The 57,671-nt window shown below is 60.0% G+C and carries 43 protein-coding genes and 10 pseudogenes (1 of these 53 running past the window's edge); 27 read left to right on the forward strand and 26 right to left on the reverse strand.

What is annotated here, in order from left to right; translation table 11 throughout:
- Positions 1-247: 247 nt before the first annotated feature.
- Positions 248-766 (forward strand): hypothetical protein, encoded by a 519-nt coding sequence (locus ACVIGA_RS42585; RefSeq protein WP_456671023.1) that lies wholly within the window; start codon positions 248-250, stop codon positions 764-766.
- A 161-nt stretch (positions 767-927) separates the two neighbouring features.
- Here the strand turns inward: ACVIGA_RS42585 and ACVIGA_RS42590 are convergent, their stop codons facing one another.
- Together ACVIGA_RS42590 and ACVIGA_RS42595 are read right to left on the reverse strand one after the other, a co-directional pair.
- Positions 928-1,443 (reverse strand): hypothetical protein, encoded by a 516-nt coding sequence (locus ACVIGA_RS42590; protein WP_456671024.1) that lies wholly within the window; start codon positions 1,441-1,443, stop codon positions 928-930.
- Between the two features lie 368 nt (positions 1,444-1,811).
- Positions 1,812-2,210 (reverse strand): annotated as a pseudogene (locus ACVIGA_RS42595) (transposase); the annotation flags it as partial.
- Between ACVIGA_RS42595 and ACVIGA_RS42600 the strand changes: the two are divergent.
- Positions 2,167-2,361: pseudogene (locus tag ACVIGA_RS42600) on the forward strand (transposase); the annotation flags it as partial. The pseudogenes ACVIGA_RS42595 and ACVIGA_RS42600 sit on opposite strands and share 44 nt — an antisense overlap.
- 52 nt (positions 2,362-2,413) lie before the next feature.
- Here ACVIGA_RS42600 and ACVIGA_RS42605 read toward each other — a convergent pair.
- A pseudogene (locus ACVIGA_RS42605) lies at positions 2,414-3,085 on the reverse strand (transposase); the annotation flags it as partial.
- A 128-nt stretch (positions 3,086-3,213) separates the two neighbouring features.
- On the opposite strand from ACVIGA_RS42605, the pseudogene ACVIGA_RS42610 reads away from it, so the two are divergent.
- Positions 3,214-3,527, forward strand: a pseudogene (locus ACVIGA_RS42610) (integrase core domain-containing protein); the annotation flags it as partial.
- Between the two features lie 43 nt (positions 3,528-3,570).
- Here the strand turns inward: ACVIGA_RS42610 and ACVIGA_RS42615 are convergent.
- Positions 3,571-4,287, reverse strand: a complete 717-nt coding sequence (locus ACVIGA_RS42615; RefSeq protein ID WP_166217339.1) for a sulfite exporter TauE/SafE family protein — start codon at positions 4,285-4,287, stop codon at positions 3,571-3,573.
- Between the two features lie 1,225 nt (positions 4,288-5,512).
- Positions 5,513-6,886 (reverse strand): annotated as a pseudogene (locus ACVIGA_RS42620) (alpha,alpha-trehalose-phosphate synthase (UDP-forming)); the annotation flags it as partial.
- A gap of 522 nt (positions 6,887-7,408) precedes the next feature.
- Here ACVIGA_RS42620 and ACVIGA_RS42625 point away from each other — a divergent pair.
- Genes ACVIGA_RS42625 through ACVIGA_RS42650 form a run of 6 tightly spaced genes read left to right on the forward strand, consistent with a single transcriptional unit; the run spans position 7,409 to position 15,462 of the window.
- Complete coding sequence (locus ACVIGA_RS42625; RefSeq protein ID WP_456671025.1) at positions 7,409-10,558, forward strand: DUF2169 family type VI secretion system accessory protein; 3,150 nt, start codon at positions 7,409-7,411, stop codon at positions 10,556-10,558.
- Positions 10,548-11,624, forward strand: a complete 1,077-nt coding sequence (locus ACVIGA_RS42630; RefSeq protein WP_456671026.1) for a pentapeptide repeat-containing protein — start codon at positions 10,548-10,550, stop codon at positions 11,622-11,624. The genes ACVIGA_RS42625 and ACVIGA_RS42630 overlap by 11 nt, the downstream gene beginning before the upstream one ends.
- A 31-nt stretch (positions 11,625-11,655) precedes the next feature.
- The gene (locus ACVIGA_RS42635; RefSeq protein WP_224497216.1) at positions 11,656-12,036 is read left to right on the forward strand and encodes a DUF4150 domain-containing protein; all 381 of its coding nucleotides are present in this window, start codon (positions 11,656-11,658) and stop codon (positions 12,034-12,036) included.
- Between the two features lie 34 nt (positions 12,037-12,070).
- Positions 12,071-13,012, forward strand: coding sequence for a hypothetical protein (locus tag ACVIGA_RS42640; protein WP_456671027.1), 942 nt, complete (start codon positions 12,071-12,073; stop codon positions 13,010-13,012).
- A 17-nt stretch (positions 13,013-13,029) separates the two neighbouring features.
- On the forward strand, positions 13,030-13,686 hold the full coding sequence (locus ACVIGA_RS42645) for a DUF3540 domain-containing protein (RefSeq protein ID WP_456671028.1): 657 nt from the start codon (positions 13,030-13,032) through the stop codon (positions 13,684-13,686).
- Between the two features lie 3 nt (positions 13,687-13,689).
- Positions 13,690-15,462 (forward strand): tetratricopeptide repeat protein, encoded by a 1,773-nt coding sequence (locus tag ACVIGA_RS42650; RefSeq protein ID WP_166217360.1) that lies wholly within the window; start codon positions 13,690-13,692, stop codon positions 15,460-15,462.
- 507 nt (positions 15,463-15,969) lie between these two features.
- Here the strand turns inward: ACVIGA_RS42650 and ACVIGA_RS42655 are convergent.
- The 3 genes and pseudogenes from ACVIGA_RS42655 to ACVIGA_RS42665 form a co-directional block, all read right to left on the reverse strand.
- Positions 15,970-16,302, reverse strand: a complete 333-nt coding sequence (locus tag ACVIGA_RS42655; RefSeq protein ID WP_456671029.1) for a hypothetical protein — start codon at positions 16,300-16,302, stop codon at positions 15,970-15,972.
- Positions 16,299-16,925, reverse strand: a pseudogene (locus tag ACVIGA_RS42660) (IS3 family transposase); the annotation flags it as partial. The pseudogene ACVIGA_RS42660 and the gene ACVIGA_RS42655, both read right to left, overlap by 4 nt.
- Positions 16,901-17,320, reverse strand: a complete 420-nt coding sequence (locus tag ACVIGA_RS42665) for a helix-turn-helix domain-containing protein (RefSeq protein ID WP_456671030.1) — start codon at positions 17,318-17,320, stop codon at positions 16,901-16,903. The gene ACVIGA_RS42665 and the pseudogene ACVIGA_RS42660, both read right to left, overlap by 25 nt.
- A gap of 347 nt (positions 17,321-17,667) precedes the next feature.
- Between ACVIGA_RS42665 and ACVIGA_RS42670 the strand changes: the two genes are divergently transcribed.
- The 5 genes from ACVIGA_RS42670 (at position 17,668) to ACVIGA_RS42690 (ending at position 25,283) form a co-directional block, all read left to right on the forward strand.
- Positions 17,668-18,504, forward strand: a complete 837-nt coding sequence (locus ACVIGA_RS42670; RefSeq protein WP_456671031.1) for an ImmA/IrrE family metallo-endopeptidase — start codon at positions 17,668-17,670, stop codon at positions 18,502-18,504.
- A 68-nt stretch (positions 18,505-18,572) separates the two neighbouring features.
- A complete protein-coding gene (locus tag ACVIGA_RS42675) occupies positions 18,573-18,857 on the forward strand; it encodes a hypothetical protein (RefSeq protein ID WP_456671032.1) in 285 nt (94 codons plus the stop codon).
- Positions 18,858-19,599: 742 nt separating this feature from the next.
- Entirely contained in the window at positions 19,600-23,343 is a 3,744-nt protein-coding gene (locus ACVIGA_RS42680) for a CHAT domain-containing protein (RefSeq protein WP_456671033.1), read from the forward strand.
- 75 nt (positions 23,344-23,418) lie between these two features.
- Positions 23,419-24,165 carry a hypothetical protein gene (locus ACVIGA_RS42685; RefSeq protein WP_456671034.1) on the forward strand — a complete coding sequence of 249 codons (747 nt, stop codon included), beginning with the start codon at positions 23,419-23,421 and terminating at the stop codon, positions 24,163-24,165.
- A complete protein-coding gene (locus tag ACVIGA_RS42690) occupies positions 24,162-25,283 on the forward strand; it encodes a hypothetical protein (protein WP_456671035.1) in 1,122 nt (373 codons plus the stop codon). Before ACVIGA_RS42685 ends, ACVIGA_RS42690 begins: the two co-directional genes overlap by 4 nt.
- A 310-nt stretch (positions 25,284-25,593) precedes the next feature.
- Here ACVIGA_RS42690 and ACVIGA_RS42695 read toward each other — a convergent pair whose 3' ends face one another.
- Positions 25,594-26,205, reverse strand: coding sequence for a C39 family peptidase (locus ACVIGA_RS42695; RefSeq protein WP_456671036.1), 612 nt, complete (start codon positions 26,203-26,205; stop codon positions 25,594-25,596).
- A 360-nt stretch (positions 26,206-26,565) separates the two neighbouring features.
- Positions 26,566-28,731, reverse strand: a complete 2,166-nt coding sequence (locus ACVIGA_RS42700; protein ID WP_456671037.1) for a hypothetical protein — start codon at positions 28,729-28,731, stop codon at positions 26,566-26,568.
- Positions 28,732-29,117: 386 nt separating this feature from the next.
- Between ACVIGA_RS42700 and ACVIGA_RS42705 the strand changes: the two genes are divergently transcribed.
- Complete coding sequence (locus ACVIGA_RS42705) at positions 29,118-31,337, forward strand: DUF2235 domain-containing protein (protein WP_456671038.1); 2,220 nt, start codon at positions 29,118-29,120, stop codon at positions 31,335-31,337.
- 123 nt (positions 31,338-31,460) lie between these two features.
- Here ACVIGA_RS42705 and ACVIGA_RS42710 read toward each other — a convergent pair whose 3' ends face one another.
- Positions 31,461-31,955: a hypothetical protein gene (locus tag ACVIGA_RS42710; protein WP_456671039.1), complete on the reverse strand. Its 495-nt coding sequence runs from the start codon at positions 31,953-31,955 to the stop codon at positions 31,461-31,463.
- Positions 31,956-32,135: 180 nt separating this feature from the next.
- Between ACVIGA_RS42710 and istA (ACVIGA_RS42715) the strand changes: the two genes are divergently transcribed.
- The 4 genes from istA (ACVIGA_RS42715) to ACVIGA_RS42730 all read left to right on the forward strand — a co-directional run bounded on the left by istA (ACVIGA_RS42715) (position 32,136) and on the right by ACVIGA_RS42730 (position 35,440).
- Positions 32,136-33,635 (forward strand): IS21 family transposase, encoded by a 1,500-nt coding sequence (istA, locus tag ACVIGA_RS42715; protein ID WP_166309211.1) that lies wholly within the window; start codon positions 32,136-32,138, stop codon positions 33,633-33,635.
- On the forward strand, positions 33,635-34,498 hold the full coding sequence (gene istB, locus ACVIGA_RS42720) for an IS21-like element helper ATPase IstB (RefSeq protein WP_166107168.1): 864 nt from the start codon (positions 33,635-33,637) through the stop codon (positions 34,496-34,498). The genes istA (ACVIGA_RS42715) and istB (ACVIGA_RS42720) overlap by 1 nt, the downstream gene beginning before the upstream one ends.
- A 270-nt stretch (positions 34,499-34,768) precedes the next feature.
- A complete protein-coding gene (locus ACVIGA_RS42725) occupies positions 34,769-35,029 on the forward strand; it encodes a WGR domain-containing protein (protein WP_456671040.1) in 261 nt (86 codons plus the stop codon).
- A 105-nt stretch (positions 35,030-35,134) separates the two neighbouring features.
- The gene (locus tag ACVIGA_RS42730; protein ID WP_456671041.1) at positions 35,135-35,440 is read left to right on the forward strand and encodes an HU family DNA-binding protein; all 306 of its coding nucleotides are present in this window, start codon (positions 35,135-35,137) and stop codon (positions 35,438-35,440) included.
- A gap of 18 nt (positions 35,441-35,458) precedes the next feature.
- Here the strand turns inward: ACVIGA_RS42730 and ACVIGA_RS42735 are convergent, their stop codons facing one another.
- The 3 genes from ACVIGA_RS42735 to ACVIGA_RS42745 all read right to left on the reverse strand — a co-directional run bounded on the left by ACVIGA_RS42735 (position 35,459) and on the right by ACVIGA_RS42745 (position 36,879).
- Positions 35,459-35,602: a hypothetical protein gene (locus tag ACVIGA_RS42735; protein ID WP_456671042.1), complete on the reverse strand. Its 144-nt coding sequence runs from the start codon at positions 35,600-35,602 to the stop codon at positions 35,459-35,461.
- A 62-nt stretch (positions 35,603-35,664) separates the two neighbouring features.
- Entirely contained in the window at positions 35,665-35,976 is a 312-nt protein-coding gene (locus ACVIGA_RS42740; protein WP_456671043.1) for a DUF736 domain-containing protein, read from the reverse strand.
- Positions 35,977-36,696: 720 nt separating this feature from the next.
- The gene (locus tag ACVIGA_RS42745; protein ID WP_148777359.1) at positions 36,697-36,879 is read right to left on the reverse strand and encodes a hypothetical protein; all 183 of its coding nucleotides are present in this window, start codon (positions 36,877-36,879) and stop codon (positions 36,697-36,699) included.
- Positions 36,880-37,025: 146 nt separating this feature from the next.
- On the opposite strand from ACVIGA_RS42745, the gene ACVIGA_RS42750 reads away from it, so the two are divergent.
- Positions 37,026-37,226 carry a hypothetical protein gene (locus ACVIGA_RS42750; protein WP_456671044.1) on the forward strand — a complete coding sequence of 67 codons (201 nt, stop codon included), beginning with the start codon at positions 37,026-37,028 and terminating at the stop codon, positions 37,224-37,226.
- A gap of 172 nt (positions 37,227-37,398) precedes the next feature.
- Here ACVIGA_RS42750 and ACVIGA_RS42755 read toward each other — a convergent pair whose 3' ends face one another.
- From ACVIGA_RS42755 to ACVIGA_RS42795, 9 genes and pseudogenes are all read right to left on the reverse strand, one after another.
- Positions 37,399-37,557, reverse strand: coding sequence for a hypothetical protein (locus tag ACVIGA_RS42755; RefSeq protein ID WP_456671045.1), 159 nt, complete (start codon positions 37,555-37,557; stop codon positions 37,399-37,401).
- 199 nt (positions 37,558-37,756) lie between these two features.
- Positions 37,757-38,599: an IS21-like element helper ATPase IstB gene (istB, locus tag ACVIGA_RS42760; RefSeq protein WP_456671046.1), complete on the reverse strand. Its 843-nt coding sequence runs from the start codon at positions 38,597-38,599 to the stop codon at positions 37,757-37,759.
- The gene (istA, locus tag ACVIGA_RS42765) at positions 38,596-40,128 is read right to left on the reverse strand and encodes an IS21 family transposase (RefSeq protein WP_456671047.1); all 1,533 of its coding nucleotides are present in this window, start codon (positions 40,126-40,128) and stop codon (positions 38,596-38,598) included. The genes istB (ACVIGA_RS42760) and istA (ACVIGA_RS42765) overlap by 4 nt, the downstream gene beginning before the upstream one ends.
- 171 nt (positions 40,129-40,299) lie before the next feature.
- Positions 40,300-40,509 carry a hypothetical protein gene (locus ACVIGA_RS42770; RefSeq protein WP_456671048.1) on the reverse strand — a complete coding sequence of 70 codons (210 nt, stop codon included), beginning with the start codon at positions 40,507-40,509 and terminating at the stop codon, positions 40,300-40,302.
- A gap of 105 nt (positions 40,510-40,614) precedes the next feature.
- A complete protein-coding gene (gene repC / locus ACVIGA_RS42775) occupies positions 40,615-41,847 on the reverse strand; it encodes a plasmid replication protein RepC (RefSeq protein WP_456671049.1) in 1,233 nt (410 codons plus the stop codon).
- Between the two features lie 197 nt (positions 41,848-42,044).
- Positions 42,045-43,064 (reverse strand): plasmid partitioning protein RepB, encoded by a 1,020-nt coding sequence (gene repB, locus ACVIGA_RS42780; RefSeq protein WP_456671050.1) that lies wholly within the window; start codon positions 43,062-43,064, stop codon positions 42,045-42,047.
- A complete protein-coding gene (gene repA, locus ACVIGA_RS42785; protein ID WP_456671051.1) occupies positions 43,061-44,275 on the reverse strand; it encodes a plasmid partitioning protein RepA in 1,215 nt (404 codons plus the stop codon). The genes repB and repA overlap by 4 nt, the downstream gene beginning before the upstream one ends.
- Before the next feature lie 1,418 nt (positions 44,276-45,693).
- Positions 45,694-45,912 (reverse strand): annotated as a pseudogene (locus ACVIGA_RS42790) (integrase); the annotation flags it as partial.
- A 23-nt stretch (positions 45,913-45,935) separates the two neighbouring features.
- Positions 45,936-47,034: pseudogene (locus tag ACVIGA_RS42795) on the reverse strand (hypothetical protein).
- A gap of 233 nt (positions 47,035-47,267) precedes the next feature.
- Between ACVIGA_RS42795 and ACVIGA_RS42800 the strand changes: the two are divergent.
- From ACVIGA_RS42800 to ACVIGA_RS42820, 5 genes are all read left to right on the forward strand, one after another.
- Positions 47,268-47,513: a type II toxin-antitoxin system VapB family antitoxin gene (locus ACVIGA_RS42800; RefSeq protein WP_011931108.1), complete on the forward strand. Its 246-nt coding sequence runs from the start codon at positions 47,268-47,270 to the stop codon at positions 47,511-47,513.
- Positions 47,513-47,908 (forward strand): type II toxin-antitoxin system VapC family toxin, encoded by a 396-nt coding sequence (locus ACVIGA_RS42805; protein ID WP_456671052.1) that lies wholly within the window; start codon positions 47,513-47,515, stop codon positions 47,906-47,908. The genes ACVIGA_RS42800 and ACVIGA_RS42805 overlap by 1 nt, the downstream gene beginning before the upstream one ends.
- Positions 47,909-48,148: 240 nt before the next feature.
- Positions 48,149-49,330 (forward strand): RHE_PE00001 family protein, encoded by a 1,182-nt coding sequence (locus ACVIGA_RS42810; protein WP_456671053.1) that lies wholly within the window; start codon positions 48,149-48,151, stop codon positions 49,328-49,330.
- A 198-nt stretch (positions 49,331-49,528) separates the two neighbouring features.
- Positions 49,529-50,500 (forward strand): AAA family ATPase, encoded by a 972-nt coding sequence (locus ACVIGA_RS42815; RefSeq protein WP_224497188.1) that lies wholly within the window; start codon positions 49,529-49,531, stop codon positions 50,498-50,500.
- A 7-nt stretch (positions 50,501-50,507) separates the two neighbouring features.
- Positions 50,508-52,847 carry a S8 family peptidase gene (locus tag ACVIGA_RS42820; protein WP_338825468.1) on the forward strand — a complete coding sequence of 780 codons (2,340 nt, stop codon included), beginning with the start codon at positions 50,508-50,510 and terminating at the stop codon, positions 52,845-52,847.
- A gap of 266 nt (positions 52,848-53,113) precedes the next feature.
- Here ACVIGA_RS42820 and ACVIGA_RS42825 read toward each other — a convergent pair whose 3' ends face one another.
- Entirely contained in the window at positions 53,114-53,392 is a 279-nt protein-coding gene (locus tag ACVIGA_RS42825) for a DNA -binding domain-containing protein (RefSeq protein ID WP_166107013.1), read from the reverse strand.
- 205 nt (positions 53,393-53,597) lie between these two features.
- Between ACVIGA_RS42825 and ACVIGA_RS42830 the strand changes: the two genes are divergently transcribed.
- Together ACVIGA_RS42830 and ACVIGA_RS42835 are read left to right on the forward strand one after the other, a co-directional pair.
- Complete coding sequence (locus tag ACVIGA_RS42830; RefSeq protein WP_338832692.1) at positions 53,598-53,939, forward strand: type II toxin-antitoxin system PrlF family antitoxin; 342 nt, start codon at positions 53,598-53,600, stop codon at positions 53,937-53,939.
- Positions 53,936-54,439, forward strand: a complete 504-nt coding sequence (locus ACVIGA_RS42835) for a type II toxin-antitoxin system YhaV family toxin (RefSeq protein ID WP_176396346.1) — start codon at positions 53,936-53,938, stop codon at positions 54,437-54,439. The genes ACVIGA_RS42830 and ACVIGA_RS42835 overlap by 4 nt, the downstream gene beginning before the upstream one ends.
- Before the next feature lie 355 nt (positions 54,440-54,794).
- Here ACVIGA_RS42835 and ACVIGA_RS42840 read toward each other — a convergent pair.
- Positions 54,795-55,010, reverse strand: a pseudogene (locus ACVIGA_RS42840) (DUF736 domain-containing protein); the annotation flags it as partial.
- Positions 55,011-57,671: pseudogene (locus ACVIGA_RS42845) on the reverse strand (DEAD/DEAH box helicase family protein); its annotated part runs 1,299 nt beyond the window's last position; the annotation flags it as partial. It abuts the pseudogene before it with no gap.

Here is a 57,671-nt window from a genome sequence, read left to right on the forward strand (position 1 = left end):
GCGCGCAATCAATCTGCAACGAGCAGGCCTACGTGCGAGTGACTTTGCGTGATGCGAAGCACTGAAGCTTCCTGCCTGTGCGCTTGCGACGCGAGACGCGACGTCGACCCTCGAGGCAACGCCTGCAAGGATACGCCAGCCCGGAGGCGGCGCGTTGCGCAGCCGCGCTGGTAGTGCGCCGAGGCGACGCGCGCCGTTGCGCAGCGCCAACAATTAACGGTTGTGAGGCTCGTTTAACCAAGGCCGATTGGCACGCCAATTGCTGGAAAATATGCTGAGGAAGAACACCACGATCGCCGAGAGGATATCAATGTCAAACCCTAATTGGTTCTCTTGGTTGAGTTTTCCGTTTTTCGCGCCACTCAGCGGGTCGGTGGTGCAGGACATCGCACCGAATTTTCACCGGCAAGTCGATAATGACGTAAGCGCTGAGATTGGCTTAGCTGAACAGCTGGTCATTCTTTCCAATGCCGTTAAAGAGCTTAGGGCGATGCTCGTAGGCATTGAGGAAACACGACCAGGCGCGAAGCTCAAGATCGCATCCGAGAATGTAACAACAGCAATGGGGCAGCTCGCAGGGATGGAAGCAAAAGTAAACGAGATCAAACAGCGTCATAGCCAGGCCGCCGATCTGGAAGCTGAGCGCGCGCTAGATCGCCTGAAGGAGGTTAATCCCGAGGGATATGAGACGTTCATTCGTAAGCGCGAGAACCGCGCGAGCACCGGCGGAGATGCCGGAAAGTCGAACGGCGGATCAGCCCAATAGGGCAAACGATAAGCCCATGCTCAGCTCAAACTCAACTGTGCCTGGATCGTAACGGCAGCTGGTCGGGATTTGTGGTCGAGGCGAGGCGCTTTAGGGGCTTCAGCTGTGCCCGGTTCAAGACTCGGATGTCCGAACTTTTGCACGAAGATCGACGTCGCGGGTCAGCTCAGCCTATTCATCGCGGTCATGTGGGTCGCGCGCATTCGGTCCTGACGTCGCTCACCAGATGCCGGCAGCAGATCGCGGCACTCCTTCAGGACGACGATGAAGTCTTCCCAATCCGATAGGGTCTCTCCGCCGGTAAACGTCAGCGCGCGGGTCGACGGATCGATGAGCGGCAGGCTTTCTTTGATTTCGCCGAGGATCCACCGGTTATCAACATCGTTCGGCGATTGCGAACACATCAGGCAATAATTGTTGCACCGTTCCGTGACCAGAAACGAGTTGTGCGCCGAATTCCGGCGATACAGCGTGCGGAATTTCCTGGACGCGTGATCGAAGCCGATCACATCGCCGTCCGCAAGATAGTTATATTTCGGGGGGACGGCGACGAGCTGTCCTGTGAACGTGCCGCGCAGATCGATTGAGCCGTCGGATACGACAAGGATGGACGGCCAATTGACTTCCATCGCGCGCCGGATGTCGTCTGGCGTTCTGGCGATCGCGAAATCAGCCACGTGACGTCCAGCGGCACTGTCGACCGACCGGAGCCTGAGGACCGATCGGGCCTTGTCCGGGGAAAATCCAGCGCTCTGCAAGGCTGTGCCATAGAGAGGAAGAGTCATACGGCGGCCCATCGTCGCAGGATGGCAGCATCTTCCGGAGAGTTCTCCAGAATGTCCAGCAGCAGGCCCATGATGCCTTTTTGCCGAACGCAAAATGCCGACAAAGGCTTGATTCCCAAGGCGTCACCTGCGTTGCGTGATGATAGACGGGGTCCGCGCCGCAGTGGCGCTCATACACACAGGTCGAGCATTCAGGCGCGCACTGCGTCAGCGACGACGAAATCGGAGCTATCGCCAAATTTTGGTGACGGCGCGGCCGGTCAGGCGGCGGCGGTTATGGGCTGACGGTCAGTCGGTTTGGCGATGACCTCGATCCCGTCGTTGAATGTCACACCGAGAACGAGTTTTGGCAACTGGTTGTGGCCATCGAGACGACGCCGGCTTTTCTGCGCGGCCTCAAGCAGTTTGAAGACCATCGCGAGCGCCGTTCTGTTGGACAGGCAGCCCTTTGATCGGATCGTGCGGTGGCGCACGGTAGCGAAGGTGCTTTCAATGGGATTGGTGGTCCGCAGGTATTTCCAGTGTTCGGCCGGGAAGTCGTAGAACGCCAGTAGCGTGTCCCGATCCTTGCTCAGGCAGTCGGCCGCCTTCTCGTATTTGGGCGTATAGCTCTCGATGAAGGCGTCGAACGCCAGCTCGGCGGCGGCCTTGGTTTCGCGCGATCTGCTGCTCGACCTGAAGCGGCGCGGACTCGGCGTGCCGCCGCGGCTCACCATCGCCGACGGCGCGCTCGGGTTCTGGAAGGCCGCCGGCGAGGTCTGGCCGAAAACGCGCGAGCAGCGCTGCTGGGTACACAAGACCGCCAACGTGATCGCCAAGTTGCCGAAGAGCCAGCAGCCTAAAGCCAAACGCGCGTTGCAGGAGAGCTGGACCAGTCCTGCGCGCTCTCGCGGGCGCCATCGGTGAAGCCGACCAGTTCCTTGCGGCCCTCCGGCGTCGCGCCGATCAGCACCAGGATGCGCTGCTTTTCGTCTTCGAGGCGTGCTTGGAGATGGATGCCATCGGCCCAGATGTAGACGTAGCGCTTCGCCGACAGATCGCGCCTCTGCCACGCGGTGTGTTCGTCAAGCCAACCGTCCTTTCAGACGGCCGATGCCGACAACCCGGCAGCATCCTTGCCGAGCAGCGCCGCCAGAGCCTCGGAGAAGTCGCCGGTGGAGATACCCTTCAGGTAAAGGATCGGTAGCAGCGTCTCAGATCGATTTCGAGCGGCGCATGTAGGGCGGCAGGATCGACGGAGAGAACCGGATGCGGTCGGGATCGGTAGCCTCCGCCTCGCGATCGCGTACACGCGGCTGGCGGACGCCGACCGGACCGATACCGGTCATCACCTCGCGTTCCGGCAGGTGACCGTGGCGCACGAGCGCTGGTGGCCGTCCGCAGTCTTCAAATCGGCATGCTTGCCGAGAAAGTCCGCGACCTCGGCCTCGACCGCCTGGGCCAACAGAGCACGCGCCCCATTGCGCAAGATTTCGGTGAGTTGATCGTCGACGTTTCCTGGCTGAATCAACTTGATGATGTTATCTTTGGACACGGCATATCGCTCCTTCGGTGGAGAAGTGGAGGCGTCAAGCACCCCCACGATATGCCGCCTTCCCGATTCCCGCCGTCACCAACTTTCAGCGATAGCTCCTACGCGGCCCGACGGCAAGATACGTGACACATATGTTCGATATGCGCTGCCAAGAGAATGGCATCGAACATCGGCTGACCAAGATCAAGCATCCCTGGACTAATGGGCAGGTCGAGCGCATGAACCGCACGATCAAGGAAGCGACCGTCCAACGCTATCATTACGACCGACACAATCAGCTCGAAGCACACCTTGCCGACTTCATTAACGCTTACAACTACGCTCGGCGGCTGAGACCCTGAAGGGCCTCACGCCCTACGAATACATCTGCAAAGCCCGGACAAAAGAGCCCGAACGATTCACCCTCAATCCGCTCCAGCAAATGCCGGGACTAAACACCTAGGGCACGTCGGCAAGCTTCATGTCCCCACCAGCGGCATGAGACCTCAAACGAAAGTCAACTGGATGCCGGCAGCGAGCAGAAGCGCCGCGAGAATGAACCTGATGGCTGTCTGACCTAACCACTTTAGGCCGATTGCCGTTCCAGCGATGGCGCCCGCCAGGGCGGCGATTGCATAAAGATCCAAATGCAAGGACGGAGATTGACCAACGAAGAGAACTCCGGCCAACCCCACGGTGGAGTTCGCCAGGATAAAGGGAGCCGACAACCCGGCAGTCTGCTTGGGTGACGCCCAATTCAGTGCGATGAGTGTCGGGGCCAGGAACGCTCCGCCGCCCACGCCGGTCAGACCAGAAACCAGGCCGATGACCGCTCCAATGCTCACGGCTCCACAGAGCGGAGTTTTGCGAACCCGATCGGCGGCGCGTCCGCGTCGCACGATCGTCACGGCACCTGCCAGAAGAAGAACGACCCCGGTCAGCGGCTGGTAAATGTGCTCCCCGAGCGCGATGAGGCCACCGGCGAGCGCCGTCGGCATCGATGAAAGCAGAAGCGGACCCAGCATTGTCCAGTCAATGACTTTGTTGCGGTTGAAGACCCATGTCGAATAAGTTGCGACCACAATATTGAGCGCTAGCGACGTCGGGCGCATTTCTGCCGGCGGCAGACCGGCTAAAGCCATCAGCGCGAGAAACGCAGTACCGCCCGCCTGTCCAACGGTCGAATAAAGCAGTGAGATGACGGCGAAAAGCAGAGAAAGCATGCTACATCGATCCTGACGAAATTCGTCGCCTTGCTTGCATTCACCACGCAGCGATGTCCTCGCGAGCCATGGCGCATTGTCTTTCCGTTCCGATATGATTGCTGCGCGCGTCCGAGCGCTTCAATCGGGGTACGCTCGTCTCGGAGGTGGATCGTCACTGCCGTCGTCATTCTGACGGAAGGGGCAGCGACGACAGTGAGCTGCGGCGGCGCAGGAGAGCGCGAAGCGCGTGTATGCATTCCATGTAAGAGATCACGTGCAGCCGACAGTTTAGCACATCATCAAGTCCGCTGGCATCTTCATCAATTGCCAAGGTTGGTAGTTGACCTAGATGCGCAAAACGTCGGCTAACAGGGCACTCAATGACAGCGCGTATCGGGCGGCGCGATGTCCGCCGACTGATTGATCAAGCAGACTGCCTGCGCATCGTCGGGTAACCGCGCGACGGGAACTGGTCTGTGACGCTTTCCACCAGAATGCGCGTGTGCCTGACGCGAAGGGGGAGAATGGAACTCCAAGGTCCGAACCCAGGTCGCACAGAAACAGGGATCGCTGGGCTTCTGTCGTTGTGACCTGCCTCGGGCGGACTGCACCGTGCACACGCGGCGCGCGGCAAAGCCTTTGGGCGCGCAAAGAACAATCCGGCTGCCGCGGGTTCGCTTGTACTCCCCTACTAAAGGCCCGCGACAGCTATTTCGTCACCGCGATGGAATAGGCGACCCTCGCACGAAAATTATGCACGCGAAAAGGCATACGTGATTCCTTTCGGCCGAAGATATGGTCGATCAGCGGACCGCAAGAGTATTCAAAGCTATGGCTGTTCAAAACTTTAGGGGCGGTTTGCAGTCCAGCGCGCTGTTCAGCCACCCTTAAGTCGAGGTATGAGAATAACGTTGACGCCCAACGGATTGTTAGGGGTCACCTCCCGTATCCCTGCAGCAAACTGCGCCAAGTAGGGATGACCGTGGATGTAGAAATTTCTCATCGGCCGGGACGGCCTCGGTAAGGCGTCCACTCTATTCAGCTCGCCGAGCAGGACGTCCGGAGCCGGTTGGGGACCGTGATTCCAGCCCGACCCTACGATGTGCGTGAAGTCATGATCTATTCTCCTAGCCCGCACATCGAACGCTGGACGTGACAAATGTCGCGGCAGGTCCAAATGGCTCGCACCGGCGACCAATTTCCCCTCGACCTTTCCTTTCGAGCCGCGAGGCTCCCCCACATCCCTCGGGCTCTGTCCCGCGAGTTTTTCGGTCCGAACTTTCTCCAACTCGTCAATAAAGTGCGCGGACCATTTCTGGATGGGATACGCTCGAAGCTTCGCCATCATCCGTTTCCATCGAGAGCTGCGCTCTTCGGGCATCATCGAAAGTGCGGCCGAAATCTTGTCTGCTATGTCATTGATGTCGTTGGGATCGACGAGCAGCGCCGCGTCGAGTTCCTTGGCCGCGCCGGCAAATTTCGACAAAACCAGCACGCCGGGATCGCTGCAGTCTTGCGCGGCGACATATTCTTTCGCCACGAGATTCATCCCGTCACGCAACGATGTAACCACGCCGACACGTGCTGCACGGTAGAGACCCGCGAGCACGGCCTGGCTCTGAGGCTTCGTTTCGTGACGGATCGGCTTCCAGCCGGCCGCACCATGACGAGCGTTGACATCGTCGACAAGAGCCTCCACCTCGCTCTGATAATCTCTGTAGCTCTTGATGCTGGATCGTGAGGAGGTAGCGATCTGCAAAAGCGAGACGCTGCGCGGCTCCTTTTTCAAAAGGCGATCGAAAGCCCGAACGCGATTGTCAAGCCCCTTGGTGTAGTCGAGCCGGTCGACGCCGACGGCAAGCTTCTCACGATCGAGACCTTCCAATAGTGACGAAACATCGGCATTCGAAACCGCGTCTGCAGCGGATTGTGCAAATTTGTCCGTATCTATGCCGATCGGAAACACTTGGCACCGGGTTGCACCGCCATTGCGCGAGATCACAAGTCCGTCTGCGTTCGATGCGAGCCCGAGATCGGTACGGACACAGGCAAGGAAATTCTGCCTGTCCTCGTTGGTCTGAAAGCCTACCAAATCATACGCAAGCATCAATTCGGTCAATTCGCGATGATGCGGGACCAACTGCACGTTGGGTGCCGGCCATGGCGTGTGCAGGAAGAAGCCGATCGGACGGTCTATACCACGATCACGCAGCTCAGCGCCGAGCGTGAGGAAATGATAATCATGCACCCAGAACGCGTCCCGGTCCCTATAGTCGAGCAGCGCGTCCGCCATAAGGGCGTTGATTTTACGGTAGCTTCTATAATCGCCTTCCGAGGACGAGATCCGGTCTGTTAGCGAATGTAGTGCCGGCCATAGTTCCGAATTGGCAAAACCCTCATAATGGCGGCGATACTGCTCGGCAGGCAGAGGCACCCTCACGAGCTTGCCTTCGCCGAACGCCATCACAGACGGATCAGCCTCCAGCGGGCGCGAGGGCCCTACCCAAACTGCGCCTGATTGTTTCACCACGGGGACCAGCGCCGCCTCAAGCCCGCCTGTCTTGGGTTCATCGACGTCGCTGCCGGCAACACGGTTCGACACGACGACGAGATTCACAAGTCATCCTTTCCCGTCCGATGTGCCATTTAGCCGGACGTTCGATCAGTTTGCCACGCTTGATCGCCGAAGAGTTGCGGCCTGAAACCCGACCGGACTGGGACGATTTCACGCGCGCTTCGTCGGCTGTTACTAAACACAGCGACCCGCCTCGAATAACCGGCGAGCCACGCAGGCCCTCGCTGACCTACAAGACAAGTGTGGTCATTCCGGCGCCCAGTGCACCAACAGCTTCGTCTCGCGAGGCCAGCTTTCCCAAGGCCAACGAAGCACCGGTATTTCTGCAGACGGAGCCGCTTGTACTCTTCGGCGAGCCGCACCCCCTCCGTGGTCTTCTATCAGGCCGCTCGAGCGGCCTGCGAGTTGGAGCGACCATTTACGTAACGCCGAGCCGAATTGCTGCCTACCTAACTTGGTATGTGACACAGAGACGCGCTCGCATGGTGGGATCAAAGGTCCGTCACGCTCGAGCGATATAGGTAAAAGCGAATTCGTCTCGGCAGGTTTGTCTCGGCAGGTTTCATGCCCATTTTGGTAAAGCCACGCACATTGAGTCTGTTGACCAAATGCGAGCGTCGCCCTCCCGGGGCCAGCCTCATCATTTCGGTGTTCGCGATGTTCGACCTCGCCGACCCGGGCGCCCACCGTCTCCAAGGCGAGCAGGAGCTTTGGATTATGGCCGCGAAGGAGCTTTCGCCCGATACCACTCTCGACATCGGCATGCCCAAACCGCAAGCCGAGATACTCATCGGCGGACATGCGGCGGCGCCTGAGGGACGGCCAACCGAACGCATGATGTTGGGCTGGGCGCTCGGACCAATCCAGAAACACCTTCTGGTGACTGGTGACCGTAATTGGCAGATGACCGGCTCCGGCTGGCGACCGACAACCGCGCAATCGTTCCAGCAAATGCCGCTAACGCGGCAACGCGCCTTTGGGGGGCCCAGCTATGCGGCGAACCGGGTGGGTGCCGGCAATGAGGCGCTACGCCGCAGCATGGCCGGCGAACTGGTCGCCCTGCCCAACGTCGAACGCCCCGAGCATGCGATTCAGTTCATCGACACGATCGCACCGCCGGCAATCTTCGGGCCCATGGCGCTTGATGATAAGGAACGTCTACAATACGCTGGAACCTACGACAGCGCCTGGCTGAAATCAGTTGCCCCCGCTCTGGCAGGCGATGCTGATCCCCGGCTTTTTCTGTTCGCTCCGCCAGACCAGCGCCTGAGCGGCTTCATCAGCGGCGGAGAACCTTACGCGCTGCAGAACTTCTGCGCCGCGCATCCATTGATCGAAGGCCACCTGCCGACCTTTCGGGTGCGCTGCTTCATCGGCTGGAGCGATGCGACACGTGGCGTCACGGAACTGCAGACACGCATCGATACCCTGTGGCTGTTCGCGGGAGCCCGCCGCGGCGTCATGATCTACCGCACCGCGATTGCCGTCCGGGAATTGGACGGCAGCGACGTTGGCGACATTATGGTCGCTTACGAGCAACAACGCGAGCGTCCGCGGCCGTTCGACCATTATCTGAATGTCCGGCAGCTGCGGCTCGACCCGGCGAGCGCCGCACGCTATGCCTTTTCGGAACACCAACTTGCTCCCGAAACGTCGGCTGCCGAACGCGCACGCCGCGCAGCGCGGCGTCGCCATTTGGCCGAACAGCGCGCAGCACGGCAGCAGGCATCGATGCGCTGGGCGCTCGATCAGGAGTTCACGCGCATTGAGCTTCCGCCTTCGCTGCGCCCGACGATCACGATACCGCCGATCGAACCATCAGTCATTCCGGAATTGTTGCCGGAGGAACTCGAGAGCGGCGAGATCGACTTGGCCGAGATCCTCGACGCGTTGGAGACAGTCCAGGCCAAGGCAGAATCCGATATCGACAAGCTTGACGCCCAATATCAACCCATACGTGCCGCCTATGAAAGGATTGCCGGTGGAAATGCCGCATCGAGCGATATCGACGCCTTGCTTGCCGCGATCTCTTCCACGGACGCTGTGCAGTCGATGGACGCAAGCTTTGAGCAAGCTCCGCCACTCCACGAGCTGCCCGACACTGATCCGGGCCTCATCGGCGATATCGAAGACAAGCTCGCGCGTGCGAAAAATTGGCGTAGCGAAATCGGCGCGGCACCGCAACCGCTCGATGAGCAAAAACAATTTGCACTTGCACATGCTCGTTTCTTTAACCTGGCAGCTGGACGACCGCTCGAATCGATACGCAACGCGATATCGGATAACGCCTTTTCCCTTCCCGATATTTCCGCGCTGGTTCTGCCGGAAGAAGGGCGGAGCGTCACACCCGAGACGCCGCCGCGCCTGACCATTGGCGAGATACTGGCGCAGATCGAAGCTTCCGATCCACCGCCTAACGCTGCCCAACAAGCGCGTACGGCGCTCACCGATGCTCAAGCGGCATTCAAAAGGGCCATTCCTGCGTTACCGTCCGACGAATGCGCGCTGTTCGAGGCCTTGAGTGCGCCACATCCAACGGCAAGTGCTGATGAGCCCGAAGCAGGGATCGCCGCGGCGAAGACCGAATCTGCGAAAGCATTGACTGTCCTGCGGACCGCGATCGACAAAGCGGAAGGACAGTTGGCAGCCGGCATGGCCGCGGCAAGGCTCGCGTCACCCAAGCCGCTCAGGCCTGAAACGACGCTGGCACCAGCCGTCGCACGCGCGCTGGGCGACATAGTGGAAGCGGAGTTCCAGCGCGGTGGCACGGTTGCCGGTCGGGATCTCGGCGGCGCCGACCTCTCCTGGCGGAGATTCGCGAATGCGGACTTCTCCGGCGCCTTCCTTGAACGTGCGAAGCTGAACGGGACCAACCTGGCCGGCGCAAACCTGATGAAGGCCGCACTGACCGGCGCGACGCTCATCAATGCTGATTTAAGCGCGACCGATCTTACCGAAGCCAATCTCGGTGAAGCCGACTGCCGCGGAACGCGTTTCGCTGGCAGCCAACTTGTGCGCACCAATCTTCTCGGTGCGCGCATGGTGGGCGCATGCTTCGACCAAGCGCGCCTTGGCGAGCTCCAGGTTTTGCGGGTACCAATGATCGGGGCAACCTTCCGCCGTGCGCAAATACAACAATGCACCTTCATCAAAGTCGCCCTCGATAACAGCGTTTGGGGGAACGCCATCCTTGAGCGCGGACAATTCATGGATTTATCGTTATCTGGTGCGAGCTTCGTTGGCGCGCGACTTGAGCAAACCTGCTTTCTCAAGGTGGCGGCGCGCCAACTCGATCTCTCGAGCGCGCAATTTGACGAAGTCAGTTTCATCGGCGACATCGACCTGCGTGACGCACGTTTCGTCCGCAGCAGTGCCGAGGCGCTCTCCTTTCAGGCGGCCAACCTCAGCGGCGCCGACTTCACCCTGGCCCGACTAAACGGGGTTTACTTCGGCAAGTCCACGCTGGCGCGCGCTACCTTCCGAATGACATCGCTGAAACGCGCGGTCTTCACCGGCAACGATCTGCGGGGCGCCGACTTCTATGCCGCCAACCTTCTCGAGGCACATCTCAATCAGACCGCCCTCACCGGCGCCAGCCTACGCCATGCAAATCTCTACGGCGCCGACCTGATGGATGCGTCCTTGGTCGCGACCGATTTGAGCAACGCAAATATTGACCGCACCGTCCTGATGGTCACGCGCAATGTCAATTGATCTCTTATTGCAGTCGATCGCCCATAAGGTCCCCGTACGCGAAGCCAGTCTAGATGGCCAGACGCTATCCGGGCTGAGCCTGACGGATGGCGTTGTGCTGAGCTCGTCCTTTCGCAACAGCCACTTCACGCGTGCCCACCTTACTGGCATGACGTTTCAGGCTTGCGACTTCAGCGGCGCTTCCTTCGCCGACGCTTGCTTTGAAAGATGCATATTCGCGGGTTGCCGCACTGGCGGCTCCGACTGGCGGCGGACGCGCTTCACCCAATCGACGTTGATGTCGTCGGATATCAGGCATAGCGACTTCACCGAGACGCGGTTCAGCCAGACGACAGCGATGCGCTGTACGTTAGCCTATACCCTGTTGTGCGGGGCCACCCTATCTCAAAGCGCACTCATGGATTGCGAGCTCGCCGGCCTCGTGCTCGACAATGCCAGGCTCACGAACGTCGCCATAACGCAGGCCGATTTGCGTAGCGCGCAGCTCACGGGACTGCGTTGCGACACGATTCTTTTCTCCGAATGTGACCTGTCGGAGCGGGATCTCTCCGGGCTGACGCTTGCGCGAGCGAACCTGAGCGGTGCTAATCTGAACGGCACAAACCTGTCCGGAGCCGACCTCTCCGGTTCGGTATTGGCGGGTGCGAGCCTCGCGGGTGCTGATCTCTCCCGTGCCACCGCTCCGAACACAGTGTTTGTGCGGGCTAACCTCCGAGCAGCAAGGCTGCGCAACGCCGATTTGACGCAATGCATCTTCGAAGAGGCGCGCCTCGACGGCTGCGATCTTTCGGGCGCACAATTGGGGACGTCCGTTTTCACACGTGCATCGGCCAAGTCTGCCGTGTTTGCCCGCGCCGACATGTCCTACGCGCTGATGCACCACGCCAAGGTTGATGGCGGCGACTTTTCCGGCTCGCGATTTCTGCGCACTGACTTTCACTGCGCGTCGACCAAAGGCAGTCTGTTCGCGACCGGGCGCGCGGGTACCCTGCAAACCGTTCCGGAACGTGCCGTCGCCGAACTCTACGATGCAAGCCGGGTCATCCCTCTCAACGGAGCAAGTTAGACATATGACTTTTGTCAATTCAAGTGGCCCGATGTCGGCGGCGGATCACGCGTTTCCTGACGTCTGCAACACGCCATCTGGTCCCGCCGTCGTGCCTACCCCCTACCCAAACCTCACTCTGAACACAACGGCTATTCCGACGCAGTCCCGGTGCCTGATCATGTGTATGCCTGCACACAACATGACGACCGAGCGCGCGACATCAATGGGTGACAACGCAGGTGTGGCCCTCGGCGTCATCTCTGGCCTTGTCATGGGTCCGGGCCGCGCAAAGGCCGGATCGGACAATTTGTCAATCGGCGGGTCACCGGCAACCAAAATGGGGATGCCGACCAAGCAGAATGGTTCCAACCCGAACGCCTTCGGACTTTCGATATCGCCGTCTCAAACCCGCTTGACGGCGCAGCGCTAAGGTGCCGACAGCCATACGATTGGGAAAGCCCGCTATGCCAAATGCCTATACGCGACTAGTCGTTCCAGACTCCCTGACATCTCCCCTGACCGAGTCAACTTATCTGCGCCTCGGCTCTTACTCAGACGAAGAAGCAAAGCTCGTCACCGGTCTCACGACGACCATTAGCGAAAGTCCACACGAAAGCGACAACGCCGGCTTGCTTGCCTTCACCAATCATGACTGTCAGGCAAATGTCGAAGGCGCTGCGTTGCTGAAAATCGGTCGCGGGCAGACCACGGAGGTCGCGAACGGCAACTCCCTACATAGGGTCGCGAACGGTACCTATGAAATTGCCGCCGAGAATGGCGTGTCAATCAGTGCTGGCGCTAATGGTGCTCATGCGGACGTCATTCTGACGGCCTCCAACAGCGTCAAGCTAATCAACCACGGCGACAAAATCGACAGGACAGGTGGCAACTCGGAAAGGCGGGTGATGGGCAACACCAACGAATACTACCAGGGGAAGAGATACACCTGCATGAACGGCGTAGCTACCACGGTGACGATGGGACTGAACGTAAGCGTCTTCTTAGGAGCAGTGACGACCATCAAGGCCGGCGGGGATTGTTCAATCAGTCTGGGCGGCCAGGTCTCTCTCACGACCGGCGCCAAAGCCGAGTTTGTCTACGGAAGCGACACTAAGCTTGTGAGCGGCCATACGCGCGAGTTAATTCTCGGATTTGACTTCAAGTCGGCAGTTAGCGACACCAAAATTCTCAGCAGCAGTGACTTCAAGCTCGCGCCCGTTGAGGACTTGAAGGTAGTCGGCCGCGACGTCAAGACCTGCGAGACCAGCGTGTCCGTAACGAATGAGGACGTTTGCCAGGGAACGATAAGCACGGAACAGTACGAGCTTGTGAACCGAGCAGCAGAGATCAGTTCGAGCACCGGCGATAAGGAAGTCATACAAAAGAATTCGGTAGTGATCTTGTAGCCGGCTGGAGAGCAGGAATGACGATGACGATCCGCGCCACAAACACCGACATCTTGGCGATGGCCGCGCGCGTGCTTGAATCCGGACATCACACAGCTCGTATCGTGTCTGTCAGCGACGATGGCGCTGCGGCGGAGGTTGAAATCGCCGGCGATCATCACACGGCGACAGTGGCTGTTGGCTGCCTAGTGCGGCCTATTCCACAGGATATGGTGCTGCTCTTCACCGACGGGGAGCAAGCCTTCGTCGTGACCGTACTCGAGCGGACGGCTTCCAATGGTGGCGTGGTCGGTCTACCCGGAGGGCGCAACATATCGATAGAGGGCGAAACCATCACTCTCGCCACACGCCAGCGCCTGTCCTTGCGCGCCGACAGTATCGATCTGCAGACCAAGCTGTTTGCCGTGCTTGCGGACAAGGGCACCTGGATCGGCAAGCTCTACACGTTGATCGCGGACCACGTCAGATGCTCGGCGCGTATCCAGGAAGCAAGCGCCGAGTCGCTTACGATAAAAGCGGTCGCGCGCGTCGCGGTGATCGAGCGGATCGACTCATTGCAAACCGAGACCCAGGCCATTAGGGTCACCGGCATTGCTTCCGAGATGGCCCACAGCAAAGTCATCGCGGTGAGCGAGGATCTCCGCCTCGACGGCAAACGCGTCACGGTTGCATAGCGCATGCTGTCCACTGGCATGCCGGCTCCGACCCGGCAAGACCGGGTTAGAACGGCCCAAGAGTTCATTGCGGCCGGCCGCCTCGAGGAAGCGGAGGCACTGCTGGAGGGGGTCGTCGCCACGGGCGATCCCGATACACTCAATGCAAGGGCGGCTTTGGCGCTTGCGCGGCGACGGACCGAGTTCGCATTCGAGATGCTAGCGGAAGCGGCGACCATCTACCCCGAACACGCGGGCCTCACCACCAATCTCGGCATCGCCCACGAATTGCTCGGACGCACTGAGGAGGCGATGGTCTGCCTCGAACGCGCAGCCGCTCTCGCCCCGCACAACGATGAGATCAAGCTCGCGCTCGCTCATGCCCTGCTGAGCTGCGGCAAGGTTACGGAAGCCCGCGCGATGACGGAGATCGTTGTCATACACGAGCCTGGGAATGCGCGGGCCCTCCTCCAACTCGGCGCCATCGAGTTCGCCCTGGGCAACAGTTCGTCGGCTGAGGCCGTCCTGCTTCGTGCGCTTGAGATTGTTCCGGACGACCCCGATGCGCTCGGCAACTTGTCGGTGCTCATGCTTGAACGCGGTCGCTTCGACGAGGCGCTCAGCCTTGCCGAACGCGCGCATTTGCGTGCCCCTCTCGATACAGCCAGGCTCCTGCATCTGGCTTATTGCCGCGCCGCAACTGGGCTGTGGCCGCAAGCAGAGGCCACTTGCAAGAAGTTGCTCGCCTATGCGCCGGCTCATGTTGGCGCCCGCGAAATCTTGGCCCGCGTTACGATTGCCATGGGTGAGGTGGACCGAGGCATTGCGCAACTGACGCAATTCGTTCGCGCTCGCAAATCTGATCCTTCCGCCGCGCTTGCCCTAGCACGTGTCCTGCAGTTCGTTGGCCGCTTTGATGAATCTCTCAACCTTGTTAGCCACGTCGTGCACACGCGCCCTGAGAATGAAGCAGCGAAGGCTCTACTGACGACGCTTGAACTGACGATCGGTCGCTACCCAACGCCCGAGCCGATCGCCTCGGCGCCTGTAACGCGGATAGCCGTACCGCCGACGACGAGCGCCCTCGAATTCGTGGCGCTCGTTCGTCTCTTGCGTCGGCTGGCGAGCCAGCAGGACGTGCATGTGGTCGCGGAGCCACGTTACCAAGCTCTTCTTACCAGTCTCGCTGAGCAGGTCATTTCCGACGAGCTGACGCTCGAGCGCTCAGCTATGCCGCTGCAATCATTATTGCGCGTTCTGCCGATCGATGCCAGCAACATTGCCGATGGGATTCCCTACCTACGCCCTGAAGCCGACCTATCTGCCAAATGGCGTGATGCCTTGGCTGTGTTCGCAAGGCCTTTGGTAGGCATCGTGTGGGAGAGTGGGGCTCTCGGCCTATCGATGGAACAGGTCGCCGCCGTGATCCCTCACGGCGTCACGCTGGTCAGTTTGGTGACCGAGGCGCAACGGCACGACATGAAGCGATGGAGTCTTCCGATCGATGCTGGTGTGCATATCGAGTGTCCCGCCGAATTGATCGCAGCGATCGTCAATCTCGACGCCGTGGTCGGGCCCGACAGCTTCGCCGTCCATATCGCCGGAGCGCTCGGCGTTCCCGGCGTGGTCTTCGTGCCGCGCGGCTATCCCTGGTATTGGGCTCAGGCAGACGGTAAGCCACTGTGGTACCCATCGTTCGAAGTCGTCGTGCAGGAGCGACTAGGTGACTGGGCTGGGGCAATCAATGAAGGCCGGCGTCGGCTTGAGGCACTGCTGCGCGCGTCAACGAGTGATTGAGTAGCGTGCTCTCACGACCACATCTGGAAGGCTGCGGTATCTTCGAGGCTGGGGATCGTGAAGTCCGCTCAAAAGTGCTAGAGCGACCGGATTGGCGATTGGACTTTCCGGTCGAGGTCGACCTCACCGATCTGCCTGATCCGCGCCACCGGACCGGTCACTTGACTCGCACCTAACACGCGCGTCGCGGACGCATCCTTCCGTCAGGTTGCCGACGGCGACTACAAAACGACACATTTGCTAATGTAGCGATCACTTGATCGCGCTCGACAGTATCTCAAACATGATCTGCCGGTCGACGCATTGCCATTGCGGAAGGGCGGATACGCCCGCTCTTATTGAACGTTCCGTCTCTGGCGCGGGCAGACTTGCCGCCCATGAGAACGTCTCTATCTAGAAATCCCCGGTCCGGCTTGATCTGGCCAGACTCGGAGGAGAATCTGATGACCCCCTTTACAATATCAACCGGGTCGACGGGCCGCAGATGTCGCGCAGACGTTCGACATCTTACTGCAGCTGCTCGGCCGGGTTCTTGATCGCCTGCTTCATCCATCGTCGCTGATCAACACACGCGGTGACGGCTATCGGCTTGGAGAAGAGCCGCGCCGGCCCATTTGCTCGGCGGAGAAGAAGACGGTACTGATGAACCCCAGAACGAGACCATCGAGGCTCGGGAATGACTTGTGAACAGAGCTGGTCCCGGTTGTTTGGACAGCGCCCCGCGAAAATTAAGTGGATTCCTGCCGGGTTATGCTGAACGCGGGGCTTTACGATTTTGCTGTGGCGTCGGGAGGGCGCAAGCCCGACCAGAGCCGCAGCAAAATCGTTGGCGACGATCATGCGGCCGTCACCATCGTTTGCGCGCCGAAGTAAGCCTCGTCGGGCGTGCGTTCGTCAAGGCTCGAGTGAGGACGTCCTCGATTGTAGAACGCCAGATATTTGGAAATCGATGCTCGCGCCTCGAGCACGCTGTCGTAAGCACGCAGATAGACTTCCTCGTATTTGACAGTGCGCCACAGCCGCTCGACGAACACGTCGTCGCGCCAGGCACCCTTGCCGTCCATGCTGATGGCGATGTTCGCGTCCAGCAGCACGCCGGTGAAGTCGAGGCTGGTGAACTGGCTACCCTGATCCGTGTTGAAGAAGATCTCGGGCCTGCCGTGCTTCGCCAACGCCTCCTGGAGCGCTTCGACGCAGAATATCGTCTCCATCGTGATCGATACGCGATGGACCAATACCCTTCGGCTGAACACATCGACGACCGCCGCGAGGTAAACGAATCCACGTCGCATCGGAATGTAGCTGATGTCCATTGCCCAGACCTGGTTCGGCCGCTCGATCTTCAATCCGCGCAATAGGTACGGGTAGATCTTGTGGCCCGGTGCGGGCTTGCTCGTGTTCGGACGGCGATAGATCGCCTCGATCCCCATGCGCTTCATCAGCGTCGCGACGTGGCGGCGGCCAGGCCCCCATCGATGTCGAACGACATCGCGTTGACGGCGTCGGCAAACCGCAACGCCTCGGTTCCCGAGGCTAGCGACTGGGCCTCGACCCGCACGCGGTCAGGACGCTGGTCGTCGAGACTCTTCTGCTGAATGGCCTTCAGTCCATCGAAGAACTTCAGGACCTCCTCAGCGAACTTGGGATCGTCGAACACATCGGGATTGTCGTAGCCCAGCGCCTTGGCCAGGGCGCGCCGCGAGGTGATGTTGACGGTCTTGCCTGCTTCGAAGCGCTGCACCGTCCTGATGTCGACGGAGGCGCTGGCGGCCAGGGCTTCCTGGGACAGGTGCTGGGCGTCCCGGATGCAGCGGACCCAGAAGCCAAGCATTTTCGGGTCAATGAGGGGGGTGTTCATGTCGGTCTCCTTTGACCCGAACGATAAGCCGACGATCTCTGGGCGAACACGGCAGAATGCCGACAGTTGCCCGCCACTCCAGCTAAGAAGCTGATAATACTTGCAGTTTTCTATCGAACAACGGAATCCGCCATTGACCTCCCAGCTTGACGGCTTATCTTGAGGTTGGGATCGGGAATGCTCGATCGGCACAGGGCTCCGGTGAACATCGGGGCCCTTTGCATTCTACGGACGGCAAACTGCGGCAGCATGCACACAGCCTGAACGTTTTTTTAGGCGCATGCTGCTGAAAGTTGTGCCTGCCGCTTGACGGTCAGGTTAGAATCTTCCTCGGGGAAGCAAAGACGATGGCGAAGAGTGTAAAGGCCCTGATCAACCCGGCCATGCTTGCGTGGGCCCGGGCGCAGGCCGGGTTTAGCCCGGACGAGGCTGCACGCCGTTTGCACATCGACGAGGAGCGACTGAATGCGTTTGAGCAGGGCGGCGAGGCGCCGACCTTCGCCAAACTCCTGGACATTGCGGACCTCTACAAGCGCCCGGTAAGCCTGTTCTATCTCAAGACGCCGCCCAAGGGCTGGCAGCCCATTCAGGACTTCCGCCGCCTGCCTGGCGTTGACGAGGGATTCTCTCCGCAGCTCAACTACGTGATCCGCTTGGCGCGAGAGCGCCGCGAAATTGCGATGACCGTGCGAGACGAGTTGAGCCTGCCGGTGCAACCGTTCGAGCTGAAGGCAACGCTGAAGACAGATGTCGAACAGCTCGGTGGGCAAATCCGCGAATACCTGGGCGTTACCGAAGCCAAGCAACAGCGATTTGGTCGCAAGGCCTTCGATAACTGGCGCATAGCTGTGGAGGCCAAAGACATCCTTGTCTTCGTCGTGCCGCGGCTGAAGATCAAGGAAATGCGCGGCACGGCCCTCGCCGAGCAGACCATGCCGGTGATCCTGATCAACGGCAAAGATCGCGGCAACGGCCGCGTGTTCACACTGCTACACGAATTCTGCCACCTGGCGTTAAGGCAAAGCGGCGTCAGCAACATGGGTGGCGATCGCAATGACGCCCCTCACCCCGATGTCGAGAAGTTCTGTAATGCAGTCGCAGCCGCGACGCTGATGCCGCGCGACTGGTTGCTGCGCGAAACGTTGGTTAGTCACCACAAGATTCAACATATACGCGCGCGCTAAAGAGAGTCGTCCCTCATGGGGTGACCTAGTGGTGCCGTGGAGACACACCCACACTAAGGAAAATAGCAGTGCGAGAGTTTGCGATTGATCAACTCGGCCTTGCGACGACGCTGCGCCAGATCAGCTTTGCCCGTAGAATGAATGCGAAGCAATGGATCTTGCTAGACGCTTTGGCCAACTTTCGATTTCCGCTCAGCGTCGGCGAATGGAGCGATCCGGACGTGATCGCTCTCTTTGAAAATGGCCTAGTTTCGTCCGGTATGATCGAAGACGGTGCCGTAACGACCTGGGCCGCAACCGATGCGGGAACAAATTTGGTGCGACTTCGTGCCGAGAACTCCCTAATTTGGTAGCGGCGCCCGCCGATGCTTAGCGCGGAAGCCAAAGGTGCACGCGCCTTGTATATCGGGGCTATGGTAACGCTTTGTGCTGTTGCGATGCCAACGCAGTTCTGGCATCGCCGGCCATCGGGGTTTGGTATCGGGCGTGGGTCCTTCCCGGCCCCCTCCCCCCTACGGTACAAGCGCGCCCCGAAGTATCACTAGCCGCAGATCTCAGATTCTGGGTTGACACGGTTGACAGGTTGACACGCGGCTCTCTTGGGTTCGGTCGGTCGGAAGACTCGGTGCTCTTGCCGATCTAGGGCTTTCCCCAAGCACTTCTCGGTGGAGGGAGAGAATCTAGAAAAAAATTTGCTCCTCTGCTGCGGCTGAGGTGCTCTCGCTAGGGGAGAGGGTTGCTCCGCGGGGGTTCGCCGAGGCCTTCTCCGTCGGCGATATCTATGCTCGAATCCTCTTGGGCCCACTTTTAGGCGCCAGCGGCCATTTCGCATCGCTGATTCCTACCTTCCAACTAGCCTCGGGCCAGAAAAAGCCAACCGACTTCCGAATGCACTCCACGTGAGGTTCGTCAAGTCGTGCAAAAGGCGCTTTGCAGAGCATGGTGCCGAGGCAGGCTGTTGAAGAAGGGCAGGCCTTAGGATCAAACGCCCAAATTCTTAGTGGCGCCTTCGCACCCGCAGTAAGACTTAGAATGACAGCTGGTTAAAGAATAGATATATCTAATCACAACCAAAGGTTCAGCGGAGCGGCAGCGATGCTGAGGCAACTCATTAATTCGTTCGTTTTGCTAATAATCTTAATTGCGGCGGCATCTAGCTCGCCCCACGCACAAACGTTAGGCTCGCCATTCGACTTTGGCGCCGACGACAGTTCCCTCGCCGGAATTGGATACTCACTAAGCGCCCAAGGCCGCTACTCTGAAGCCGAACCATATTTGCGGGGATCCCTCGCAATTCGTGAGAGAAAATCAGGTCCCGAACATCCCGCCGTCGCCGAAAGCCTGGCATACCTTGGGGGCGCCCTCATTATGCAAGGCCGCTTCTCCGATGCCGAGCCGTTCTTCCGCCGAGCTCTCGCTATCCGGGAAAAGGCGTTCGGCCCGGACAGCCCTCTAGCCGCCGAAAGTCTCGCGGGGCTTGGTGTGGCGATCAATAGGCAGAACCGCTCAGTAGAGGCGGAACCATATTTGCGGCGGGCGATCGCGATCCAGGAAAAGGCGGTGGGTCTCGAAAGTCCCCCTGTTGCTGAGAGCCTTGTATACCTCGGGAGCGCCCTCATTATGCAAGGCCGCTTCTCCGACGCCGAGCCGCTTTTCCGCCGGTCTCTCGCCATCCGGGAAAAGGCATTCGGCCCGGACAGCCCCGCAGCCGCCGAAAGCCTCACCGGGCTTGGTGTGGCGATCAATAGGCAGAACCGCTCACCAGAGGCAGAATCATATTTGCGGCGGGCAATCGGGATCCAGGAAAAGGCGTTGGGCCTCGAAAGTCCCCCTGTTGCTGAGAGCCTTGTATACCTCGGGGGCGGTCTCATTATGCAGGGCCGCTTCTCCGATGCCGAGCCGCTCTTCCGGCGATCTCTCGCTATCCGGGAAAAGGCATTCGGCCCAGATAGCCCCGCAGCCGCCGAAAGTCTCGCCGTGCTTGGTGCGGCGATCAGCAAGCAGAGCCGCTCCGTAGAGGCAGAATCATATTTGCGGCGAGCGGTTTCGATTCAAGAGAAAGCGTTCGGCAATGATAGCCCGCAGGTTGCCGAGAGCCTTGTATATCTCGGGACCGCCGTTATGGGTCAAGGACGCTTCTCCAATGCCGAGCCGTTCTTCCGTCGATCTCTCGTCATACGCGAAAGAGTATTCGGGTCCGACAGTCCGGCGGTTGCCGAAAGTCTCGTTGGCCTCGGTCTGGCACTCAACGGACAGAATCGCACCAACGAATCCGAACCATACCTGCGGCGGTCGATCGAGATCGTGACTAAGGCGCTCGGTCCAGATAACCCTATGGTTGCCGAGTCTGACTTGTATCTTGGGTCTGCCCTCGACGCCCAGGGAAAGTTTGCAGAAGCTGAACCGCTTTTCCAAGAATCAATTGCTATCCGCGAAAAAACATTCGGCGCCGACAGCTTCCTGACAGCTCAAAGCCTCTTGGCTTTCGGACAATTCCTTCTTGGCCAAAACCGCTTCGCTGACGCCGAACAATACCTAAGGCGATCGATTGAAATCAACGAGAAAGCGTATGGGCTGGAAAGTCCAATAGTCGCCGACAGTGTCGAATGGTTTGCGAGGTCGATATATAGCGAGGGACGCTTCGATGAAGCCCAATCGCTTTATAGAAGGGCCTTAGCGCTTCGAGAGAAGGGGCTTGCAAACGACAGCCCCGCAGTTGGCGAGAGTTTAAGAGACCTTGGTACACTCTTGTCTGGCCAACACCAATATTCGGAAGCGGAGTCTCTTCTAAGAAGAGCAGCTCAGATATATGAGAACGCTTTTGGAGCCAACTCTTTGCAGCTCGGACAGGTTCTAAGTCTGTTAGGAACGACGCTAGCCGAAGAACAAAAATACAGCGAAGCGGAGACCTCTCTTAAGCGCGCGACCGAGATAGATGAAAGTGTACTAGCGACTAATGATCGACGAAGATCACGAACCCTCGGTTACCTCGCGAAGCTTTACTACCGACAACATCAATATGATAAATCTGGACCACTATATGAACAAGCACTCCGAATCCTGCTAGAAGCACATGGGATTCAAAACGTAGACTTACAGAGCGATCTTGCTCCGAGTTTGACGAACATTGATGATGTTGAAGTAATCACAGCTGTCACAGATTTAGCTGGAAACCGCTATCGATCTGACCGGGCTCTTGCAGCACTCACTCTCATCCGATGCGCATCGGAACTCGAGATATCTCGTCTTCGTAAAGCCGATAGGCTGCTTGCTCTATCAAACAGCGACGAACGACGAAATTATACCGAAATTTTTCGCTTACATTTGTCGATCCTTGCTGCAGCGCAAGCAGCTCAAAGCGATCAATCATCGGAATCAATATCCAAGGAGGCTTTTTATATCGCTCAATTTGTGAACTCGAATAGTCCCGCAAGCTCTGTTTCCAGCTTCACTGCGCGACTGGCTGCGGGTTCTGATGAACTGAGCAAGATCGCACGAAGGCGCGAAGATTTACTTGCGCGGTGGCGCTCACAGGACGCGGCAAGATTAAAAGCAGCGGTGCAGCCCGGCCAGTCCAGCATTAGTTTCGAACAATTTCAGCGCGAGATTGATAACCTTGATAGTCAGCTAGACCAACTCGACTCTCGCTTACGAAAGGAATTTCCGCGCTTCGCAGAGCTCGTGATACCGGAGGCAGTCTCGGTATCCACGGTCCAAAGCTGGCTCGGGGCCGATGAGGCGCTCGTACTCTGGGTATTGGGATCAGATGAAAGTTTTGTTCTTGTGGTTCGGAAAGACCGTTCGGCCTTTCGCGTTGCGAGCATCACGCGCGATCAGGTAAGCCAATCGGTCAGAACTTTGCGTGAGTCACTTGATCCACCGAACGGCCACCTGTTTGTAGAGCTACCGCCTCTCGATCTCGAATTAGCCTATCGGCTCTACAGCCAACTGCTCGGCCCAGCCGATAGCTTGATAAGCGATGCCAGGAGCCTGATATTAATAGCGGATGGGGCGCTGCAAAGCTTGCCACCGGCTGTACTAGTCAGTTCACCGCCGAAAGGCCCAGTCACATCTCTCGCCGACTATAAGTCCGCAGATTGGCTTGTGCGGCGCCATGCACTGACTACGTCACTGGCCGCTTCCTCATTTGTTGCTCTTCGGCAATTTTACAATGCGCAGCGTGCTGCAAAACCATTCGTGGGCTTTGGCGATCCCGATTTCCGTACCCACGCTGGCACGGAGAGTTTCTCTCAACTACCCGAGACCGCGGACGAGTTGCGGGCCGAAGCCTTGGAAGTCCAGGCGGATGTCGGCTCAAGTGTCCACCTTGGCTCGGCAGCCACGGTCTCAAAAGTGACGGGGACGGATCTCTCGGACGTCAAGATTGTGAGCTTTGCCACGCACGGCATTCTGGGCAACGGCGGTCTTTCGGAGCCAGCATTGGCACTGTCTCCGGAAAATGATGATGGGCTGCTCCGAGCATCCGACATATCCCGACTAAGGTTGAACGCCGATTTCGTTGTACTTAGCGCTTGCAACACCGCGGTCCCGGATGAGGCACACGTTTCCTTAGGCGTCTCTTCGCTCGCTACATCGTTCATCTATGCTGGAGCGCGGTCTATTCTGGTTTCGCAATGGGAAGTAAATTCACGCGCGGCCGCTCAGATAACAACGGTCACCTTTCGCTTCCTTTCCTCCAATCCGGGAATCGGTCGAGCGACAGCGCTTCAACAAGCGATGCTTTCTATGATCGATAGCGCAAGCGCCACATCTGCAGACATGCACCCGTACTTTTGGGCGCCGTTCGTACTTATGGGCGAAGGCGGAGCTGGCCGCTAACGCTTTCAAAATTAGTTTGACGGAACTCTCCAAGTTGGAAAGACAACATCCGCGAGAGCCGAAGGAGCAGGAGACATGAGAGCTGTGTTGATCCTAGCAATCTTATTAGGGTTTAGCGAAAGGGTCGCAGGCCAATCTCTTTCCCTTTCGGGGCCGACGAATTTTTACGAGGCTTACCTCGATGAACCTCAGACTAGGACACGCGCCGGCCTGGTTGGGCATGTAATTGTTGGCATTCGACTTGGCGACATACCTCAGCCGTTTCTTGCGCGAGACATCGCAGTACACACTGGGCAACACCAGGACGGGTTGGAAAACGTTTGTCTCAGATTTCTTTCAAGGGACGGGCGCTATTTTGCCCGCGGCGTGTACGGACTTGCTCCAAATAGCGGCCCTTCATCTTTGGTGAAGTTTCATACACAGTACGCTAACAGACTGGATGCGTATGCCACCAACGACATCGCCATTTCTGCCTTTTACAGCAACGACTGCAACGAATCGACGGCGGGCTATCGGTTTGCGACTTCTCAGGACGCGTCGGCAAATGCAGAAAGCGTAGTCGTCCAACTCCGCGCCGGAGACGCAAGATTGACAGCCCAGTTGGGCCGCAACAATGCGCCGAGCGGGATAGCTGTCTTATGTCACCCCACAACCACCACTGGCCCAACCATTGGGTTCACGCATGAATGCGTGCTGCCATTCCCGGCCAGTACCACTAGCGGAGTTTACGAGTTAAGAATTGGTGAAACCGGCTCGGATGGAGGTATTAAAGTGAAAACCTATTCGATGGTTCTGCAGTCACGCACTGAGGGACCTCAATGAGCCCAAAGTGGCTTCGCTCGAAATTGCATGCTGATCGAATCGTAAGCATCCTTCGAATTGCAACCACCGCCATCGTTGTTGCAATTTGCTTCTATTTGTTGATCTTTCATCCCTCGGCTCCCACCATTGCGGTAATAAATGCGACAACCGAGGCTGTTTCCTTCGATGTTGCAGTGCCTGAAATCGTACAGGTTCGCCTGGACGGCTTCGCGCTCTACTATCAAGACCCTGACTCAGAAATTAACCTCTTCAATGATCGTACGCCCGTCAAACGAGATGGATTATGCCTCACCGGAATTCTCGAACCGCAACCGAACACGCGTGTTACTTATAAGCGGTTTGGAAAAGGCCCCCTCAACATTCTATTTGAACGAAGCGATGGAAAGCCGGCGGCTTCCTTCGAGCTGAACGACGCAAAAATAGCGAGTGTAGCAGCTAGCTCCTCCTGGATTCGCCTTGAGGGGCAAAGCAGTCAAGAAGAAGGTAGCAAGGTTAGCAAGCAATGCGAGGGTAAGTCACTGACCCGTCTTCCTATATACGGTATCGCTTCTCTTGGCACTGAAATGCGACCTGTGGGGCGCGGCAATGAACCGAGCGCTGGACTACTTGTCGAGGGCACAATAAACGTGTTCGCAGAGACTCTGGATTTCGGCCTGATCACACAGGGGGCCACGCGAATCTATCCAGCGAGCGATTCCAACATTACCTTGCCGCCTGGCTCTAGAGTTTCTGAGTATAGTAGCGAGGGGAAGCCTCGTCATCCTTGGTATGGCTTCATAGAAGCCGATGTTGATCGAATGCTGCATGTGGCGCTAACAACGCCATCTATCAATCTTTCGATACAACGACCCGGAATTGGCACGCGTCCGGAAGTAATTTCTGTCAGCTTATTTACTCAACTATGGCACGACCCGGCCCTAGTCTCTCTACAAATAATCGCCGCTTTTATGTTCTCGGCTCTCCATCTCATAGGTACTACGCTGTCATCCTTTGCCGGGGGGCAGCGACGTGAGGCTTCCAAGATTCAGCGAGGAGCAAACGCCGCGATCGGACGTTTGTCGAAGCGAATAAGGATCCAGCGGAATCGTCTGTCGAGACACGCAGATGGCGCTGAGTAGACTCAAAAGAAATGCAGAGACAACTAGATCAAAGTTGCTTGTTGCTCTTTGCGTTAATAAGCTTCAACCAATCTAGACTCGGCAAGACGCAAACGGCTCGTTCTTATCCGTTCCAGGACTTGGCAGCAGCCCTCGGAAGCGGACCGATTACGCGGCAGGGCGCTGCGGTCTGCCTTAGTTTCGGTCCTCAATTGTACAACGCGCGTATCCTAGTCCTCTCACATCAAGAGGATTGCAGTGTCGGCTCCGCCTCTCCCCTTTTCTTTGCGCTTCGTGAGAGTAGCACACATTGCCGCGCGCGGATGGCGTCCTAGTCGATCGCAACTTTCGCCAGAAATGTTGTATTCATCGCTTCTGTTGGGGTCAGAGCACGAAGATTCGGATTGCCAGGCCAGGGATCTTGAATGATAAGCTCATTCAGTTCGCCGAAAATCCCATTGCTTGAATATGTCATGCCGATCAGTAAAGTTGCGTGTCCCATTGCCCCCAATATCAGCGGATTACCCGCTTCCAGTTCTTGCGCAGCTTGGGCCACGGCATCGGGGCGACCAAACTGAAATTGCGAGTCCCATAAAACATCGCAATCAGCGTCAAAATCCCTTTGCCGATCATCTGTCCAAGTGCCGTCGATTGCTTGGGCTATTTGCGGCCCGATTGCAGCGCGACAAATGTCGCCACTGAAAATCTTCTCAACGATGCGGTGTTGGGCCACGGAATATCCGTGGAATGCGAAAACGGCCTCAATGCAAGCGGCCCAGCACCATTCCTCGCACTCTTGCCGCGCGCTCCCCACTTTGACGGTCACCCCAACTGAGCACCGACGGAAATTGGGGAAGTCCGTGCAAACCAAACCTGCTCTCGCAGGCCTAGAAAGTCCCAACACTCCACTCGCAACTGCGATAAAATGCCTCCGAGAAATCATTTGCTCCTCCTCCGCCTGCGGCTGAGCAATTCACGAACTGTAAATAATGAACAATCTCGGGTAGCATCATGCCACCCCATCTGCAACTAGGTAGAGTGGGCTTGCCATCACATATGCCGGGTCAACATACAGTCCGGTGGCAGTGCGGGAAGCCGGTGGTAGTGTCTTGCAGATCTAATAGGGCTAAGGCCCAACCAATTCGTCGACGACCCCCCACTGCGGAGATCGACATCTCCATGCCGATCGACGGTACTACGTCAGCAACTAGGCGTGTTCGCGTATTGAACATTATGGCACTGCTGGAAAGGTGGTCCGTACTCTTCGAGAGCGGTCGACGAAGCACTCCAGCTACGAAAATGTTCAGGTCGCCTCTTGCGACTGAGCGACTTCAGCGAACGTCGCGAACTCCGGCGCAACATCGCTTAATTGAGCAATATATGTGGCATAGTCCGACGAATTCCGATGCACAAATCCCATTTGCGGAACAATGTCGCTCAGTCGCCGCAAAACAACGGGGGCGGTGGCCGGAATGAAGTGCACGCCGCCAGGATTTGCTAGCGTAAGCATCAGTCCGCGGGCAATGCCAACGTGGTCCGGGCGAGTCACCATAATTAGACGGAGGGCCCCCTTGTCAACGGTCACCAAATTCATGAATGGCCTCCCGTCGGGTATATGCACCTGTCCGATCTGAGAATGACTGCTGTCGGGCCGATTGCGCTCCTCGAATACAAGGCAAGCGCGCTTATCGTCCCAACGGATCGAGATCTCATAAGCGTTCACGACCGCCGCGTTGGTGAACGTAGGCCGGAAACAAACGTAGCGCCCCTCAAGGTCCGCGATACTGTCGCGGCTATAACTTCCTAGTTCCCTCGACGCGCCCCGCGGCCCCATCCGCCCGGTGCCTCCGCTAGGTATTTCAACTGGCTGATCAGTAGCGCCGGCGACTCCTAGTCTTGCCTTCGTCAAGAAAGAGCGTGATGGATCAAACATCGTGACCGTTTGGCTCGAACGGATAGATCGTGGAAAGATCGCGAGTACGATCGCTCCCAACACAAACCCTGCGACGCCTAACGATGTAAGCAGCTTGGTAAGGTTCGGAGTCCCCTGAATTCTCTCCAAGAACTCACCGCTTAAAAGCTGAGTTACTAGAAGCGTTGTAACTACAAATGTCGCCGCATTCAGAACTCCCCCCAGGAGGGCCAACCGAAGCCAGTTCGAGTTCTGCCTACCAAGGTGGGCACACATCAGCCCGATCGAGAAAGTGCAAACAAAAGGTAGAAGAACAAATGGCCATCGATCAGAAAATTCGGAAAGGGATTGAGCTAGGGAAACACTCCCCGTGTTGAGTAAGTCCGGCACTAATGGCCAACCGATGCGCAGCACGATACACAGCCCAACCACGACGAGCGCCGCAATTGTGAGTTCCGCCAGAGGCGGAAACTGCGAGACATTTTCCTCCTCTCGACGAATGAATCGTTGGGCTACCGCCGTGCCTGCGATAACGGCCATCCCCAATTGGATCGCCATCAGCACAGAGTACATAAAGGTCTGGCTGAACGGTTGCTTTCCCGGCACCGCGATAGACATAAATAGGAAGAGAACAATGATCACCAATATCGAGGCAACCCACTGATCGCGACCGAACGCGGGAGAGTGATCGCGCGGATTGAGACCCATGCTCGAAAGGCGTTTGCGCCGCCGATTCTCAGTCACCTCAAGATAGAGCACCCATCTCGCGATCAATCTGCAGATCGTCAATGATAGATCTTGGATACTCTTCTTGAGCGCCTCTTCCATTGCTCGTGTCGGCCTTGACGACGTGAAGCAAGCGAGACCATTCTCCATGAGACTGTCGTAGAGACCAAGCGACTGCTCCACGGCCCTCTCGTTGAGCCGCATTATGCGTGTGTAGGTAGATCGTCCGCTAATATTCGTTGGGAACGGCAGCGGCGTGCCAGCATTATCCGGCATGATGAACAGCCAATAAAGTGATACTGCACGAGTAAAGCGGGATGCCAGCGACCCGTCATTGGTGAGACAAAGAGCATTCTCACCAATGTTCAGTGTGATCTCGCGCGAGACGTTCTCAATAAGAGTTCGGTCCATGAGCTGCAGTTGGCCGTGTGCCAACTCTACAGCGAGTTGTTCCGCTTCGGCGGGAATTGCAGCTAGCTGGATGCAAAACTGCCGAGCACCCGTATCAATCCTTCCCACAAGCTTAAACTGCGATGCCACCGTAATAACTAGAAAACCGATTACAGGAAGAGATGGGCTTAACCACTCATTGGCTTTGAGCGATTGGGCGATGGGGATCCCATCAAAGCCATAACCGCCCGCGCTAACGAGTATGATGACCAAGAGCCAAAGGCCGATCAGCAACGCGTAGTAGAATAAGACCCCTGTATAGAAGAGGAGAAATGTCGTTCCCGTTCGATTTGTGGGAGGTCTACTAAAACGAATTAGTGCGACGACAAACAACAAGAGACCAGATGCGATCCACAATCCATGATTGACGACCGTGTGCATGGGCCACTCCTTAAAATATGAACTACTAACGAATAATTTTAGATCCTTCTTTCAAGCCTGCCGAACCTCGGAACAGCAACTATCGCTCCGATCAGGCACCAAAACGATCAACAACAATAGCAACGCGCCAGCGAACCAACTGTAAGCTATTTCATATCCAACCATTGGTTGCACGAAATATCAATCCGGTATACTCTAACGTTCTGGACGTTCGACAGTCCGGCTCCACCAGGGATGCCCATCGCGGCGCCCTGAATGCTCGTGCCTGGCAACTTCGCCACTCCTAAGTTCGATCGCTTGAGCGTTCAGCGAACTTCATCCATCACGCGCTTTTTCAAATCCATTTGGCGACGCGAATTGTTTTTCGGCCTTTTAAGGTCCAACCGATGGCCAAGAGAATTATTGTTCTTTCAGACGGTACTGGTAACTCTTCGGCGGCGATTTGGCGGACGAATGTCTGGCGAATTTTTGAGGCGCTTGACCTGTCCCAATCAGATCAAGTTGCGTTTTACGATGATGGGGTTGGTACCTCGAGCTTTAAGCCGCTAGCAATTCTTGGCGGTGCGTTTGGCTACGGGCTAAAGCGAAACGTCATCGATATTTACAAGTTCGTTTGCCGGAACTACCACGACGACGACGACGAGATCTTCGGTTTTGGTTTCAGCCGCGGTGCGTTTACCATCCGCGTGGTAGTTGGGCTTATCCTCGACCAAGGACTTGTTCAGGCGAGCAACGAGCTCGAACTTGACCACCTGGCAAGGGCCTCATTTGAGGATTACCGACGACGCAAGTACCACACCGTATGGTGGGAGATGTTTCACAAGGACTACAATATCCCTCCTCCAACGGCGGCAGCTAGCAATAGACGGATAGAGGGCATTCGTTTTTTGGGGCTATGGGACACCGTTGCGGCCTACGGATTGCCCGTTGATGAAATGACACGGGGGGTTAGTAAGTGGATCTGGCCACTTGAACTGCCAAGTCGTGTGCTTGATCAACGAGTGCAGCGAGCTTGCCACGCTCTCGCGCTGGACGATGAACGAACGACGTTTCATCCTGTCTTGTGGGACGAGCCCACGCAGCGACCGATCGCTGACGAAAGGCGCAATGTATCAAGCGAAAGGATCAGTCAAGTCTGGTTCTCTGGGATGCACTCTAACGTAGGCGGCGGATATCCGGACGATTCGCTGGCGCATATCCCCCAGTACTGGATTATGAGAGAGGCGGTAAAGTGCGGATTGCGATTTAAGTCAGCACCCGATGCCGACCCTGACAGCCTTCTTAATACAAAATCCGGCAGGGACAAGGATGGTCGCCTTTACGATTCCCGCAGTGGTCTTGGCAGTTACTACCGTTATGGACCACGAAGTCTTGCCGAGCTTTGCAACGAGAAGTTCTCAAACCGCCCAGGCGACGGGGTCTTTATTCAGACGCCCAAAATTCACGAGAGTGTATTTAAGCGTATCGAGAACAACGCTCATCCTTGCGCTCCGCTTGGTATTCCAGCCAACTATGAGGTCGTCACCGATTCGGGCGACATTCTTGCTTTTGATAGCAATCCCTATGAATCAATCAGCGCGAGTCAAGCGCGAGCAAAAAGTCAGGAAGCCGTTTGGAATAAGATCTGGCTCCGTCGTATAGTGTATTTTCTGACTGTTTTGACTTCCGCGGCACTTGTTATTTTTCCGTTGCTGAAGAGCCTTCCGGCGTCCGATGAATTTTCAAGTCCGGTGCGATGGCTCTCTGATCTAGTCCGACTAGCTGGCTCGTTTCTGCCGTCCTCCGCAAAGCCATGGTTGAACGGATATGCGCGAAGTCCTCTCACTTTCATTTCCATCATTACTCTTTTAGCGGCGCTGTCGGCGCTCAGCGCACGACTATCAGCGTTTATCAAGAGCGATATGAGCGCGATCTGGCAAAACTCTGTGGTGGGACGCCTTGCGGTCAGCGGACCTTCAGAAAGCTGGATATATCAGCTGCGAAAAAGCGGGCCATATGTATCCGCGAAGCGCTTTTGGAAATTTCAGCTCGGACCAGGATTGTCCGCGCTCTTTTTTGTTTACGCGGGTGTAATGCTAGCGAACCATCTTGCCTATATTGCCCTTGATGACGCAGGATTTGCTTGCAGTGGATCCGCAGCCTCCAGCATGGCCAGAGGAGAAAAGCGCACGCTGGTTTTTGACTCTTCGTCTATTTGCGCCGCGACAGGCGTTCTCCTACAGGAAGGTGGTCGATACGCAATTTCGGTGAAGGCGCACGAACCCCATTGGTACGACGGTGACATCCAAACTAGTCCGGCTGGATTCTACAGCCTTGACGCACCGACCGTCTGGCAAAAGGGACTTATGGTGCTCGCGCTCCCCATGCGTCGCGAACTAATAAGACCCTGGTTTCGTATTGTTGCGCGCATCGGTAGCGTCGGCGGCGAAGAAAGCTTCCTGGACCCTGACCCAAAAGACCATTCCATCGATGAGGTCTTACATGCAACGCGCGATGGAGAGCTATTTCTCTTCGTCAATGATTCGGTAGTTGGAATTCCGGGTTTGGCAGGCATCTTCTACTTCAACAATAGAGGAACGGCCGACATAACGATATCTCGTCGATGAAGATCGGAAGAGGCTTGCGCAGGTAAAGGCCGAGAGCACACGCCTCGTCTGGGAACCTGTTTCGAGCTTGACTCGCCCGGATTACACTACGATCGCATATCCGTTGTTATGGAACATCGCGCATTAGAGGGCGCTCTCCGCAGCCAGATTTGGACACGCCTCATTCAGGACCTGACGGTAGATCGAAATTTTCTGTTCGCTTGTCATACCCGAGCGTCTCGTCATGGCGGATGGAGACGGCACAGCATGCAATCTGATCGACCTACCTTGCAGCTCGAGTGTTCGTGACCTGGGCATCCGACCCGAGATACCAGAAACCTTGATCACCCGCTCACGAGCCATGTATCGGCACGTCTCGCGCTCTGCTCGCCCGCCCGTAAAGATGACGTGTTCGATTGTTTGGTGCTCACTAAGCACGGTCTTGAAATCCGAGGGCTCGATAAGCCTTAAGTCACTATCTAGCGCCGAACCTGCTCGGGTTCGAGAATAGTTCTCGAAGATGTCGTGCATCCAGATGCGACGGGCCATCAGAAAATCAATCATCTTCTGACGCTTGATTTCGGAGGTCAGTCCATCAAACTGAAGGCCAGTTATCGCCGGCAAGATCTTCAGCCACAACTCGTTGTCTCCCGATCCGTAGTAAAAATGAACATCAGCAAGAGGCTTTCGGCCCAGATCCAACACACGTGTGTTTCGGCATGGAATAAGGACCCCGTTTCGGGGTGATCGGCATCCAATCGGGACCCCGGGATAAGGGTCCACAGTGGCTTCCATCGAGTCATGGAAGCCGAGGTTGGGATGCTGGTGGTGGAGACGATTGGTAAGATCCGTCGCGCCTACTTTGTTGATGGTCGTCCGATCAAGGCGATCTGCCGAGAACTTGGCGTATCGCGGAAGGTGGTTCGCAAGGTCATTCGTTCTCAAGCGACGGAGTTCCGGTACGAGCGCGAGACGCAGCCGCTCCCGAAGATGGGTGCCTGGAGTGCCGAGCTTGATCGGTTGCTGGCAGGGAATGAGAGCAAGGCGGCGCGGGAACGGCTGACGCTGATCCGGCTATTCGAGGAACTCCGCGGCCTGGGTTATGCCGGCGGCTATGATGCGGTTCGTCGATACGCCCGACGGTGGACCAAGGAACGCGGCACCTCGACAGCGTCGGCTTATGTGCCGCTGAGCTTTGCACCAGGCGAAGCCTACCAGTTCGACTGGAGCCACGAGGTGGTCCTGCTGAGCGGCACCACGGTGATGGTGAAGGCTGCTCATGTTCGGCTCTGTCACAGTCGCATGCTGTTCGTGCGGGCCTATCCGCGGGAGACGCAGGAGATGGTGTTCGACGCCCACGACCGGGCATTCGCCCTGTTCAAAGGCACCTGCACCCGCGGCATCTACGACAACATGAAGACCGCGGTGGAGACGATCTTTGTCGGTAAAGGCCGTCTCTACAATCGCCGCTTCCTGCAGATGTGCAGCCACTATCTGGTCGATCCGGTCGCCTGTACGCCAGCGTCGGGCTGGGAGAAGGGGCAGGTCGAGAACCAGGTCGGGCTGGTCCGGGAGCGCTTCTTCACGCCGCGGCTGCGGTTCAAAAACCTCGACGAGTTAAACGCCTGGCTGCTCGACAAGTGCATCGCCTACGCCAAGGCTCATCGCCATCCGGAGCTGGTCGATCAGACGATCTGGGACGTGTTCGAAGCCGAACGCCCCAAACTCGTTCCCTATGCCGGCCGCTTCGACGGCTTCCATGCGGTGACAGCATCGGTCTCGAAGACCTGCCTGGTGCGCTTCGACAACAACAAGTACTCGGTCGCAGCCAGTGCAGTCGGACGACCGGTCGAGGTTCAAGCCTATGCCGATCGCATCGTGATCCGTCAGGATGGACGTATCGTTGCCGAGCACCCGCGATCCTTTGGCCGCGGCGATACCGTCTACGACCCCTGGCATTATGTGCCGGTGCTCGCCCGCAAACCCGGCGCCTTGCGCAACGGTGCTCCCTTCAAAGACTGGGTGCTGCCGGCCGCGATCGAGCGGATCCGGCGCAAGCTGGCCAGCACCGACGATGGCAATCGGCAGATGGTCGACATCCTCACCGCGGTGCTGACTGACGGTCTGTCCGCGGTGGAAGCGGCTTGTGCCGAAGCGCTCAGTCACAGCGTCCATTCCGCCGATGTCGTTCTCAATATCCTGGCCCGTCAACGTGAACCCGCCCCACCGGCCAACATCATGACGCCGGCCGCACTGACGCTCCGTCATGCACCGATCGCCGATTGTGCCCGCTACGACAACCTCCGGAGGACCATCTGATGGAACGAACCCAAATCTTCGACCTCATGGGCGAACTTAAGCTCTACGGCATGAAGGCTGCCTTCGACGAGATCATGGCAACTGCCGTCAAGCGCCAGCACGAGCCTCAACGCATTGTCGGCGACCTGCTCAACGCCGAGATCAACGAGAAGCAAGCCAGGTCGATCAAATACCAGCTCACCATTGCAAAGCTGCCGCTCGCCAAGGACATCGCCGACTTCCAGTTCGACGGCACGCCGATCAATCAGACTCTCGTCAATGATCTCGCTGGCGGCGGCTTCATCGCCCAACAACGCAACGTCGTGCTGGTTGGCGGCACCGGTACAGGCAAAACCCACCTGGCGATTGCCATCGCCAGAAGTTGCATCCGCGATGGCGCCAGAGGACGCTTCTACAACGTCGTCGACCTCGTCAACCGGCTCGAGACCGAGACCCGCAACGGTCGGCAGGGACGGCTCGCCGAGCATCTGACCCGCATGGACTTCATCGTTCTCGACGAGCTGGGCTATCTGCCGTTCGCGCAATCCGGCGGTCAGCTCCTGTTCCATCTCATCAGCCGGCTCTACGAGCGCACCTCCATCATTGTCACCACCAATCTTGCGTTCGGCGAATGGCCCAGTGTGTTCGGTGATGCCAAAATGACCACCGCGCTACTCGACCGATTGACCCATCACTGCGACATCGTCGAGACCGGCAACGACAGCTGGCGATTCAAAAGCCGCGACGATGTTCAAACAACCCGCGCTCGCGCCGTCTCCGCAACCCCGACCAGCTCCGACGACCCGAGCGCTACCAGCAGAGCACGCCGATCAAAGGGGTCCCTTTTGGATGCCGATAGGGGGTCCCAGTCGAACGCCGATTGACAAGCAGGCAAGGCTATGAGAACCGTAGGAACCTTTGAATTAGGAGCCGATCTCTTGCGGGCGGCCGTGTGATCAGGACTGGCGCAATTGCAAGCTAGGCATTGCGACGCGCGCGTCCCGATGGCGACGTCTCCATCGAGTAGAGATTCAACCCTGCAATAGGACGGGTCGGAGTGTCCGGCGCAGACTTATCGATAAAATGAATCGATCTGCCCGGTCGATTCATAAAACTCATTGGACGCCGCTTCCCTCGGAAGCGAGAATCTGTCCGTGCCGAAACCCGAACCAGAACCGCTTCATCTGCGCCGCATCGATGCCGCGCGCAATATGCGTCGGTTTTATGCGCTGTCCACGCAGCCCACCTTGTTCGGAGAAATGTCGCTGATCCGCAATTGGGGCCGGATCGGCACGAGTGGCAAGACCATGGTGCAGACCTTCGGTGGTAGTGCGGAGGCGATCAAAGCCTTCGTACGCCTGGAGCGCGCCAAGCGGCGGCGCGGTTACGCTGTCGCGGACGAAAAACTGTCATAGTCTGGCGATTTTTCGGGGACTACGGCTCTGCCTGTGATGCCGGCTCTATCTGTTCCACGGCTTTGATGTCAGACGAGCAAAATCCAGGCAAGACGGAGCTTGTCCATGACGACTGCCAATCAGATCGCCGAAAAGATCGCCGCCGAGAACGACCTGACAAAGGCTCAGGCTAAAACTATCGTCGATAGCGTCTTCAAGGCGATCGCTGATGCGGCCGTAAGCGGAGCCGAGACCAGCCTTCCCGGGTTCGGCAAGTTCAAGGTCAAGGATAGCCCCGCCCGTGAAGGCCGCAATCCGGCGACCGGCGCAACGATTGCGATCGCAGCTTCCAGGAAGCTGACTTTTACGCCTACCAAAGCGATCAGGGACTGTCTCAACAGAGGAGCCGACCATAACGGCGGTGGATCGTAAGATGCAAGACGAGGGGGCTCATGCCCCCTCCTCGGCTGCGAACGCTTCGTTGCGTTGGCGAATGAGTTCGGCCAGTTCAATTTCGAGCGCCTTGCGCTCCGCCGGCGTGAACAGGCATTCGCGCAGTTCGGCGCGCAATTCTTCAATGGTGTCGACGGTCATGATCGCATCTCCGGTAGAAGGGAAGCGGGCCCCGCCTTGCGCGGAGCCCACTTTCTGGAGCTTCAGTCCCGGTTTGGCCGGGACCAGATCAGTTGGAGGCCTTCCGCACCTTCGACCTCGGTCAGGGTGGCGTAGATCGGAGCGGGAAAGCTCGGATCGTCCAGCTTGACGGAGAGGTAGTCGCGCTCGGTGTCCTTTGCAGTCTTCTGCCAGGCGGCGCCCAACTCGACGTTGCCAGAGTAGATGCGGAAGTGCGGGCCCTTCTCGGAAGGGTTGTCGACGCGGATCAGCTTGGCCTTGACGTTGAGATTGAGCGTCTTGATCGCGCCGGAGAAGCCATTGTCCGTGGAGGTGAAGGTGCCGATGGTAGCCATTGTCTCATTCCCTTGGTTTTCTCGGGCCGCGCCTATCGCGACCTCGATGGCGGTCGTGAGACCGGAGGCGATCGACCTGCACCCAAAGGGCCGAAATGAAATGGAGGGCGGCCGGCAGCGACTTTCTTGGACCGCGAGGAATGGTGCGCAGCGCCAGGGGAAGAAAGTCGAGGACGGGCGTTGCAGGGACAAGATCGAGAGCCCGCGAAGCGGGATCGGCCTTCGGTCAGACCAGCCTCTATCGAGGACGCAGATGGGTGCGCCCATCGCGAAAACACATGGAATGTAGACAGGCGGCCCTGGTCGGTTTGGCCATTCGCATCTCAAGGCAACGGGCGTCGCAGCGAAACGTAGTTCACCTTAAGCAGGCCACCTAAGCGCAGCGTCATCAGCCGCAATGGAAACCGTCGCTGTCAGCAACGTCGACGCACCTGTCGAACTTCGCCATCGCAAGATCGATAACGAGGCTGTCGACGTACTCACCATCCGGATGCAAACCCGCCCTCCGCATCGATGCGACCGACCGCCCTGCGAGGCGTGAAACAGATGCTAGCGCCGCTGGACATGTCGGCCTCCGAGTCCGGGACGATTCCGCCGGCACGCGCGATGGAACGAAGCTGGCGTTCGGGTTGCAACGCCACAGCGTTGGCGAGGGTTGTGAGCACAATCGGCCTCTGCAGCAATCCGGCTGCCCGGGCGCGATTTCAACTCGAATGTTATTTATTTGGCCGGCGGTCGCAGCGGGCTTTCCGCCCACTTCCGGGCGGCGGGATCGCGCAGCGGATCGTCCTCGCAGACCAGGCAGACGTAGCGCGGCCGGCCGGGCGCGACGTCGTCGGGCACGGCCGTCATCGGCTTACCGCACTTCGGGCACAGCTTCCGGCTGAGGTAGAGCGGAGTCATGGTTTTGCCTGCCGGGACCAGCCTAGTTCCGCGTGCGCCGCGAGCACAAGTAGATCGACGAAAATTGTCCGCATGCACCAGACCGCTTGACGTGGAGCGCGTCTCACACTGAAATCCGATTTTCAGTGATGTTGCGGGGTGGCGTATTGGAAGAATTTTACAGGGGCTTCGCACAGCGGGCGCGCGATCTGGCGGAGAACGCGGACCCGTTCACCAAGCGGCGGCTACTCGACCTAGCCCAGCGATACGATCTCAAGAGCAGACCGGGAGCCCCGGGCGGTCGGACTTCCCCGCCGCCGCGCGCGACGCCGACGACGGCGCTATTTTCCGGCTCCGGCGAAGCTTAAGACTAATCGGAGCGCGGCTCGGTCATCGGTTTTCAATATTTTCATTGACCACGACGAGTGTTCGCCGGACCGTCCTCACCGGTCCGGGTGTCGGCTGCCCGCGGTCGCGGTGCTCGCGTTAATACAAACTAGCCCTACAGCACTGAACCGCGCTGACTCGCGGCGCGAGGAGTCATCGCCTGCGCCGCGCGATCTCGTCAGCGACCAGGCCCTCCGCCCGCACTAGCCGCTCATGCAGGGTCTCGAACATATCGAGGATGTCATCGTTGGGTTCATTCTTGCCCTGCTCGATCGCTTTGGCGACGAGCTCATCGAGGGGCGTCTCCTTCAATTGGCCTTTCTCCAGAAGCTCTTCAAACAGACTATCGCTGCTCGGCTGCGGTTGAATGCGACCGTCGGAGTTACACCAGTATAGCGCGACAATCAGGATGAGAGTGGCGCGTCAATCAAGATGAGACAAGGCAGCCGAGTGGGCGGATCATTGACGCTGGCCGCGGGTTTGGCAAGCCTTGATTGACGCTGCGCGACAATCACGCAGGATTGCCAGCGTCAATCGTTGCCTTGTCGAGTTCGTTGGGGGTCGTATGAACGGGCGGCCGGCCTGGACCGCGCTTGCGATCGAGGGCAACTTTTCGACGGTAACTTTCGACGTTCATCTCGAGGATCGTGGCGTGGTGGACCAAACGATCGATGGCAGCCAACGTCATTGCCTGGTCCGGGAAGATACGCCCCCATTCGCCAAATGGCTGATTGGCCGTGATCAGCAGCGAGCGTCGTTCGTAGCGGGCGGCGATCAACTCGAACAGCACACTGGTTTCCGCCTGATCCTTGCTCACATATGTGATGTCGTCGAGGATCAGGAGGTCATAGCGATCGAGTTTGGCGATCGCGGACTCCAGCGCCAGCTCGCGCCGCGCGACCTGCAGCCGTTGCACCAGATCAGTGGTGCGCGCGAAGAGAACGCGCCAACCGTTCTCGACGAGAGCCAGGCCGATCGCCGTGCCGAGATGGGTCTTGCCGCCGCCCGGTGGACCGAACAAGAGCAAATTGGCGCCGGCCTTCAACCAGGCGTCGCCAGCGGCGAGCGCCATCGCCTGTGCCTTTGATAGCATCGGCACGCTTTCGAAGTCGAAGGTGGCGAGCGTCTTGCCGGCGGGCAAACGCGCTTCCACCATGTGTCGCTCGATCCGACGGCGGGTGCGATCGGCCGCCTCGTGCTCGGCAAGGGCGGCGAGGAAGCGGGCGGCAGGCCACCCTTCCTTGTCCGACTGTGCGGCGAGCTTCGGCCAGATCGCCTTGACGCCCGGCAGGCGGAGCTCATTGAGAAGCAGCTCGACACGGGCAGCATCGACGGAGGTAGCGATACCGGTCATGCTGCCTCTCCCAGGTTCGAGCGGCCCGACATGACGCTGACGGAGGCGAGTTCATCGTAGACGTCGAGCGGCGCCAGCTTGACGGCGACACGCGGGATCGAGGCCGCCTCGGGTCGGAAGCGGTCGCGCAGCGCGGCAAGATCGGGTAACTGTCCGGCGTCCAGATCCATCGCGATCACCTCGGCGAGTTCTGCTTCGCAGGCGCGCTCGTGAGCCAGCGCCAGAAGCTCGACCGTCACCTTGCAGGCGCGCCGGTCATCACCATGCTCCCGCAAGGTCTCGAACAGACGTTTGTAAGCTGCACGCGGGAAGAGTTGGTCGCGATAAACGAGATTGAGGAGCGCCATCGGCTTGCGCCGCAGGGCATGGATGACGTGCCGGTAATCCACAACATGACCGCCCTGGCTCTCGGACACAGGCCGACCGCGCCGCAGCGTCACGACCGGCGTGACGCCAAGGAAGCATTCGAGCCGGTCGTCGAAGATGCGCACACGCAGGCGATGGCCGATCAATCTTGAAGGCACGGTGTAGAATACGCGCCGCAGGATGAAGCCGCCTGACGACGTCACCGGGATCACTTTCTCCTCGAAGTCGGTCGTGCGGCCTTTTGGCAGCGGCGCCAAGGCCTCCTTCTCGAGCGCGATCGGCTTGGCGAGGTTGGCGTTGCGCCGGCCGACAATCTCGTCGACAAAAGCCCGGTACGCATCGAGACTGGCGAACTCGCGCGTCCCCCGCAGCAACAGCGCATCTTCCAGTGCCCGCTTGAGATGGCCGTGCGCGCTCTCGATCGAGCCGTTCTCATGTGCGATGCCCGCATTGTTGCGCGTTGGCGCCATGCCATAGTGGCCCATCAGCCCGGCGTAGCGCTGCGTCAGATCCCCCCGTGCGTCGGCGGCCAGATTGCGGAATGCTGCCGACAGGCTGTCGCTGCGATGCTCCCGCGGCACGCCGCCAAGCGCCCACAGCGCGTTCTGCAAGCCCTCCGCCAGGGCGACGAAGCTTTCGCCGCCGAGCACGACATGGACATGCTCGAAGCCGGAGAACGCCAACCGGAAGTGATAGAGCCGGTGATCGAGCGGCTCACCCGCGATGGTAATACCGAGCGCGCTCACGTCGGTGAAGTCGGACAGACCCAGGCGGCCGGGCTCGTGCTGCTGGCGGAAGATCACGTCCTGTTCGGGGCCGTTGAGCGCCCGCCAGGCGTTGATGCGCCGCTCCAGCGTGCGGCGGATGTTCGGGTTCAAGTCATGATGCCGTCGGCGCAGCTCGTCCAGCACGCCGATCACGCGGATGCCGGGCGCAGCCTTCAGGATCGGAACGATCTCGGCGTCCCAATACTGCCCGAGCGGATCGGACCGGCGCCGGCCCCTCGGCGTCTTCTTCTGCGATGGCGGGCGACAATCGCCCTCGATTCGATCCGCGCTTGCCTTCGAGAACCCCGCCTTGGCCGCGGCGGCCTCGGGGGACAGTGTCAGTCGGTACGTCATGTACAGCCTCATCTGGTGGTCGGTGATGTGGAGGCCAGGCAAGGCATCGATTCCCTCTTGTCGAGACGAACCAACAGCTTGCACCAGCCGCACCCGGCCGCCAGACGGGTCCAAAAACGCGCGACGCCGATGGGGACGGTCCTCCGGTCGGGCTGCGCCCTCCCTTCGGTCCGTCCCCATCGGCGCAGTCTCACCTTGATTGTCGCTGGAGTCTCACCCTGATCGCCGCCGCGCACACCAGACCGTGAACGACTGATGTCCCAGAACGGCGCGCTCGACCGCCTCCGCATTCAACGGAATCAGCGTCCCCCAGGCCTCGCCCGCCTCGTCCGCGAACCCCGCCACGTACATCCCTTGCTCCGCGGCGCCTTCATCACGAGGCTGGAAGAACGGCGTGAGGATAATTGGAGGGTGTTTTGCCATGACGATCTCTCCGAACGGCTTTGCGTCGACACAGCGCAGCAGCCGGGCAGTGCGGGTAGTTCGATCACACGAAAAAGGCAAGGTCTGGGAAGGCGCCTCATCGCCTCACGCCCGCTGCTTGTCTCGCCGACGAGAATTGATCTGCGCCATCAGGATCGGGCCAAGCGAAAATTCGCCGACCTCGGCTTTTCGCGTCAGACCGCGCAGATAACCGCCGGCAGAATTGATCGCCGTCCCGCGCTGCAGGATACACGCGACGACGATGGCTGCGGGCACCTCGCCCATAACCCTTTGTGCCTCTTCCCAGGCGCTCGGGCTGATGCCCAGCATCGATCGCACAACGGCCGCTGTGGCGAGGAAATCGCGCCAGTTCGAGACCCCGCCCTTCGCATAATCGACGATGTCGGGGCACGCACTCAGGACCATTCCTAACGGATACGCCCCCTCCCCGACTCGCGACGGTTGAGGTTTGGGCTCAGCTCCCGCCGCCCTTCCTTCTCGAAGGACAGGTTCAAGATCAATAGGGGCCTCTGGTTTTGAATTCTGTATGTGGCGCTCAGAATGGGACTCATTGGCGCTCGGATTCTTGGATTTGATGTGCGCTTCCAAAAGATTGAGCACGTCGTCTGCGAGTTGAGACAGCTCATCGGCGATCGGCTCGAGCTGCTGGCGCGTGGCAGTGCGCGGAATCTGATCGACGATCGCACGGAAGGCGGCGTGCACGACCTGCCAATCGGCAGGCCCCTGCCCTCCCCTTCGCGTCGGGACGGCTTCCTCGATGCCCGTTGCAATCATCTTCGCGATGTCGCGCCGGCACAGCGTGATCCGCTCGCGCACGAACTTGAGGGCGCGGGCCTCGGCTTCGATATCGGCCGCCAGGCGCTCAAACTCCTCCGATCGCACGACGAGCGGCGACAGATCGAAACCGAAGGCGAGCTCGATTTCGCCGGCGTTGTCCTTTCGCGCATACCGCTTGCCATTCGGACTGTCGCGCCGAACGATCAGCCCCGCGTCGACCAGCACAGCAAGATGACGGCGAAGCGTCGATGCCGGCATGCCGTGCGCCCGCCGGGTGAGTTGATGGTTTGACGGAAAAACAATCAGATCATCCTCCCCGGTGAGCGCGGTCTCGGGATGGAAGGTCAGCAGCGCGTTCAATACCGAGAGCGAGCGCTCCGACACGCCAAGGCGCGGCCGTGCCGTGCAGATGGCGTGGAAGATCTTCCACTTGTGCACGATCTTTTCGGGAGGACGTTCCGTTGCGACCATCTGGCTTGCGACATGGGCAAGCGTCAACGATCGCCGCCCAAAGGGCGTCGTTGGGGAGTGTGACTGCATGTCTTTGCCTCAGCTGGGCAAAGAAAACCTGCTCGCCGAAACGACGATAAAATCGCGTAGAAACTCTTGACTGCGATTCGCGAAAGTGATTCTCTGTCAGTCGCCAAACTTGAAGAGAAGGCTTCCGGAACTCCGTTTCGGGGGCCTTTTTTCTTTTCCCTTGTCTGCTCCTGGTTCGTGTTTTCGGGACGAGGCCGTCAGGCCTCGGTAGTTTCCTGGCCGCCGCTCGTCTTGGAAAAGGCGTCGAAGATGGCCGGGAGTTGCTCCACAAGAAATGCCGCGAATGTCGCCGAGACATTCTTGTCGATGGTAAGCTTCAATTCGCGCTCGACCTGACGCACGTGCGCAATCTTGTCCCCGGATGCGGAAAAGACTGGCTTCTCTTCCGCTGCCTTCGATGTCCCCGTGGGAGATGGACGGCTTGCTGCTGAGAATGCTGCGAGAAATCGAGCGTCGGTTTCTCGCTCTGCAAATTTCGGTTCAGCGATCGCCGCTCTGACACGTTTGAGCGCCGCGGCATCCTTGAGTAATTCAGCGAATGACTGCCAGCGGCCGCGACCAACTTTCGGAGCCTTCCCGATTGCTTGAACGACTTCGGGTGGAACCGATCGAGCGACGGCAAGGAGTTTCGAAGCCTCAGCCCGATCGATTGACAACGCATCCTGCACGATTGACCGGCTATGCCCGGCATCTTCGATATGCATCGCGAAGCTGGCGCGCTCAATGAAACTCAAATCCTCGCGCGGTGCGTTCTCGAGTCCTTGCGCCACGACAAGGGCTTCATCTGACAGCGATCGCAGGATCGCTTTGACGGGAATACCCAATTCGCGCGTGGCGCGGACTCGGCGATGGCCATACGCGCTTTGATAGCGCCCTTTTGCTTCAGGATGTTCCCGAACGAGAATGGGCACCTCTTGGCCACGCTGTGCGATCGACTGTTTGAGTGCTTCGAACGAGCTATCATCGTTGTCGCGAAACCGGTCGGACAGGGGTGACGGATCAATAAGCGAAGGGTCGATTTCAAGGATCACAGCCCCAGATGCGATTCTTTCGCGAAGCTCCTCGTTCTCCTTCTCGACTTCGGAAAAAGAATCCTTCAACGAGCGGACCGAGCCCGACGAGACCCGCGGCAAGGCAGTGGGCACGTTGTCAGCTGACAACGTGCTTGATTGCGGGGCCGTGAAAAGGCTCTTGATAGTGTCAGTACGTTTGCTCATCGATCCCACACCTTCTTAAGAAGTTGCGCGATTTCGGCATTGACCGCGTCGACTGATTCCAACGCGCGGTCGTAGGCACCCCGCCCTACCGCGCCGCGCTCCAGCTCATAAAGTGATTGCTTGGTGAGGCCAGCATTGGCGATTGCAGTCGATTTCCAAACAGTGGCCTGGAGCACATCCGATCCAAAGAGATTACGAAGGAGGGCCACGATTTGAGCTTCGGGCACGTCGTTGGGATCGTGACGCGTGATGACGTACCGGATGAAATCGTGGTCGAGTCGCCCGCCGGCTTCCTCGATGACGGACATGAGATCCGACGTCATGAGGAGAAATTGGCTCATGGATGCGACATCGACCATCTGCGGATGGATGGTCACGAGCATCGCGGTGGCCGCGTTTAGCGCGCCCATGGTCAGGTAACCAAGTTGGGGTGGGCAGTCGATAACGACAACGTCGTAGTCGTCGGCAACCTGGTCGATGGCGCTGGCGACGCGGCGAAAGAACAGGTCGTGTCCGCGTTCACGCCGCTCGATCATTGCGCGAGGGGTGTGGTGCTCGAACTCCATCAGCTCGAGATTGCCCGGAACAAGACCTATCCCGTCAAAGTAGGTCGGCCTGACGATGTCGCGCATCGGCCGGCGGTGCTCGTCATACCGGATGGCACCGTAGAGAGTTTCATTCGCCCCAATATCAAACTCGGGCTGGTACCCGAACATCGCGGAGAGCGACGCTTGCGGATCGAGGTCAATCGCAAGGACCCGGAAGCCGGCAAGGGCAAGGTACTGGGAAAGATACAATGCCGTCGTCGTCTTGGCGGACCCGCCCTTGAAGTTTGCGACGGTGATAATTTGGAGCTTGTCGCCCGGCTGGCGGCGCGGGAGAAATTCCAACGCTTCTCGGGGCCGCGCCGTGGCTAGATACGCGCGCAACTCATGAATCTGAGCCAGGGTATACGATCGGCGTCCCGCAAGTCCGGTCGCTGGGGTCGGTCCGAGTCCGTCGAGCGAGAGCTGTCGAAGGTAGCCGTCGGAGACGCGGGCAATTCGCGCAACCTCCCCTGAGGTGAACGAGCGGAGAGACTTGCTGGCTGAAGGCGGGAAAAGCGTTGTAGCGAGCGAGCGAAGCTGGCCGGAAAGAATGCCGGCATGGCGGGTGATCCGCGCCGACGCAGTCTCGCTCATGGTAACCGATTGTTCCGCTAGGCTCGGCATTTGCTTTCTCAAAACGGTTTCTGCGCGTCAGACGCCTGATTGCCGTCTTGAGAGATGGCCACGATTCTGTGATTTGAGCAAGAATTAAAGGGTTAACGAGTTGTTAACGCCTAAAGGCGCGCTGACGACAAGCAACGGCGCTTTTCGGTGCATCGTGCGGCTGTTGTCAGCTGACAACAAAGCCTCCAGCGACCGGGCGGAACTCTACTTTAGCATGAGTCGGCGCCCCCCGCTCCCGCCGCTGCATCGAAAAGTGCAGCCATGGTGCATCGTCTCAATCAAAGAGACCCTCCCGCGCAGCTCCGCAAAGTGCTCCGAACCGTCCCCCTCCCCCACTCTTGCCAGCGCGGGCCGCCGCGACATTATTCACCGCGGATGATGTGATGGCACGCTGCATCCAGCCCCCGTCAGCCCGCTTCAGCCCCTCGTCAGCGACACGGGCCTTTAGCGCCCACGTTGGACGGGCGAAGAGTCGGCAACGTCGGCTGACTATTCCCGAGCCGTCGCAGATGAATCGAGGGCGTCCCCGCCTACGCTGTACCGTCGCCGGGCAAACACGCTGTCGACGCTTCGGTCCGGATCTGCTGGACATGCCCCGCCCGGCGCGCGGCGAGCGGTTATTCGAGGCAGTCTTCCTTGGTATTAAAATACCATCATCGCCGAAGTCTCCCAAATTCACGACGCTGACTAAACGCCTCTTGCAACGGGGACTTTATGCGGCGGCGCCGCGTTCCCGTGTGCCGCCAACGGCGGGTCCTGGGGTGCAATCCCGTTCGCGACCGCGACCGGATAGGCGACCTGGACTCGGTTCGCCACCTCGGCCGGGCACGACCAAGCAGCAGAGAACTGGCCTCGCCCGGCTCAATTGTAATGGCAGTGACTTGGCCCGGCTTCGGACAGTCGGCCGAGGCGACGTCCATCGCCAAGCTTGAGATGCGCTTGGTTCGGCGCATTCGCACGCAGGGGCGCGGCATCGCTGGAGTTAGGGATGGGGCCATCACATGCGACATTGGGAAGACCCGGTCGAGGGTTGAATCGACCTCGCGGCGGACTGTCCTAATCGAGTTCAACAGGACGAGGCGCCCAGTGCCGAAGGCCAGCCGCTCCTTTGGATAGCAAGCAGCAAAGCAGCCGCACCGAGCCTCGGCCCGACGGGAAATCCGCCGAGATCCGAGCTGCGAGCCACTCCAACATAGCGACATCGGACGGGCGGAACTCTTGCCAGATAACAGCGCCCCGGGAAGAGGTTGTTGTCAGCTGACAACAGGGGGCTTGCCTGGGATGGATGTTGTCAGCTGACAACATTCTCCCTGTTGCGCTGGCTCCCAATGCCATTCAGCACAGGCTCGCGGGAAGCACCAAAGAGGAGGGGTGGCATTCATAAAATGCTAACCTCAAAAATTCGGCCTCGGACGAGTTTCGCGCCAAGCTTCGAGATAGGCGAGGTCCGAGGCCAGCGCCCGCAGACTATTCTCGCCCATGCCCTCGCGCGCGAGGTGCTTCAGCGTTTCGACGTCGTCGTCGGTCAGGAGCTCGGCGAGCCGGTCGCGCCGTTCCATCGGCAGGATCGCCGAGAGCGTATCGAGCTGCAGCGCCCGCCGGGTTTCGGGGTCGGAGATCAGTGGGCGGGAGGTGATGTCGTCCCATCGGCGTTGCTCGGTCAGAAGCCGTAAGTTCGATCCGCCCAGCGCAGCAGCACGCGGGCGTCGGGGTCGGGCAGGCGCACGCGCTGCGCCTTCAGGCCTTGCGCAATCGCCAGGCCGACGTCGGGATCAACCCAGTGGCCGTGGGTCATCAGGAAGAACCAGCCGAAGGGCAGGCCGATCTCGCGGTCCACGGCCTCGATCCGGTCCATCAGAATATGAATGGACGCATCCTTTGGCGGCGCGAGGCGCTCGGCCAGCGGCTGCAGCGGCCGGGGGACAAAGCCGACTTCGCGCTCTCCCTTGTGCGTATAATCGCGGACATCGAGCGCCCAATGTTCGAAGACGCGATGCGGCCTGGCGCTCGAGTCCTCCCAGTCCCGAAAGAACCGTAACTCCCGCGGCACGTAGTCGAACCAATCCGGGACCGCCTCGAGAAACGGGGTTTCGCGCGTCCCCCAAGGTCCGACTTCGCGAATGACACGCCCCTCCATCTCGGGCCGCTTGGCTTCGCGTTTCTCGCGTTCGATGCGGCCGCAACGATCGAGAAAACTGCGAACGTGGATCACCGCGCCGCCGGCTCGGCCGAGGAGGCGATAGACCGGACCGGCCAGGCGATCCGACTGAGGCGGCTGATCGGTGCGGGGCCAGCTCGGATCGAGCAGTTCCTCTTGGCCAAACGGGCGGTAGTTCGGATTGACGATCGGGCCGGCTCGCCATTCGATTTCTCGCCCGAGCGCGACCTGAACATAGTCGGCTGCACCTGGCCCGGTCGGCGCGAAGACAAACGCGCTGGTGCCGCGCCACTCGGTGATCTGCAGGTCCGTCTCTTTCCAGGAGGCACCAAAGCGCATCGATGGCGCCGCCGTCCTTGGCGAGCTCCGCCGCCATCCAAGGCCGCAGTTCGCCAATCCGCGTGCCATCCGGTCGAATTACCGAACGGGTGTCGCGCCAGTAGTCATCGTCGATCCGCGCGACGCTGAACTGAAAGCCTGGGAACGCGTGGGCGAGGGCTGGGACGAGGTCGTCGTCAGCCGAGGTCGGGCCGAGGTCTGCGAGGACGGCCTCGATGGAACCAGCGTCAGGGAGACGGAGAGGGAGGCGTTCATCGACTATTAACCATAAAAGCCACCTCACACGCCGCGACGGCCGCGCGCTTTGGCGGGATTGCCGGCATTTCCGTGTCGCGCGATCGGTAGGTTGCGCCCCGTCGCCCTGAGCGGGGGTCGAATCGGCGGGGCCCAGGACCTTGTTGGCCCTGCTGGCCCTGCCAATGGCGCAACCGGCCCTTCCTTCTGTGTATCCGAGGTGATATATACGGATACACGGTACGATCTAGAGGAATGCGCATGGCTTTCCACATCAAGAACCCGGAGACCGATGCACTGGCCCGCAAGGTGGCGGCGCTGAAAAAAATCGGCCTCACCGAAGCCGTGCACGCCGCACTCGCCCATGAGCTCGAGCGCGAGCAGGGCAAGCCGTCTTTGGTCGACCTCGGCGTCCAGTTCTGCCGGGATCTGCGCGCCAAGGGCAATCCGGCGCAGGGCCAGCCCGCCGACAAGGCGTTCCGCGACAGCCTGTATGAGGACACCTGATGTTCATCGACGCCTCGGCGCTGACTGCGTTGTTGACCGACGAGGACGAGGCGCGTGAGCTTTTGGCCCGCCTGCAGCAGACCGGAACGCGTCTGACCTCGCCGCTGGCGGTGTGGGAGGCGGCGGTCGCGGTGGCACGCGTGTTGAAACTTTCGGTCAACGCCGCCGCGGAGGCGGTCGAAGACTATCTCGCGCTGATGGAGATCGCCGTGGTCGCGGTGCCGCCGGAGACGGCACGGATCGCGCTCGACGCCTTCGACCGGTTCGGCAAGGGCCGGCATCCGGCGAGCCTCAATTTCGGGGACTGCTTTGCCTATGCCTGTGCCCGGCATCTGGGCCAGCCCCTGATGTTCAAGGGCGGCGACTTTCCGCAGACCGACATCGAGGCCGCCTGAGGCGGCCGCCAGGCCATCCCTGCAACCGGAAGGGCAGGGGACTTTGTCTTCCGGAAGGGCAAAGCGCCTCAGCATGGCAGGCTCACAGGCCGATCTGGTGCCCAGACGATGCGATGTCCGGGGCTTCCAGAGCTCAGAATCACTGATTTGCGCTATGCCGTCCAACACTATCGATAAGGGCTGGTTATCGATAGTGAGGACTGGTCGGGAACAGGCCCCGCTATGACGGAAGTCAAAGCTATGTTAGCTTCCGTTTCGCCGCTTCCTGTTAAGGTTATCAAGACCTTGCTGTCGAGCTACCAAATCCCCGATCCGCTGCCCTGGGTCCAGCTCGCCGGGCCGCTCGCCGCCGCCGAGGATGCGCTCGCCCGCCTCGACGAGCGGCTGGCCAAAAGCCCAATCCGCGACGGCGCGATCAGCCGGACGCACTTCGCCGACGCATGCGCCAGTCTGTGGCTCGACGGCGAACTTGTCCACCTCGACGACCTCGTCCTCCACGATGCCGGCATGGACGTCCGTGCCCCGACTCACGAGCTGACCCGGGCTCATGCCGTGCTGCGCGCCCGTCGGCGCATCGCCGAGGCGAAGCCCGATTGGGCGCTGTCCATTGCCGGGCTCGCTGGCCTCCGCGGCCGGAGCGAGCGAGAGGAGGGGACGGGCAACCGGACGGACGTTGGGGGAAGTCTTGGAGTCGACGAGGACGCGGAGCGGGAGGAGATGGGTTTCGAAGGGCCGCTTGATGCCATCAACACCGATCCCCATCTCGCCGCCGCCCTCGCCGCGGTCGATGCCGCGAACGCCAGGGCGGAGCGCAGGCTCGCCGACGAGGCTTGGTCGCGGCCGGAGCGGGATTCCCTCGTCTACGATCCCGACTGGGACGAAGACGGCCGCCTCGACGACTGGCGCACCGTCGTCGACGAGACCCGCACCCTGCCGCCGACCCTGGCGGCGGCGATCGCCGCGGATGCCTGGGACGCGATCGAACCGCTCGAGCACACGCCTTGGCTCGGCCGCCTGCTCGCAGCTGGCGTGTTGCGCGCGCGCGGCAAGACACGCTGGCATCTACCGTGCCTGCATGCCGGGCTGAAAAGCATCTCGCGTGAGCGCCGGCGGCCGCGCGACGCCGCAGCACGGCTCGCGGTGCAGCTCGAGGCGATGACGGCCGCGGCCGAGGCCGGCCGCAAGGACCACGACCGCTGGCTGATGACCAGAAACCTGCTCACCCGCAAACTCGCCGGCCGTCGCACCACTTCAAAACTGCCGGCGCTCCTCGATTACGTGCTGACCCGGCCGATCGTCTCGGCCGGCATGATCGCCGAAGAGCTCGGGATCACGCCCCGTGCGGCCCAAAACCTCGTCGCGGAGCTCGGCCTCCGCGAGGCGACCGGCCGGGGACGCTACCGGGCGTGGGGGATTCTCTGAAAAGGCGCGCGCTGGTTGGATCGGGTTTGTCCGAAGTCAGTATATGTCTTTCGGACATCCAATTTGCCATCTGTGGCCACCCGTCGGCCATTTGCGTTGTTTAAATCGGGCAGTAACCCCATCGTGAAACGGTTCGATTGAGGTTATGATTCGTCCCACAGGGGAAAGTAAAGCAGAGCCATGGCCCGCGGGGAGTTGATGAAGAAATTGCTGGCCAGCTACGGTCGGGACGATGAGTTCCGCGCCGTGGCAGAGCAAATCATCGACGAGGAGGAAAAGAAGAATAATCGCGTTCTGGCGCGCAGCCTGCGCAAGACGCTCGAGGCTGGCCCGAGCCGGCCGAGCGGTCCCAAGGCGCTCGCGCCCCTCATTCCGTTTCCCGAGGCGGCGGCGGATTTTATCGAGCGGGTTGAGCCACGCCACAGCCGGAACGACATCGTCCTGGGCGCGACGAACGTGCGCGTACTGCTTGGCCTCGTCAAAGAGTTTCGCCGCGCCGATGAAATCCGGCGCCACGGCCTCAAGGTGCGCTCGAAACTGCTGTTCTGCGGGCCGCCGGGCTGCGGCAAGACGCTGTGCGCGGAGATTTTCGCCGCGGAGCTTGGACTACCGCTCTTCCTCGTCAAGCTTGACCGGCTGATCTCGTCCTACTTGGGCGAGACGGCCGGCAATGTCCGCAAGATCTTCGAGTTCGCCCGCAAGCAACCTTGCGTTCTGTTTTTTGACGAATTCGACGCGCTGGCGCGCTCGCGCGATGACAGCAGCGAGCACAATGAGCTACGCCGCGTCGTCAACAGCTTGTTGTTGTTCATCGACCATATCCAGCCGAAGGGCTTCTTGATCGCCGCGACGAACCTGGACCGATCGCTCGATCCCGCAGTCTGGCGGCGGTTCGACGAGGTCGTCTGGTTCGACAAACCTGGCCGGTCGATGATCGGGCGATTCTTGCGGTTGAGGTTCAAGAATGTCGCCCTCGCCTTCGATCCGATGCAGCATGCCGCGGCGCTGGAAGGCTATTCCTACGCCGAGATCGAGCGGGTCTGCACGCAGGCGGTCAAGTCGATGATCATCGACCGCCGCAAGCAGGTGCAGGAACGCGATTTCAATCGCGCCTTGGAAGATGAGGCGCGGCGCCGAGCAGGACAGTCTCGCCTCGCGCCGACGAGCTAGGCGCATCGTGGCACGCTACGATCATCTTGAGCTTGTCCGGCTGCCCGAACAGTTCGAGCGCCGCAAGCTCGGCGGCGGCGGGCCTCCGCCGGCACGCGATCGCGACCAGCACAGCACGAAACTGCGCGATGAACTTAATGCGGCGACGCAGGCGCAGAGAGGCCGGCGCAAGCCTGAATTCGTCGATCCCTCTCTGATCCTGCGCGTGCAAATGACGGGCGCCCTCCTTGAGGAGGACTGGGAGCGTTTGGGGCTTACGGTCTTGTCGAGCGATGCAGACCGCACGCTCGTGCTGTTCGCTTCGAACGAAGACATGCAGGACTTCCGCGCCCGCCTCGATGCCTACCAGCGCGGCGCGCCGCCCGGCCAGAAGCATGCGCCGTACAACAATTTCGTGGCAGGAATCGAGAGCATTGGGTCAGTCGAACCCCGGGACCGGATTGGTTCGCGCTTTCAGGAGGAAGGGTTTGCGGACCTCAACGACTTTGTGCCCCAAACATCCTACCTGGTCGATATCGAGCTTTGGGACCTTGGCGAGCGCCGTCTGCGGGAACGCAAGATCGAGGAGGTCATCCGTTACGTCGAGGCCCGGGCCGGTGAGGTCTTGGATCGCTACATCGGTCCCTCGATCAGCATGTTTCGCGCGCGCCTGACGGGCGAACTCATTCGCACCCTACTTACAATCGAGGAGGTGGCGACGATCGATCTGCCACCTGCGCCGGATGTGACGACGGCGGAAGCGCTCGACCTGACGCTGGCCGATGCTCCCGCGCTGAACGCGCTTGCCGAGGACGCGCCGCTCATCGGCATCATCGACAGCGGCGTCAACGATCACCCGTTCTTGGCGGATATTGTCGCCGGCGCGATCGGCGTTCCCGCCGATCTCGGCACGGCGGACGTTTGGGGTCACGGCACCCGGGTCGCCGGCGTCGCCGCGTTTGGTGACCTGCGCGCACAGCTTGCCGTCGGCGCATTGCAACGCGGCGCCCGTATCTGTGCGGCGAAGGTCGTGAACGACCGGGGTGACTTTGACGATCGCCGCCTCGTGCCCTCCCAGATGCGCGAGGCGATCACGACGCTGAACCTGCGCTTCGGCTGTCGGATCTTCGTCGTTGCCCTGGCCGACCGCCGACGCGTTTTCGACGGCGGCAAGGTGGGGACGTGGGCGGCCACGCTCGATGAACTGGCGCGTGAGCTCGATGTCGTCATCATCGTCTCCTCCGGAAACCGCAGCCCGCGAGGCGGCAATCGCCTGGAACAGGCGGTGACCGAATATCCGCGCTATCTTCTGGAGGACGCCAATCGATTCTTCGAGCCCGCGGGCGCATTGAATGTGATCACCGTCGGCGCGCTCGCGCATGGCGAGGGCCTCGATCCGGATCGGGCCGAGGATGTGGGCGTGCGCCCGATCACGCTCCTGCACGAGCCGGCGCCGTTTTCCCGGATCGGACCGGGGCCTGGCGGGGCCACGAAGCCTGACGTGGTCGAGATTGGCGGCACGCTGATCTTCGACCCCATCGTCGCGCGTCTGCGGGGCGGGGAGGATGTCGGCAGCGCTGGCGTCCTGACGCTGTATCACAGCTATCTTGATCGCCTGTTCACGGCGGGTTCGGGCACATCCTATGCCGCCCCACGAGTTGCGTTCAGCGCCGCTCAGATCCTGACGCGCTTCCCGCATGCCTCAGCCAATCTGGTGCGCGCGCTCATCGTGGGTTCCGCGGAAATCCCGCAGCCAGCCCAGGAGCGGCTTCAGCTGCTTGGTGTGGACGCGACGCGCGCGATCTGCGGGCACGGCCTCGTCGATCTGGAACGCGCGGCCTTCTCCGACGACGCGCGCGTCACGCTCTACGCAGAAGACGAGCTCGCCCTCGACCATTTTGCCGTCTATCGCATTCCAATTCCCGAAGCGTTTCAAGCGGGAAATGGGGAACGCTGCATTCGCGTGACGCTGGCGTTTGATCCACCGGTGCGACACACGCGAACCGATTATGCAGGTGTCGGCATGAGCTTCCGGCTGATTCGGGGCTGCCAACCTGATCTGATCTTCGAGCACTACCGAAAGCGCGAGCAGGACGATGGTCCATTTCCGGAGCTCGCCGGGAGATACAATTGCAATCTCGTTCCCGGTCCCCAGGCGAGGGAGAAGGGGACCGTCCAATCCGCCACCGTCACGTTCAAACGTGGCATCGAGGACTATGGGGATAGCTACTATCTTGTCGTGCGCTGCGAAAGCGGCTGGGCCACCCATGTCGATCGGCAGCAATTCGCCGTCGTCATCGAACTCTTGCAGAAGGCCGAAGTGCAGCTCTACGAAAGAGTGCGGCAGCGGCTGCGTCTTCAGGCGTGACGCACCGGCGGAATGCTTAAACAATTCGGTGTGGAATTCAAGGATAGCGAGACGCCACGAGGGGCCGAGCGAGCGACGCGCAATCCTCGAACGCGTGATCGCCGCAAGCCTGCCGCAGGAAACGGCGAGACAAGAGCATGCCGACACGATGCACCGGCATTAGCCGCTGCCAACGTGAAACGTCAAACTCAGACTTGATCCCCTTGATTGAGGCCGCGGCCTTGCTGACTTCGCGTTGCTCGAGCAGGTGGCAGGCCCAGACGCGATCAATGCGGCGCCCCGCCGCGAAGCAAATGCCGATAGCCGTACTCAGTCATCCAGCGAGCGCGAGCTAGGTGTGTCTGCCAGGCGCGCCGAGCACGCTCAGGCTCTTGGGCCGGATTAAGGTGCAGCACGATCCGCGCAACCTCTTTCCAATCGGCGCCGTCGGCTTCGGCATGGAGCAGGCGCAGGTAGGTGACCAGGTGCTCTTCGTCATAGCCGGTCAGAACGGAGGCGGTCGGTGCTTCGTCGGCGACATCCTGGTCAAGCAGGGGCTTCTGCATGGGCGACTTTCGCGGGCGAGATTCTGGCGACCGGAGCGTAGGCTAGATGCTGCACCGGCGAATAGATCCCAAATGCGCACCACGTGGTGCATCACCGGCATCCCCGGGCGCCCTGGCTGCTGCTGTGTCTCGATCGCGCCGGTGGCGGCTTGACATACAATGCAAATGCATTACATCGAAGAGTGTGCGACCCCCGGAGCCGGCCATGGCGAAAACGGCTGAAATTCTCGAAATCCCCGCCACCATCACTGAGCGTGGCCAGACGACCGTGCCCGCGGCAATCCGGAAGATGCTCGCGCTCGGCAAGCACGATCAGGTGGTGTTTCGCGCGCTTGCGGATGGCACCGTCGTGATCGCGAAGAAAGTGGCCCAGGTCGAGGATGGCGATCCCGTGATCGGCAAGTTTCTCTCGCTTCTCGCGCGCGACATGGCGAATGAGCCGTCGCGGATTCGGCCGGTGCCGCGCTCACTCGTGTCCCGCGGCAAGGACCTGGTCAAGGGCGTTAAAGTCGATCTCGACGCGCCGCTTGCGGATGACGAGGCGTGAGCGACGAAACGCTCGAAATCAACGGCTGGACGATCTACGCGCACCCGCTGTTTCTCGACCAGCTTGAGGCGATGATCGGCGCCGTCGAAAAAGCGCGGAAGAAAGACCCGCAAGGATACAAGAAGAAGCGCGCTACAAAACTACTCGCAGCCGTTCTCAAGGTCGCGTTCGAAGACATTCCGAGCGACCCGACGCGCGACGCCTACCGCCAGGGCGGCACGCTCGGCGACGCGTACAAGCATTGGTTCCGGGCAAAATTCCTACAGCAGTTCCGGCTGTTCTTTCGCTACCAGCAGTCCGCGGACGCGAAGGTGATAGTGTTGGCCTGGGTCAATGACGACACGACGTTGCGCGCTTATGAGAGCGCCGACGACGCCTACGCGGCGTTTCGCAGGATGCTCAATCGCGGCAATCCGCCCGACAGCTGGCCGGACCTGCTCGCGGCGGCGAGCGCAGATTCGGCGAAGCAACGGCTGGCTCGCGCCGCTCCCAAGACATAGCTCTCGCTCGGCCAGCAACCGAGCGTTCGCTGAGGTTTGGGCGGCTCGGCGGATGGTCGCGGAGCAACTCGCCACCCCGACGCGACGCAGGATCTCGTCGCGGAGCTAGGCCTCGCAGGGCTAATCGTGCTCCTGGTGCGGGATCGATAAAGCTCACTCTCCTCGCTTAGATTAATGTTCGTTATCGTATTCCAACTACGACTTTGGCCTCGAGTTTCAAACTGGTCGGTTCATACCCTCGTAGCAATAAGCTAAACAGCTCCATACCCGCGCCTGAGGCCCTGAGCGTGCGCACATCTGCTGGTGTCAATGCAGACGCGGCCCCGCCTTTCGGCGAGGCCGCTCTCGCGGGCCCTCAGTCCCGGCTGGGGCGGGACCAGATGAGCTGAAGACCTTCCTGGCCTTCCACCTCAATCAGGGTGGCATAGATTGGAGCCGGGAAGCTCGGGTCGTCCAGCTTGACCGAGAGGTAATCGCGCTCGGTGTCCCTGGCGGTCTTCTGCCAAGCCGCTCCCAGCTCGACATTACCGGCGAAGATGCGGAAGTGTGGTCCCTTGTCGGAGGGGTTCTCGAAGCCGCGGCTCTTCTCGACGCTGATGGTGCCGAGATCGGAGAAGATCATCTGCGCGGCACCGGGCAACTCGAAGGGTTTGCCATCCGTGCGCGTGTAGCTGCTCTCGGCCGTCTCGTTCCAGATGCGGAAGGCGTTGCCGACAAGCAGGTTCAGCTTGTTGTCGGCCTCGTTGTCGCTATCCGGAACAACCAGACGAAGGTCGATTGCAGCGTGGCGGCCGTCGGTGATGACCGACAGCAGGATGTCGTCGCCGGGCTCCGGTGCGCGGTCGCGCTCCTCGATCGCCTTGATGCGCTCGCCGAGCAGGGTCTGGTAGCGCTTGAACGCCGGCGACGGCTTTGCGGTGAGGATCTGCCGTTTGCCGGTCGACACCGCCGGCACCTTCACGTACTGACGCAGGTCCTCCGGCATCACCACGTCCGCGAAGGAGCGGAACATGGCGATGAGCTCGGGCACGTTGACGAAGGTGGCGAAGCGCGTCACCGGCTTGTATTTGCCGGAGGGCTGCAGCTCAAGTTCGGTCGTGACATCGCCGAATGTACTCGCCCAGGCGTCGAACTCGTGCAGCCCGCGCTCGAGGAGCGCCGCGTAGCCGAGATAGCGCTGCACCGAGAACATCTCGCCGATCGTGTTGGTGATCGGCGTGCCGGAGGCGAGCACGAGCGCGCGGCCTGGGTTTTTCGTCTCGATGAAGCGCGACTTGACGTAGAGGTCCCAGGCGCGCTGCGAACCGTTCGGGTCGACGCCCTTCAAGGTCGACATGTTGGTCGCGAAGGAGAGTTTCCTGAATTCCTGCGCCTCATCGACGATGATCTGGTCGACGCCGATCTCGGAGATCGTCAGCAGGTCGTCCTTGCGGGTCGAAATCGACTCCAGCCGCTCCTTCAGGCCTTCCTTCAGCCGTTCGAGCCGCTTGCGCGAGACCCGGTCGTCGCTCTCGACCTTGGTCAGCAGCGTTTCGTAAAGTTCCAGCTCGTCCTGGATCAGCTGTTGCTCGAAGGCTGAGGCCACCGCGATGAAGCGGAACGCGCTGTGCGTGATGATGATCGCGTCCCAGGTCGCGGTCGCAGCGCGCGCGAGGAAGCGGTGCCGCTTGTCTTTGGTAAAATTGGTCTCGTCGGCGACGAGGATGCGGGCGTTCGGGTAGAGCGCGAGAAATTCGCGTGCGGCCTGCGCCAGGCAGTGGCCGGGCACGACCAGCATCGCCTTGGCGATCAGGCCGAGCCGGCGCTGCTCCATGACGGCGGCGGCCATCGTCATGGTCTTGCCGGCGCCCACCGCGTGCGCCAGGTAGGTCGAGCCGGCCGAGACGATTCGCCAAATGCCGCGCTTCTGGTGCCCATAAAGAACGAAAGCGCCAGAGGCGCCCGGAAGCTTCAGGTGCGAGCCGTCGAAAGCTCTCGGCGCAATGTTGTTGAAGCGGTCGTTGTAGACGCGCGCAAGGCGGTCGGTGCGGTCTGGATCGGACCAGATCCAGTGCTGGAAGGCGTCCTTGATCTTTTGCAGCTTGGTCTTGGCGGCTTCGGTGTCGACGATATTGAGGACGCGGCGCTCGCTGTCGCCGTCCTTGACCGTGTCGAAGATCTGTGGGACGCGGCTGTTCAGCGCGTCGGCGAGAAGCTCGCCGGCGTGCCGGCGGTCGGTGCCCCACTCCGACGTGCCGGCCGCCATCCAGCCGAGCTGACGTGCCTCCACGGTCCAGGAGGCGAGCTCGGGCATGTGATGGATCTTGATGTCGGCGTCCATCGTCTCCTTGACGAAGGCGACCACGTCGACTGCCGGAATCCATGGCGCGCCCAGACGCGCGGTGATGTCAGAGGGCTTGAGGTCTGCGGGCTGCACGCCTTGCAACGCCGTGACGTTGCGCTCGTACGAGGGGTCGAGCGCGGCCGCCGCGGCAGCAGCCTTCAGCTTCTCGCGGACGTGTCCCGACAGGTAGGAGTCCGCCGTCTGCCACGAGCCGTCCGCTGGGTCGCGGAAGACGGCGCCGCCGAGTTCGGCGACGACGTCGTCGCGGTCCCGGTGCAGCAGCTCGGCGATGTGGTCAATGTCGACGTGGCCACGCTCGTTGAGGACGACGGCGAGCGCGTCTGCCGCGCTGGCGATTTCCGGGGCAGCCGGCGGCGCGATCACCCGCTCGGTGAAGAGCGGCCCGGGCTTCGCGGTGTTGGTCTCGAGGTCGTAGTCCTCGATCGAGGCGACGAGCCAGCAGTCGGGATCGTCGAGGAAGGGCTGCATGTTCGGCCGGCGGTGCGTCTCGCGCACCTCGCTGGTCTCCTCGTCCTCGGCGGTCGAGACCGTCGTGAAGTTGATCGGGCCGAAGTCCCGAACGAAGTTCGACCAGGCGATACGCAGCCTGACCTGCGCGTCCCTCCAGGGCCGGTCGAGCTCCTGCGCCTTCAACACCTCGCGCACGGCGTCGCGGACCGGAATCAGCTTCCTGATGATGCGCACGTGCTTTTCCGGGATGCCCTCGGCGCTGCGACCCTTGCGCGATTTCACCACGACGGGCTTACCGTCGACGACCTGCATCAAGCCGTGGGCCTTGTCGAAGAAGTAGCTGCCCTCGCGCACGCGGCGATCGGCAGGCCAATCGCCGTCAGATGGATCGCCGGCTTCTTCCAAGACGGGATCAATCACCTCCGGCTCGCCGTCGTA

This window comes from Bradyrhizobium sp. USDA 3240 (assembly GCF_054063295.1).

Excerpts from the sequence above, each read along its gene's own strand:
- istB (WP_166107168.1), top strand. The coding sequence starts at position 33,635 with ATGGAACGAACCCAAATCTTCGACCTCATGGGCGAACTTAAGCTCTAC.
- istA (WP_166309211.1), top strand. The coding sequence starts at position 32,136 with ATGCTGGTGGTGGAGACGATTGGTAAGATCCGTCGCGCCTACTTTGTT.
- ACVIGA_RS42680 (WP_456671033.1), top strand. The coding sequence starts at position 19,600 with ATGCTGAGGCAACTCATTAATTCGTTCGTTTTGCTAATAATCTTAATT.
- ACVIGA_RS42800 (WP_011931108.1), top strand. The coding sequence starts at position 47,268 with ATGGCTTTCCACATCAAGAACCCGGAGACCGATGCACTGGCCCGCAAG.
- ACVIGA_RS42695 (WP_456671036.1), bottom strand. The coding sequence starts at position 26,205 with ATGATTTCTCGGAGGCATTTTATCGCAGTTGCGAGTGGAGTGTTGGGA.
- ACVIGA_RS42770 (WP_456671048.1), bottom strand. The coding sequence starts at position 40,509 with ATGGCAAAACACCCTCCAATTATCCTCACGCCGTTCTTCCAGCCTCGT.
- ACVIGA_RS42635 (WP_224497216.1), top strand. The coding sequence starts at position 11,656 with ATGTCGGCGGCGGATCACGCGTTTCCTGACGTCTGCAACACGCCATCT.
- repA (WP_456671051.1), bottom strand. The coding sequence starts at position 44,275 with ATGCCGAGCCTAGCGGAACAATCGGTTACCATGAGCGAGACTGCGTCG.
- ACVIGA_RS42665 (WP_456671030.1), bottom strand. The coding sequence starts at position 17,320 with ATGAACACCCCCCTCATTGACCCGAAAATGCTTGGCTTCTGGGTCCGC.
- ACVIGA_RS42735 (WP_456671042.1), bottom strand. The coding sequence starts at position 35,602 with ATGACCGTCGACACCATTGAAGAATTGCGCGCCGAACTGCGCGAATGC.
- istB (WP_456671046.1), bottom strand. The coding sequence starts at position 38,599 with ATGACCGGTATCGCTACCTCCGTCGATGCTGCCCGTGTCGAGCTGCTT.
- ACVIGA_RS42625 (WP_456671025.1), top strand. The coding sequence starts at position 7,409 with ATGCCCATTTTGGTAAAGCCACGCACATTGAGTCTGTTGACCAAATGC.
- ACVIGA_RS42815 (WP_224497188.1), top strand. The coding sequence starts at position 49,529 with ATGAAGAAATTGCTGGCCAGCTACGGTCGGGACGATGAGTTCCGCGCC.
- repC (WP_456671049.1), bottom strand. The coding sequence starts at position 41,847 with ATGCAGTCACACTCCCCAACGACGCCCTTTGGGCGGCGATCGTTGACG.
- ACVIGA_RS42670 (WP_456671031.1), top strand. The coding sequence starts at position 17,668 with ATGGCGAAGAGTGTAAAGGCCCTGATCAACCCGGCCATGCTTGCGTGG.
- ACVIGA_RS42645 (WP_456671028.1), top strand. The coding sequence starts at position 13,030 with ATGACGATGACGATCCGCGCCACAAACACCGACATCTTGGCGATGGCC.
- ACVIGA_RS42805 (WP_456671052.1), top strand. The coding sequence starts at position 47,513 with ATGTTCATCGACGCCTCGGCGCTGACTGCGTTGTTGACCGACGAGGAC.
- ACVIGA_RS42730 (WP_456671041.1), top strand. The coding sequence starts at position 35,135 with ATGACGACTGCCAATCAGATCGCCGAAAAGATCGCCGCCGAGAACGAC.
- ACVIGA_RS42740 (WP_456671043.1), bottom strand. The coding sequence starts at position 35,976 with ATGGCTACCATCGGCACCTTCACCTCCACGGACAATGGCTTCTCCGGC.
- ACVIGA_RS42705 (WP_456671038.1), top strand. The coding sequence starts at position 29,118 with ATGGCCAAGAGAATTATTGTTCTTTCAGACGGTACTGGTAACTCTTCG.
- ACVIGA_RS42810 (WP_456671053.1), top strand. The coding sequence starts at position 48,149 with ATGTTAGCTTCCGTTTCGCCGCTTCCTGTTAAGGTTATCAAGACCTTG.
- ACVIGA_RS42685 (WP_456671034.1), top strand. The coding sequence starts at position 23,419 with ATGAGAGCTGTGTTGATCCTAGCAATCTTATTAGGGTTTAGCGAAAGG.
- ACVIGA_RS42690 (WP_456671035.1), top strand. The coding sequence starts at position 24,162 with ATGAGCCCAAAGTGGCTTCGCTCGAAATTGCATGCTGATCGAATCGTA.
- ACVIGA_RS42655 (WP_456671029.1), bottom strand. The coding sequence starts at position 16,302 with ATGATCGTCGCCAACGATTTTGCTGCGGCTCTGGTCGGGCTTGCGCCC.
- ACVIGA_RS42650 (WP_166217360.1), top strand. The coding sequence starts at position 13,690 with ATGCTGTCCACTGGCATGCCGGCTCCGACCCGGCAAGACCGGGTTAGA.
- repB (WP_456671050.1), bottom strand. The coding sequence starts at position 43,064 with ATGAGCAAACGTACTGACACTATCAAGAGCCTTTTCACGGCCCCGCAA.
- ACVIGA_RS42830 (WP_338832692.1), top strand. The coding sequence starts at position 53,598 with ATGGCGAAAACGGCTGAAATTCTCGAAATCCCCGCCACCATCACTGAG.
- ACVIGA_RS42630 (WP_456671026.1), top strand. The coding sequence starts at position 10,548 with ATGTCAATTGATCTCTTATTGCAGTCGATCGCCCATAAGGTCCCCGTA.
- ACVIGA_RS42615 (WP_166217339.1), bottom strand. The coding sequence starts at position 4,287 with ATGCTTTCTCTGCTTTTCGCCGTCATCTCACTGCTTTATTCGACCGTT.
- ACVIGA_RS42640 (WP_456671027.1), top strand. The coding sequence starts at position 12,071 with ATGCCAAATGCCTATACGCGACTAGTCGTTCCAGACTCCCTGACATCT.
- ACVIGA_RS42825 (WP_166107013.1), bottom strand. The coding sequence starts at position 53,392 with ATGCAGAAGCCCCTGCTTGACCAGGATGTCGCCGACGAAGCACCGACC.
- ACVIGA_RS42745 (WP_148777359.1), bottom strand. The coding sequence starts at position 36,879 with ATGACTCCGCTCTACCTCAGCCGGAAGCTGTGCCCGAAGTGCGGTAAG.
- ACVIGA_RS42700 (WP_456671037.1), bottom strand. The coding sequence starts at position 28,731 with ATGCACACGGTCGTCAATCATGGATTGTGGATCGCATCTGGTCTCTTG.